Origin of the sequence: Bartonella sp. TT121SHDZB, from assembly GCF_042193415.1 — a bacterium.
In the GTDB taxonomy this organism is placed as follows: Bacteria; Pseudomonadota; Alphaproteobacteria; order Rhizobiales; family Rhizobiaceae; genus Bartonella.
Window position 1 is genome coordinate 1 of record NZ_JBHILR010000004.1, and the last position, 57,671, is coordinate 57,671.

A 57,671-nucleotide genomic window follows, 5' to 3' on the forward strand; every position below is an offset into this window, starting at 1 on the left:
GCTGCTGTCAACGAGGTCTTCCCATGATCAACGTGACCAATCGTACCAATATTAACATGCGGTTTCGTTCGTTCAAACTTGCTCTTCGCCATTTGAGCTCTCCATTTTCCGTCCAAGCCAAGGACTAAGTTAAAAATTAATTACCAACCTGAAATTACGCGTATTTCTTTTGAATCTCCAAAGCAACAGCCGAAGGTACAGGCTCGTAATGATCAAACTGCATTGTATACTGCGCACGCCCCTGACTCATAGAGCGAAGAGTATTCACATAACCAAACATATTTGCCAAAGGAACCATTGCATTCACAACCGTTGCAATACCACGCGCTTCAGTTCCTGAAATCTGTCCCCGACGAGAATTGAGATCACCAATAACATCACCAACATAATCATCTGGCGTAACAACTTCCACCTTCATGATCGGCTCAAGAAGCTGTGCACCAGCCTTCTTTGCTCCATCACGAAAAGCTGCACGAGCAGCAATCTCAAAAGCCAAAACCGAAGAATCAACATCGTGATAGCCACCATCAATGAGAGTCGCCTTTACACCAAGCATAGGAAAGCCCGCAAGAGGACCTGACCCCATAACACTCTCAATCCCCTTCTGAACGCCGGGAATATATTCTTTAGGAACAGCACCACCAACAATCTTTGACTCAAAAATAAAGTCATCACCATCATGAGGCTCAAAAACAATTTTCACGCGAGCAAATTGACCAGCACCACCCGATTGTTTCTTATGCGTATAATCAATTTCCGCCATTTTAGTAATTGACTCACGATAAGCAACCTGAGGCTGCCCAACATTTGCCTCAACTTTAAACTCACGCCGCATACGGTCAACAATAATATCAAGATGAAGCTCACCCATTCCAGCTATAATAGTCTGACCAGATTCCTCATCCGATTTAACACGAAATGAAGGATCTTCGGCTGCTAGACGGTTAAGAGCAATACCCATTTTTTCTTGATCTGCTTTTGTTTTCGGTTCAATTGCAATCTCAATAACAGGCTCTGGAAATTCCATCCTCTCCAAAACAACAGGCTTCAAAGGATCACAAAGAGTATCCCCCGTTGTCGTCTCTTTAAGTCCTGCAAGAGCAACAATATCACCAGCAAATGCTTCTTCAATATCTTCACGAGAATTAGAATGCATTTGAAGCATACGCCCCAAACGCTCCTTTTTCTTCTTCACAGTATTCTCAAGAGAAATACCCTTTTGAACTTTACCAGAATAAATACGACAGAAAGTCAGAGACCCCACAAAAGGATCATTCATAATTTTAAAAGCAAGCATAGACAGCGGAGCATCATCAGAAGATTCGCGTATCGTCTCAGACTCAGTCTTTACATCAATACCCTTAATCGCCGGAATATCAATTGGAGAAGGAAGATAGGAAACAACAGCATCCAAAAGTGGCTGCACCCCCTTGTTTTTAAAAGCCGTACCACAAAGAACCGGATGAAACTGAACTTCCACTGTCCCCCTACGAATGAGAGAAACAAGCTGCTCGTTGGTTGGCATAACACCCTCCAAATAAGCCTCTGTCGCAGCTTCATCAACCTCCACAGCCATCTCAATCAATTTCTCGCGATATTCTTCAGCTTTCTCTTTTAAATCTGAGGGAATTTCACTTATCACCGCCGAGGCACCAATAGAACCATCCCACTTTAAAGCTTTCATTTCTACAAGATCAACAACACCTTCAAAGTCATTTTCAGCACCAATCGGCAACTGCAAAACAAGCGCTTTAGCACCCAACCGAGAACCAACCATTTCCACACTGCGATAGAAGTCAGCTCCTATTTTGTCCATCTTATTAACAAAAACCATACGAGGCACACGATATTTCTCGGCTTGCCGCCAAACAGTTTCCGTCTGAGGCTCCACACCAGCATTTGCATCCAACAAGGCTATTGCACCATCAAGAACACGCAAAGAGCGCTCAACTTCAATCGTAAAATCAACGTGCCCTGGCGTATCAATAATATTAAAGCGACGCTTCCGACCGTCCTGCCCTTTCCAAAACGTCGTTGTCGCAGCAGACGTAATCGTAATACCACGCTCCTGCTCTTGCTCCATCCAATCCATTGTAGAAGCACCATCATGGGTCTCGCCAATTTTATGATTCTTACCGGTATAGAACAGAATACGCTCAGTCATCGTAGTCTTACCAGCATCAATATGCGCCATAATACCAAAATTACGATAATCTTCAATTTTATATTCGCGAGCCATTATATTTGCCTTAGTTTAAAACTTCTACCAGCGATAGTGAGAAAAAGCACGATTAGCTTCAGCCATACGATGAACATCTTCACGCTTTTTCACGGCAGAACCACGATTATTAGCCGCATCCATCAATTCACCAGATAAACGCTCAACCATCGTCGTTTCATTTCGACCACGCGCCGCCGCAATTAACCAACGAATAGCAAGAGCTTGACGACGATCAGGACGAACATCTATCGGAACTTGATAAGTAGCACCACCAACACGGCGTGAGCGGACCTCAATATGAGGAGCAACATTCTCTAAAGCCCGATGAAATAGAGCCACAGGATCTGTTTTTACTCTTTTTTCTACAGAATCAAGCGCACCATAAACAATACGCTCTGCAACTGATTTTTTACCATCAAACATAATGGCATTCATAAATTTCATAATAACCAAATCACCAAATTTGGGATCTGGATTAATCTCACGTTTTTCTGCTCTATGACGACGGGACATTGGCTTTGTCTCTCAATATTATTTTGGACGCTTTGCGCCATACTTTGAACGACGCTGTTTACGATTCTTGACACCCTGCGTATCAAGTAAACCACGAATAATGTGATAACGAACTCCTGGCAAATCCTTCACACGACCACCACGAATCATCACAACAGAGTGCTCTTGAAGATTATGTCCCTCTCCAGGAATATAACCAATCACCTCAAATCCATTCGTCAAGCGAATTTTAGCAACTTTACGAAGAGCAGAATTAGGTTTCTTCGGCGTTGTTGTATAAACACGCGTACAAACACCACGCTTCTGCGGATTCGACTGCAGAGCAGGAACCTTATTACGTTTAACTGGCACCACACGCGGCTTACGAATCAACTGATTTACGGTAGGCATGCAACCTTCCTCTTTTCGATCTATATTCTTCTCACCCAATCGGGCTTTTCTATTTTTATTTCCATCCACCCCAACAGAATCGGAACAGATATCTAAGTCTACACACAAAATCGGGCACACCTGTACAAAACAGTTTACCCGACCATAAGCAGAGAAGGCAATAGCCTTTTGCACTAGCATTTGCTTTTAATCTTCTTAACACCTGTGAATAATTTTCCGGCTCATATCCAAAACACCTGATTACATCCACATCGGTTATGTTCATTTCTAATAGCGAGAACACGTACATTCGTCAAGAACTAAACAGCAGAAAGTTTTTAAAAATGAAAATAAATTAAATTTTAAAGCTTTAAATTTGCTTTTACCGCTACTCTTGATAAATTAATTTACCATAGTAATATCCCCTATAAACAAAAAAACAGCGATGTGACTGTAGTAAAACATAGCAGTAAATTGAATTGCATATTTGATATCTAATGATGAGCACCATGAAAATAGCAACGTGGAATATTGCTGGAATAAAAGCGCGACATGAAACATTATGTCAATGGCTGCAGCAAAGCCAACCGGACATAGTCTGTTTACAGGAAATTAAAAGTATTGATGAAAATTTTCCACGCGATACAATTGAAAATTTAGGTTACCATATAGAAACGCACGGACAAAAAAGTTTTAATGGCGTTGCGATTCTCTCTAAAAAAACACCAGATGAAGTGATCCGTCGATTACCAGGCAATGATAATGATAAACAAACACGTTACATTGAAGCTGTTTATTCAACAAACAAAGGTGTTGTTCGTGTTGCATCTCTCTATTTGCCAAATGGGAATCCTGTTGAGAGTGAAAAATATTCCTATAAGATAGAATGGATGGAAAGATTATATACACATGCAAAATCATTGCTTGCGTATGAAGAACCTCTTATTCTAGCAGGTGATTATAATGTCATCCCCACTCCATTAGATGCAAAAAAACCTCAAGAATGGTATCAAGATGCCTTATTTCTTCGAGAAACAAGAAAAGCATTCCAACGTATTCTTCATTTAGGTTTTTATGATGCTATCCGGAATGTCACCGATACTCCCTCCTTCAGTTTTTGGGATTTTCAGGCAGGTGCCTGGCCTAAGAATAATGGGATTCGCATTGATCATTTATTATTATCACCAGAAGCTGTTGATCAATTAATTTGCGCTCATAGCCAAACAGAAGTAAGGGGATATCAAAAACCATCCGACCACATTCCTGTTTGGATTCACCTTAATATCAATTAAGAAAGTAAAATCCTCATTTCATGAGACAACAAAAAAATTCCACTCAAAAATAATAACTATGCTACAGCATATAAACAGTATATCTTAAGCAAATAAAATAAAAATAAATGAATGGAGGACATAAATGAAGAAATCATTATTAATGCTTATTGCAGCAACGGCCATTGGATTCTCAAGTTTCGCGCATGCTGAACATGATACTCTTGAAAAAATAAAACGAACAGGGGAAATTACTTTAGGTGTCCGTGAATCATCTGGTTTAGCCTACGCCCTTGGTAATAATAAATATGTAGGTTTTCATACAGAAATGGCAGAACGGATCATTGGGGATATCTCAAAAAAAATTGGTAAACCAATTAAAATTCATTATCTTCCCATCACTTCTCAAAATAGAATTCCTCTCTTAAAAAATAAAACCTATGATTTTGAGTGCGGCTCAACAACACATGATATTGCCCGCAGTAAAGAAGCAGCATTTGCTTATACGACATACATTGAAGAGGTTCGGATTGCTGTAAAGAAAAACTCTAACATTAAATCTCTTGAGGATTTAAATGGAAAAACAGTTGCAACGACCACCGGTACAACATCTGTTCAACTTATTCGTAAAAATAAACGTGCAAAAAACATTCAGTTTAAAGTTTTAAAGGGGAAAGATCACGGAGATAGTTTTTTATTATTAGAATCTGGTAAGGTAGATGCTTTTGTCATGGACGCTTCAATTCTTGCTGGACATATTGCTAAATCAAAGAATCCATCTGATTATGTCATTCTTGACACCGTACTTTCAGTTGAACCCATCGCCTGCATGCTCAGATTGCATGACAAAAAACTTGAACAAGCAATCAACGATAGTATCGTCCGTCAGATTAAAGACGAATCACTTGAAAAGCTTTACAATAAGTGGTTTATGAAGCCGATTCCACCTGCTAATACTGTTATGAACCTTCCCTTATCAAAACAAACGAGATATGCTTGGGATCACCCAAACAATAAGCCTCGGGAAAGCTACACAGAAAAAGATTTATAGAATAAAGAAAGAAGAACCACACTCTTTAAAAATTGAGTGTGGTTTATATTTTAGTTCACTTTTTGATAAATTCCGCCTATGTAGATACGGTTGATTTATTGTCTTATTTGTGAATGACTAATTTGAGGGAATATCAATTAATGGACTTTTCTTTCCTTTGTAGAGATGACCTTACTCAAACACTGGTAGCAGGATGCTTGGGAACTCCTGGCGTGAATCATACCTATTTAGATACACTTCTCGATGGCTTAAAAAATACAATTATATTGTCCATCACTTCACTTATATTAGCTGTATTATGTGGTATTATTATAGGAACAATGCGCACTTTACCTAATACCTCCATAATCAATTGTGTATTTCGCACTATCGGTGCTATCTGGGTAGAGATTATGCGTAACATTCCCCTCCTTGTACAGGTATTTTTATGGTATTTTGTTGTTCCTAAGGTCTATCCACCAGCGATGAAATTTTCCCCCATTCTCTTAATAACATGCGCATTGGGATTCTTTACATCTGCACGCATTGCTGAACAGGTTCGTTCAGGCATTGAAGCGATTCCTTCTGGACAACGCTATGCTGCTATGGCAATGGGATTTACAACTTATCAAAGTTATCGCTATATTATACTACCACGTGCTATACGTGCAATTATGCCACCTCTTACTTCAGAAGCAATGGGGATTGTGAAAAATTCATCTATAGCATTCGCCGTTTCAATAAATGAGCTCATGCAATTTCAATACCAAACAATTGAAGAAGTAAGCCATGTTTACGAAAATTATTTGCTTGTTACGATCCTTTATATTCTAATAGCCTTATTCGTATTCATTGTGATGACAATCATTGAACAAATACTCAAAATTCCTAATTTTCAAACAAAGGGAAATTGAATATGATGAATTTCATAAGCTCTCAGTTTGGACTTTATTTTCCTTTCAATTTTTCCGACTTTGATTTTTCCTTTTTTACCTTTGATGTATTTCGTTCTTACATTTTATCAGGTTTACTCTTTAGCGTTTTTCTAACTTTTTTTGCAACGGTATTGGGGTTTGTTTTCGGCACACTTTTAGCAATGATGCGCCTTTCTTCCATAAAACTTCTTTCTTGGTTTGCAATCAGTTACATAACAGCTATGCGTTCAATACCACTTGTGATGGTTATCTTATGGTTTTTCGTGCTTCTGCCTTTTTTAACCGGCATATCCATTGGTGCAAATAAATCAGCACTCATTACCTTTACCGCATTTGAAACGGCTTATTTTGCTGAGATTATGCGTGCTGGAATCAATTCAGTTCCGCAAGGACAAAAATATGCAGGACAAGCTCTTGGAATGACATATTGGCAAAGCATGTACATTGTCATTCTTCCTCAAGCCTTTAGAGATATGCTTCCAGTCTTTTTAACACAAGTCATCATCCTTTTTCAGGATACAACCCTTGTTTATGCCATCAGTGGTCATAGCCTTTTGAATGGTTTTGATATTGCTGCTAATAATTTTGGTGTAAAACAAGAAGCTTATATCTTAGCAGCTATTTTCTATTTTGTTATCTGTTTTACACTGTCACAAATAGTTTTGTATTTACAAAAAAAAGTATCCATTATTCGCTAACAGGAAAAAAAATGTCTACTCATATGATCGAAATAAAAAATGTTTCTAATTGGTATGGCGAAATTAAAGTCCTTAAAAACTGTACAACCAATATTAATAAAGGAGAAGTCGTTGTCGTTTGTGGTCCATCAGGCTCAGGAAAGTCAACACTCATTAAAACTATTAACGCTCTCGTCCCTTTTCAAAAAGGTGAAATTTGGATTAATGGAATACCAGTTCATTCAAAAAAAACGAATCTGCCTAAATTGCGAAGTCAGGTAGGAATGGTGTTTCAACACTTCGAGCTTTTCCCCCATTTATCTGTCACAGAAAATTTGACAATTGCACAAATCAAAGTCCTAAAACGAAGCAAAAAAGAAGCACTTGAACGCGGTTTGTTGTATCTTGAACGCGTTGGACTCATTGAACATAAAGATAAATATCCTGGTCAACTTTCTGGAGGACAACAACAACGTGTTGCTATTGCACGTGCCTTAACCATGGATCCACTTGTTATGCTTTTTGATGAACCAACATCTGCTCTAGATCCTGAAATGGTAGGTGAAGTACTCGATGTCATGATTAGCTTAGCAGAAGAAGGGATGACGATGATTTGTGTAACCCATGAAATGGGATTTGCACAAAAAGTCTCGGAGCGTGTTATTTTCATAGATCAAGGAACAATTCTTGAAGACTGTTCGTCTAAAGAATTCTTTTCTGATCCGCAAGCGCGAACACCAAGAACACAAGAATTTTTGTCTAAAATCCTAAGTCATTAACCATTATATTATCACCAAAAGCTATCTCTATTATGAAATTGGATATAAGAAGGAAGAGTTTAATATCAGATGAGAGAATGTAAAAATATTACAATCAGATGTTTAAAAACTGTTATTCTTTAAAATCTCAGCAACCAGTGAAATTGCTATACGTCTCTCAGATTCATTACAAAGAGCAAAAGCCTCTTCTTGCAAAGGATGAATCCAATTTTTGTCTTTATACGTTAGCTTTTTTATAGGCAGCAGTTAACATTGATGCCCCACGGACAATTTTTCCTTCTTTAAGCAGTATATTTCCAAGCATTGCTTGGGCAGAAGGATTTCCTTTTTTTGCTGAAAGTTGAATCCATCGTGCTGCTTGTATAAGATTTTTCTCCCTTCCCTCTCCCTTTAAAAATATTTTTCCTAAATGATACTGAGCTTTAGGATTTCCATAGTTTACCGCAGCCTGCATATAAAGATGAGCAGCGTAAGAAGGATCAAGTTTCACAGGTGATTGAGGAATACCTTTTTTTATATATCCGGCAAGTTTAATCAATGCATCAGAAACATAACTTTCATCATCTGAACCAAGATCTGTACCTTTTTCAAAGATATATGCAAAAAAATGATATGCCTTGTAATCATCTTTAGGAACACCATCACCCTTTGCATAGATGTAGCCAAGTTTCCAATTCGCACCGATATGGCCCCTCCTTAGCAGCACAATGGAGTGCTGGAATAGCTTGATTGATATATCCATTTTATAAGCAGACATGCCACGTTTCAAAAAATAAAACGAACTATCATTGGCTTCTTGCAAGCTATTAACATCTACTGCATTAACAGTAGAAAAAAATCCCCCTCACGTCACAACAATCGTGGCTTTTTTCCATATCTGAAGCCTTTGATCATTTCCCCCTATCTCAATTTTAATTGTTATATCTGTTACAAATTTCTTTGTAGATATTTAAACTCTTCTTTTTAGTAAGAAAAATGAAAGATTTTAAAGTAAAAATTTAAAAAGAAAAAACAAATAGATAAAAACCATCCCAAATGTTCGATAAATTTAAGTATCCATTTTTATATATAACAAATTGATTTTTAAATATAAATCATCATTCTATATTTTGTAACACATCCTTTAACATTCTAGGATTTATCGACCTTAAAATTTTATACGTATGAGCAAAAATCGTTCAATAAAATAACGTGCATTAAACAGCAACTTGAGAATGAAGAGAATACATGATGAATAATAAGCGTTTAAGTATAAAAAACAATACGAAAGATGGATAAATATAATGATGATAGTTACTTATAACTTCAGGACTACCTTACCACCTTAAAGATGAAGTTTTTTGTCTCCGCCAATCCATAAACAATACAGCTTTTTGTTTAACAGATTGCACCTGACATCATTTCACATGGGATTAGTTCATACTTTACATACAAGTTCTACCTTAGAATACTCACCACTACATACAAAAAAATACCACATGTGTAATTTACATACCTTCTATTGCTACTCTAAATGATGATATTTTATAGTAATAAAGCAAGAAATTGATTTATATTTATAATTTTCCTTTTTGCACTTTGAATGAGCCCTCGAATATCGTAAGATTCTCTCATTCCAAATCTGTTCCATGTTAAATCACTCAAAACCATCCGCTTGCACATTACAAGTAGAGAGAGCTATGTGGATAAAAACTCTGTGTAAGAAAGAACTAAAAATGCCTCTTATGAACGGTCTGAGCTAAGGGTTGTCCGGATTGGACAGAATGGTGCCGGCGCTTGTTACTTCACAAGCATAAAGAAGGGAAGCTCAATGGATTTACCGTTATACCATTCATGATCTACGTTGTGGAATAGGCTTGGATGCCTTAAAAGATGTCTCTTTAATAATAAACATAAAACAATGGATTTCAGTAGAGATTTTATGATCGTTCATGAAAAACTAACAAAAGAAAAGTTTCCTTTAAAGAAGATCTATACCAGCCCTACTGGTATGCAATTATCTATCAAAAAAATAAAAAGTTGAAATCAATCTAACCGCTCTAAAGCAACAAATATTTTTTTCTGCGCTGCACGCAGTTCTACAACCCTGTTCCGCTCACGCTCAACAATTTCTGCTTTTGCATTTGCTATAAATTTGGGGTTGTTTAACTTAAGCGATATTTTTTCAATATCTTGTTCAATTTTACTGACATCCTTCCTCAAACGAACACGCTCAGCCTCCAAATCAATCAACTGTCCTAATGGTAAACAAAAAACAGCCTCTCCCAAAATCATTTGTGCTGATACTTCCGGAACTTTATCAGAAAAATCAATAACTTCAATACGCGCTAATTTTTTAAGAAGTGCATCATAACGCTTTACACGCTCTCGCGTTACTTCCCCTCCTTCAACAACAACAAGAGGTGCCTGTGTAGCCACTGGAATATTCATTTCAAAACGTACAGCCCTAATCCCTGTGACGACATCAATAAGCCAATTAATATCATCAGCAGCTTCTTCATCTATCAATGTTTCCTCTGGCCATTTTGTCAATGCGAGCATATCCTCACGCTTGACGGCTTGCGTTTCTGTAAGAGACCACAACTCTTCCGTCATATAAGGCATAAAAGGATGAAGAAGTTTATAAACTTCATCTAAAACCCAAGCAGTACAAGCTTGAGCCTCATTTTTAGCCTCTTCATTTTTCCCCTGAAAAATAGGTTTGAGAAGCTCCAAATACCAATCACAGAGTGTATTCCAAATGAAACGGTAAAGAGTGGCAGCTGACTCATTAAATTTATAGTGTTCAATACCAGTCGTCACTGCTGAAATTGTTTTAGAGAGCTCCGTTAAAATCCAACGATTAAGCGCCAGTTTTGCTTGTTCTGGTTTAAAAGCTGGATCATGCTTCACACCATTCATCTGTGCAAATCGGGTAGCATTCCACAATTTCGTAGCAAAATTACGATAACCAGCAATACGGGAAACATCAAGTTTTACATCACGACCTTGTGCTGCCATAATAGCTAAAGTAAAACGAAGTGCATCAGCACTATACTGATCAATAAGCTCTAAGGGATCAATAATATTTCCCTTTGATTTTGACATCTTTGCACCCTTTTGATCCCGCACAAGAGCATGCACATAAACCGTTGGGAAAGGAACGTCCCCCATAAAGTGAAGTCCCATCATCATCATACGAGCAACCCAGAAAAAAATAATATCAAATCCTGTCACAGATAAAGATGTTGGGTAAAAAGTAGATAATTCAGTCGTTTTATTTGGCCATCCTAATGTTGAAAAAGGCCAAAGAGCAGATGAAAACCAAGTATCTAAAACATCCGGATCACGGATTAATTCAACAACCTTACCATAATGAGCAAAAGCTGAATCTAAAGCCTCTTTTTCACTTTTTTCAACAAAAACCGTTCCATCAGGACCATACCAAGCAGGAATCTGATGTCCCCACCATAATTGGCGAGAAATGCACCAAGGTTGAATATTTTGCATCCAATTGAAATAAGTCTTTTTCCAGTTATCAGGAACGAACTGCGTTTTTCCTTGTTGAACAGCCTCTATCGCTGGCTTTGCTAATTCAGCAGCATGAACATACCATTGATCTGTCAAAAAAGGCTCAATAGGGACACCACTGCGATCTCCATGAGGAACCATATGGGTATGATCATCAACAGAAGCTAAATATCCCTGTTCTTCCATCAAAGAAACAATCTTCTGGCGAGCAACAAAACGATCAGATTTATCGAGATTTTCTACTAACATTTTTAATTCATCTGATAAAATCAAACCATCGAAAAATGCTTCATTTTCACGAAGAAAAATCTCGGCTTGCTGGGTAAAAATATTGATCAAGCGTAAATGATTACGCTGTCCTACTTCAAAGTCATTAAAGTCATGAGCTGGTGTGATTTTTACAGCACCACTTCCAGCTTCAGGATCAGCATGCATATCACCAACAATTAATAACCTACGACCAACAAGCGGCAAAAGAGCATTTTTACCGATAAGATTTTTATAACGCTCATCTTCAGGATTAACAGCAATTCCTGTATCACCAAGCATTGTTTCTGGTCGTGTTGTCGCCACTGTTATAAAAGTTGTCGCATCATTTGGATCAAAAGTTTTACCCTCAAGTGGATATCTAAAGTGCCACAAATGTCCTTGAACTTCTTTTTGCTCAACTTCAAGATCTGAAATAGCTGTCAACAATTTAGGATCCCAATTGACGAGGCGCTTATCCCTATATATCAACCCTTGCCTATAAAGCGTGACAAAGACTTCACGAACAGCCTGCGACAACCCCTCATCCATTGTAAACCGCTCACGCGACCAATCACATGAAACCCCAAGGCGGCGCAACTGGTTTGCAATAACGCCTCCAGTTTCATAACGCCATTCCCAAATACGCTCAATAAACTTTTCTCTCCCCATTTCTTGACGCGTTGGCTCTTGGCGTTCTGCAAGTTGACGCTCCACTACCATTTGCGTAGCAATCCCAGCATGATCCATACCAGGCTGCCACAACACATTTCTTCCACGCATCCGCTGAAATCTAACTATTATATCTTGAATTGTCGTATTAAGCGCATGCCCCATATGAAGTGAGCCTGTAACATTAGGAGGTGGAAGCATAACACAAAAAGGTTCTGCACCGCTTTTAGAACCCGCTCCCGCTTTAAAAGCCCCACGAGTCTCCCATCTCTTTGCAACCCGTTGCTCTATAGAGGAAGCATCATAGTTTTTTTCTAACATTCTATCCATCCATAACGGCCGCTAAAAAACACAATAAACACCATATATGATCAAAAACCGATCAGAATCTCGTGAATCTCAGCCTTTCACTTGAGAGCTCGCAAAATCGCAAACAAAATTCCCATAAAATGAAAAACATAAAAATAATGTAAAAAAATAATTAAGATGCTTTTTTAATCGCCTTCACAATTTCTTCACGCAAAATATCTTCCAGCAAAATAGGCAATTTAGACTGCAACCATTCTGCTATAGCCGGGCGCAACACATCCTTAGCAATCTTTTCTGCAGAAGAAATACAATATGCAGACAATTCCACATGACCATCCCTTCCAGCTTCTGATTGTGATTTCCTTATCTCATCTTCATATTCTTTTGCTTTATAAACAGAATTCCGTTCTTCAGAAGAAAGCTTCATCTTTTGCATATCCATACCAACTGTATTATTTTCTGCCTCTATATCCTCTTTCTCTTGCGTTATCTTCCCTCCTTGATTTTCAGAAGAAAGACCAATACGATCAGCTAAAGCTTTCATAGCATCATCAACCGATAAGGTTGTATCATAAATACCCTCGGATGCCACTTCTGAAGCATTCACTGCAACATCTTCATTTAAAAAGTGATCAGATTGAACCGCATTTTCTTCGATTATTTCACGAATAGATGTTAAAATTTCATCCATACTTGGCTCACGTAACACGCTTGAACTCTGTACCATACTTTACAACCTCTCAAAGACGCAACAACAAATAGAATCACATTTTCAGTGTATGCAAAAGAATTATAAGATCAACATGCCTCCCACGATATTTTCAAATATGCTTGTCATAAAGAGGGCGCTACACACAGTTTTCTACACTTTATAAAAATAACATCTCGCCGCAATATTTTTCAACATATTCAACTGTTGATTTACTAATCTTTTAAAAACTAAAATAATTTAAGATCAAAAAGCTACTTTTATGCATTATCGGATATATTGAGCTTTTTTTAACCCTAAATAACTTGCAGTCAATTTACCAATAGAAGATTGAACACTATAGCTTGCCACAACAGCATTACGCTCTGCCATTGCAAGCGCAATTTGAGCATTAATCAATTGAGTACGAGAATTTAAAACATCCAATGTCGTTGCCTGCCCTACACGATTCTCTTGCACACGACCTTTAAGAGCAATTTCAGCAGCACGAACACTTTCACGGTAAGCAATAACAGATGCGCGTGCGCCCTCCAACTGAAACCAAGCAGAAGTAAGCGCTTGTCTCGTATTGCTATGCGCCAAATCGAGTTGAAGTTGTGCCTGTCCAAGCTGTTCCCTCGATTGGCGAATCTGCGCAGACGTACGTCCCCCTTCGAAGATTGGGACACTTACTGACAACCCTATTGATTTAGAAACGCCATCCTCTCCAGGACCACTGTAAATTCGATTATAAGACGCTGTCGCAGAAAAATCGACCTTAGGGAGCAATGCACCTTCTTTTGCCTTTACATTGTAACCACTCGCATCGACTAAATATTTAGCATAAAGGATTGCTGGATGCATAGAAACGCTCATTTGGTAAGCCATATCAAGGTTGGCAGGAAAATCTCTGGCTACGGGAGGGCTTTTTAACTTTTCAGGATCAGAACCAATAACTTGTCGATACACTGCCTCGGCTGCTTTTACATCAGCACGAGCAAGACTCAGTTCTGAAACTGCCACAGAACGTGCTGCTTGAGCTTGAGCAAGATCAACACGCCCTCCCTCACCCACATCAAATTTTGCTTTATCGGAACGAACTTGCTCTTCAAGAGCTGCCAAATTTTCTCTCCGAAGATCGGCAATACGACGTGCCTGATAGACATTAGCATAAGCCGTCACTGTTTCCAGAAAAGTATTTTGTTCAGCATTACGAAGATACTCACGTTGAGCCTGCAACTTAACTTGCGCTGAAGAAAAGATATTTTGCGTGATAAATCCGTCAAATAATCTTTGATTTAATCTCACGCCTATAGATCCAGAAGTGACATAAGGACCTGTAAAAGACTTATTACGCCCATAGCTGCCAACTCCTTCAACTTGCGGCAATAACCCTGATCGCGCAATGATAACATCTTCTCTGGATATACGCACAGCTGCACGTTCACTATTCAACTTAGCATTATATTTATAAGCCTTAGAAAAGGCATCCATCAATGTTTCAGCACAAACAGCCTCTGATAGTAAAACACTCAACACCAGCAATAAACACGCCTGAAACTTCTTGTTTATTCTAAACATAATACACACAATAACAAACCCCAAATAAATTACAAAATTATCTTTTATTCACAAAACAAACAAGCACTAAAACACAAAACCAGGTGTTTTGAAAAAACAAGGAAGAGGCTTTACAGCGAGGTTAAAAGCACGACGAGCTGAGATGATCCCATCTTCTTTTATATAGATTTGTGCAACAGCAGCATTTCCATGCCCTTCAACCACAACAAGACGTCCACAGTTTTTCATTTGATCAAAGATACCTTGAGGAATAAAATCAACAGATCCCTCAATAAAAATCACATCATAAGGTCCCTCAACGGCATATCCTTGCTCTAAAGGACCATGAACGACAACCACATTATCACATTGATTACGTTCTAAAGCGTCAAGAGCACGTTCAAAGAGAGATTTATCACTTTCCAGCGCAATCACAGACCCTGCAAGTTTTGCAAGCAACGCTGCACAATAACCACTATTTGCACCAATATCTAAAACAACATCTGATGATTTTACAGCGGCAAGCTGTAGTAATTTTGCTAGAGACGCAGGTTTCATCAAATAGCGTGCTGGAATCCCATCTTGCACTGGACATAGAACAATATCGGTATCAAGATAGCTTAACATTTTCATATCTTCCGATACAAAATCTTCACGAGATACCATTAAAAAGGCTTCAAGAACTGATAAATCCGTTACATCGACTGTACGAATTTGATTGTCAACCATTTTGCGACGAAGCTCAGCAAAATCTGCAACCATAACGAATATTTTCTCCTAACCTACAAAAAACAAACAAAACAGCGACAATAAGGGACGAAGATTTCTTAAACTATGGGTGTTACAAAAAAGGACGCTATAGTCAACAATTAGATTTTAACTATATAATCTCTCATACAAAAGTGTCTTCACAAGAATAAAGGGAAATAATCTATTTTCCTATACCTTATCTCCCCTAAAAGCCGTTTCGTTTAAAATCGGCTGGAGGCCTCGCCCGGAATCGAACCGGGATACAAGGATTTGCAGTCCTCTGCGTAACCATTCCGCCACGAGGCCTCGTCAACAAACATAAAGGTTTCAATAAGGGAAGGCAACGCATCCGTCAAGGTGTAGAAATCTTCTCTCGCCTTTTTTCCTCTTATTACACAATTTATCATATTTTTTTAAAAAAAGTAATTTTATCCTTTGCAAATCAGTATTGCTTTGCTATAGCCTTTTCAATTAAATGATTGGGCACCGTTCCCCGGTAGCTCAGCGGTAGAGCAACCGGCTGTTAACCGGTTGGTCGCTGGTTCGAATCCGGCCCGGGGAGCCATTTTTCTTTTCTATTACAAACAATCTATTGATTTTCCATATATTTTTTACAGTGAGGGACGCGTAAATAAAAGTTGGGGAATAGGATTTTTGCAATAAAGTAGAAAAATAATATCCTAGGGATGTATTTTTTTGCAATGAACGCAAAAAACAATTGATTCATTTTTAAATAGCACAAATAAGATTATTTTTTTCAAACTACCGCGTCTTTATAAGAGAGCACTGCAATTATTTGCACATTATAAATTGCAATTTCTTTTATCAGAGATAAATTATTAAGCTCCATCAGCAATGAAAAGGTCTCATATAATTTTTTCCAAAGAAAGAATGATTTATACTCAATAAAGGAGTTAAACTTAAAAACCTGCTCATGAAGCAATCATTTTGAAAAATGGAAGAAACAACAATCAAGGTCATATATTATCTCCATACACCCCACATAACCTCCTCATCATCCTAAAAGCAAAAAACATAAAACAAATCTGTAAACACTCCGGCGTCTTATCTAACAGGTTATTTCTCCTGCTAACCACCTCAACACTTTACAAACAACCTTGCCTTGGATATTCATCACACTGTCATAAAACATTTAATACATAAAATCTTATAGGCTTTATATTTCCCCCAAATAATAGTGTTTTACAGTAAAAACCAAGATAACGAGCTAAATTATTAAGAATCCTGAGAAAGCCTTCAGAAGACATGACATTCTCGCTATTGTATTATGCAGTCACACGTTTTTTTAAAGAGATATCTCTTAAATCCCCCCAGCCTCTTTCACAATGGCTCCAATAAATGGTACAAAATACAATCCACTGATCAGCCCCATCTTTACGTACAATAAAGCCGTATACCATCATACTATTTTCCAGCTCTCAATGTTAGCAATACCCCTTGCCTTTAAAAGAATTTACAAGAATCATTTTATTTATTTCTTAAATGTTTATCCACACGAGAATCTCACTTGTAACGTGCAAGTGAATATTTTTGATTGATCAATATGAAAAGATTCGAAATGAAAAAATTTTACGATATAGTGAATTATTACTAGACATCAATTTTTAAAATTAAAAGTTATCATTAAAGATAAAGAACATCCTATATAAAAATAATTTTATATAAATAAAATCTACTTTTATTCCCATTTAAAAAAATGGGAATAAAGCAAATAAATAATTGCCTCTACAATAATGATTTTTTAAAGATTTTTAAATAAATCCAAACAGTTATAAGTTTTCATTTCTAAAAAATGAAAACCTCTGAAGGATCTTCTTACTTTGACAAGAGCATTTTATAGCTCTTTTCAATTGAGAATAAATCAACAAAAATAAAAAATCTCCATACATGATCTTTTTTCAAGACTTTATCTAAGCAGCCTTCTTAACTGATTTTCGAAAACGAAAAGGCTTTACACGCTTTGCTGACGCTTTTGCTTTTTTATGCCTCTCATTTTGAGGTGAAGAATTCTTCCGCTGCAACTGTACGGTATCATCTTTTCGACCTAAAAACTGTTTTTGACGTTTAGATTTTTTAAAACGGCATTCCTTATCATTTTCTTTTTCTCTACTTTCTCGCACAATTGGCTTTTCTGGAAACGCTGCAAATTGTTCTGGAACAGCCTCAGCCACCAATTTCATACGAATCAAGCGCTCAATAGCACGCAAGCGGGACCTTTCTATCTTCTCATCAAAAAGCGTAAGTGCTACACCAGATGCGCCATTACGTCCTGTACGACCAATACGATGTACATAACTTTCAGCTTCGTCTGGTAAGTCGTAATTAATAACGTGACTTATCCCTGGTATATCAATACCGCGTGCAGCAATATCTGTTGCCACTAGGATCTGCACAGATCTTTCACGAAAAGCTTTTAAAGCAGATTGGCGAGCACCTTGTGATTTATTTCCATGAATTGTTGCGACTAAATATCCTACCTTTTCTAAACTACGTGTGACAGCATCTGCCCCATGTTTCGTTCGAGTAAAAACAATAACCGAATCAAAAGCTGGATTTGTCAAAAGTTTACTTAAAACATTCTTTTTTTCATTCGTAGGAACACAATATAATTTTTGGCAAATCTCTACAGCCGTAGTACCTTGAGGAACAACTTCAATTTTAACCGGATCATTGAGTAAACATTTTGCAAGCACAGCAATTTCCCTCGGCATTGTTGCAGAAAAGAGTGCTGTCTGACGCTCTTGATGCAAAAGCTTTGCAATTTGCTTAACATCATGAATAAACCCCATATCCAACATACGATCTGCTTCATCCAAAATCAAAAAACGCGTTTGAGAAAGATCAACACACTTTTCACGAACAAGATCTCTTAAACGCCCTGGAGTCGCTATCAAAATATCCACACCTGCTTCCATACGTTTAATTTGTTTTAAACGTGATACGCCCCCAAAAATAAGACACGTCGAAAGATGCGCTCCTTTCGCCGCAGTGCGAATCGTTTCATCAATCTGAACAGCAAGTTCACGCGTTGGAGCTAAAATCAAAGCGCGTGCAGTTTTAGGGCAGCGTTTATCACCCAAAGCCAAAATCTGACTTAAAATAGGCAAACTAAATGCCAAGGTTTTTCCAGAACCTGTCTGAGCAACACCTAAAATATCGTGTCCTTTCAACATTACTGGAATAGCTTGTTCTTGTATAGGTTTAGGTTTACTCATCCCAGCAATGAGTAAATTTTTAATCAAAAGAGTAGGCAAACCTAACTTTGTAAAAACATTTTCTTCTTTTATAGGCAAAATAAAATCTTTCCTTAGCTGAAGAACCCAAAAGAAGTAACCATCTGAACTCTCCACTCAAGAATCCGCGCAAGAGAAATCCCTGACATTTTAAATGAAGCAACGCCTAAAAAGCGGCTTGCGCAACTCATGAACACCTTGAAATCAAGATAAAGGCGTATAAACTTCACTTTACAAAAAGCCAACAAACCAGCCTAAATGCCTTCACCTCTATTATCTTTGGATTATGATAAAAAAGCAAGAACTTTACGAAATACATTTATCATGAATAAAAACAATATTTAGATCGTTTATTTTTTAATGATTGTGTTCATCGGTAAATGTACCTTGATAAAATCAGGATAAATCTCAAGAAAAACTGGATTTTGTAAAGTTTTTTGACCGCCATAAATTAAATACCATTGTGTTTTATCAAAAATCGCCAAAGTTTTATATTGAATGATGCGATCTTTCATCTCAAGAACTGTTGGAATTAAAGCATACACAGTACCGTTATCAGTTTGTAAATACTCTATATTTTCTTTATCTAAATAATAAGCACCAGAAGGCAAACCCTCAAATTTCCTATGCAACTGTTGAAGAAAATCACTACGTAAAGCACTCTCTGTTGTATTCAATCGACGTGCCATCTCTTTATAAAGCCGCTCAGGCATATAACGAGAAATAGACGCAAAATCCCCATTTTTTATAGCATTATTGACATCAACAACGACACTTGAAAGTTCATCTTTTTGTACTATTGTTGGCTGAGATGCTAAACTCTGTTGATTAACAATCAAAAAGAAAAATAGACTCAGCACCGAATAAAAAATAGGTTTCATCATTATACTTCTTTTTTAGTAAAATTTCAGTTTTTCAAATAACAAAATCAAATAACGTTTGATCATCAGTAATATCACGGTAACGCCAACCTAACATTTGAAATTTTTCCTCTAAAAGACAAAAATTACCGTATTTTTTTGTTTCAATCGCAACCAATACAGAACCAAAGTTTCTCGCTGATTTTTTAAGATATTCAAAACGCACAATATCATCATCTGGTGATAATGTAGAAAGAAAATGACGCAATGCACCAGGATGTTGCGGAAAACTAAAAATAAAATATTTTCTCAACCCTTGGAAACGTAAAGAACGCTCTTTAATTTCTGGCAAACGCTCAAAATCAAAATTACCTCCTGAAATAACGAGAAGAATTTTTTTCCCCTTTAACTCTTGAGGAGGAATACTGTTAAGCGCATCAATCGATAAAGCACCAGCCGGTTCAAGAACCACACCTTCAACATTAAGCATTTCAACCATCGTAGAACAAACGCGGTTTTCAGGAACCGTAATGACAGAATCAGGGGGAAATTGCTTTAAAATTGTATAGTTTAGTGCACCAATTTCAGCCACAGCAGCACCATCTACAAAAGTGTCAATGTTTTCAAGCTTGACGCGTTTTCCACTCTCCAAACAAGCAAGCAAACTTGCAGCTCTTTGCGGCTCAACAAAACGAAGCTTTGTTTTCCAACCATATTCATGTAAAAACTTGCTCACTCCACTTGCCAACCCCCCCCCCCCTACCGGCACAATCATCAAATCTGGCTCACTTTCTCCATTAAGTTTTTTCCATTGTAAAGCAGCTTCACAAAGCACTGTTGCCTGCCCTGTAATAATGCGAATATCATCGAAAGGTGGAGCCATTACACCACCGCTCTCTACGACAAAGGATTGCGCAGCTTCATAACATTGATCAAATGTTTCACCAACCAAACGAATATCAATGAATTCTTTACCAAAAATACGTGTTTTTTCAATTTTTTGTTGTGGCGTTGTCATAGGCATAAAAATCACGCCTTTACGTTTAAAATAACGACAAACAAAAGAAACCCCTTGCGCGTGATTCCCTGCTGAAGCGCAAACAAATGCAGAATCTGGTGATATACTACTAAGCATTTCTGAAACAAAATTGAAAGCACCACGAATCTTATAAGACCGCACCGGTGTTAAATCTTCACGCTTTAAATAAATTTCTGCATCATACTTTTGACTAAGAAAATCATTTCTTTGAAGTGGTGTTTCAGCAAACACGTGATGCAATCCCACCATAGCTTTTGTGACGTCTTGAATAAATTGACTCATAACACTAATCATTTCATACTTTATTTACATTATAAAAGCTTTTTCTATCGATAAAGAAAACTATTGTCAGTCAAAATTTCACTAAAAAAATGAAAAATGTTTCTTTTGTCATTAATTCTTGATTCAATAAAAGATATAGCTTATGAGAGAACTCACATTGCGGACGTGATGAAAACGGTAAACATAGCAGACTTAAAATCTGCCGGTCGAAGACCTTGCGGGTTCAAGTCCCGCCGTCCGCACCACTTTATGGGAGATGTCTTTATTTCCTAATTGTTTAAAGTGAAAAATTATTTTTAAGTTTACTTAAAAGTAGCTCTATAATGATAATATCAGATGATAACTGTATAATAAAGGCGAATCATTCTTTCTTTGTAAACAAATATTTCAACCATACTTTGTGAATTAAAGAATTTTCATTCTTAACAATGAAGAATCTGGGTAACTCCTCCTTATCCTTTCATCGTCGCTCAAAGTAAAATCCCCCTTTTTCACCATAAAATAGTATTGACAATACATAAAATAAAAAAATAAAGGCCCTACCAAGGATAGGACCTTTTAAACAACGAAGCTACTTTATTCCTAAAAAGCTAGAATTTGTAAGCTATTCCTGCGCGAAAATCATTCGTTTTATACTTAACTTCAATCTCATCTTTAAATTTCTTTTTACCAAAATCTGAGTAACGATATTCCGCACGTAAAACAAAATTATCTGTCATTGCAAAGTCAACACCACCACCGACAGTATACCCCATCATCATTTTTGTAACATCCGATGTCCTATTAAAGGGCTCATCTCCCGTAATGACTGTCAATAAAACATCTTGAAATTGCCCATAAGCGATACCACCAGCAATATAAGGCATCACACGACGAGCAGAAAATCCAACACGTACCCGTGTAGCACCAGTCCATTTTTGTTTAAAAGTATGATTAAAAGTTAAACTATTCTTTTTTTCTGTATTCTCTGCACCAGAATGAGATAAGCTACGCCCCTGCACTTTGACAAACTTTACCTTTTTGCCACTTTCTTCAGTATCCGAACCATCAGTATGCGAACCATTAACACTCGATTCAGCAGCATGAGACCTCGTTTTTGTATCCTTTTTTTCTGTTAAAAGGATATCCGTATCAATCCCCACGATAAAGTTATTACCGAGATCAAAATTAACACCCGCATAAAAACCACCTATAAACCCAGAAAGCTCAGGCATATACTGTTTCTCGATGGGTACCCATGGTTTACTTTTACTCTCCTCATCAGGATAGAGAGGAATATCAACATAAGGCGTTTTTGCAGAAATTTTACTTGAAAAGCCTCCAACTTGCCCCCCAAAATAAAAACCTGCCCAAGAAAAAGATGAAGAAGCAACAACTTCTGCAGCAACATGTACCGGCTCTTCATAAGCCACCACATCTGCAGCCTGTACTATAGAAGGTGAAATCAAAGAAAAAACAGATGCTGTTATAAATTTTGTATTCATAAAATTATACCCCATTGCTAAATTTAAATATAATTAAAAATCACATTTAGAAAAACAAAGTTTTATAAAATCTTATGCCCCAAAACCGCATATACTCCTTTATAGTTACATTTAAATATATCACTATACAAATATATCATTACATCAAAATTGAACTTTATCAAATAAATTTTAATAACTTTCAAAATATTAGAATAATGAATACTTCATATAACATTTCTTTAATAAAAATATCTATTATATATTTTAAAAGGAGAAAATATAACACCATTTTCATCGACCGCATAAAAAATCATCAAATAGGATATTTAATGTCTTTTTGCATAAGACAAATTCTAAAAATGGTGTAATAATTTTAAAAAAATAGATATGCATTAAAAATATTATAAAAATACCTCAATATTCTTACATCCCAAATGCATACTGTAGATTCTACATTTATAAAAAGTTACGCCTATCTTACACTTTTCTCTACCACTTTTAAAGTATAAGGTTATTAACACGCGCAAATATCATTATCCTTCTAAGTCTTATCTCCCCAAAAGACCTAAATGATTTTATTTAAAAATTGCTCTCCCCCTACTGATTTCTATATTATCATCTGCCTTTATTACAAAGCGGTCTTTATTAGGAAAAGTTACAAAACATCTCTTCATACAAATTGTAATTGTTTGATGAGTATTTAAAGAAATTTTTAAAGGTATACTTCCTTCAACAACAATGAGAGGTTGTACTTTTAAATCAGTATTCTTCACGGTTGCGGCAAAAGCTGTTATGGTAAAAACACTCAACAAAATAATTGTAATCAAAGCATAAATATATTTCAGCATTCTAAGATTCCTTCCTCAGAAAAACGCTTATATAAAACAAATCGGAGAGCATTGGTTACATGAGAAGATGAAGTAATATTAGGCACATAAATAGCCAAATTAAAGGAAAAACGTTTACAATCAAATGCAGTAAAACTCACCTGTGGGATAGGCTTTTTTAAAACGCCTTCTGTCGCAGAAGCAATCTCTAACAAAATTTCAACAACATGCTCTGGAGCAACCTTAGAGGATACAGTAACTGGAATATCAATTCGTCCTACTTTATTATGTCTAGTCCAATTACTGACGTTATTATTAATAAGGCTTGAATTGGGAATAATAATCGTCTTACGCTGAATTGTCTCAAGTTCCGTTGCACGCACACTAATACGCTTAACAACACCCCCTACTGATCCAGATTCTATATAGTCTCCTATTTTAAATGGTCTTCCAACTAAAATAATAAGTCCAGAAACAAAGTTTTGAACAATATTCTGTAAACCAAAACCTATACCAAGTGAAAGTCCTCCAGCAATAAGAGCAAAATTTCTAAGATCCAAACCTGCCATTGACAATCCTGTCAAAGCAGACACAACAACGCCCCCATAACTTATAACTGTTTTGATAGAATTCCGTATACCAGAATCGAATTCTCCATGGACCAACAGCACACTATCTAACCAACCAATAAATCGGCGAATAAGGAACCAGCAAACACAAAAAGAAATAATTCCTGTTACAAGAGAAATCAAAGAAAGAGTCATATTTCCAATCTGAAAACCAGTAACCAATTGCCACAACACCGCTTTCAAATCAGAATAGGAAAATCCAAACTGTACAGCTATTGGCATTGCACAAAATACAACAACAAACAAATTGAGAAAAACGCTCACAACAATTCCCAATTGATTCATCGTTTTTTCTTCTAAATGAAACCTCTGCATCAAAAAATGACCAACCATTGTTTTCATAAATTGGTCTTTAGTTCCAAGTGCTTGAGCGCTTTGTATTCCTAAATACATGAGAACTAAAAATGCTCCACCAATCATAATCTGCTGCATAATAAAACGTGCAAGACCAACATAGCCTAAAAAATTCAACACAAATAGTAATACTCCCAATCCAATAAGAGGAATGCGTATATAAAATGACCAAAAGTATGGTTCTCTTTTTTCTCCTTGAAATCTCCTACGCCTAAACCGCAATGGTACAAATGATATTATAAACAGCAATATCGCTACAAGAAAAACAGCAATAAAACTTTTAGCAATTGTCAAAGATAGAGAAGCTGAAATGATTTGATAAATACTATCCAGAACAGCATCAAATGCCAAAACACCTCCCAAAGAAGTGAACAAAATCACTAATTGAGAAGCAGATGATGGTGCAATATTAAAAAGACGCACATGAGGCATATTCGATGATAAAAGAACAACCGCTAAGCGATTGATTAAAAATACTAAAATAATTTGACAACCGATCATATCAAAAACTGTTGTAAGCTTACCTGGATCTAAGTTAAAATTACGAAACAAAAATAATACAAGATAAACGCAAAGAATACAGATAAGCGAAGGTAAAAGAACTGAAATGAAGGCGATCAATAAGCGTTGTAAATAAGATATTTCCTCATTAGATTTCGCAAAGTGGCAATATACATATACAAGAACTTTGTGAGAAAAATACGAAAGCCCCAAAGTAATAAAAAGTGGAATTAAAAAGGAAAGAAACAGTTGTAACAACTTGAAATAAAATATAAAACTCCACCAAGAATCTAACAACAAAAGAAAATCTGATGAAGCCTCTTTTGTTTTTTGGACAAGATGTTTAACCATCGGTATCGAAAACTCAAGCCTATACGTAAGCGTGCGTTTAAAAAGCTCCCGAGATTGAGAAATAGAAAGTTCAGCTATTCTATTTGCCGCTAAGAAAATTGCTTCAAAACGAAGCATGATATTGTTAATTTTAGCTTTTTGCTCTATCAAGTAAGAATATTCCTTCACTGAGCTTTTCAGTTTTTCCACGTCACGATAGAGCTCCGTTAATTGATCAAGAAGTGTATTAATCTCATTAAGAGGAGGACGCAAAACAAATGCTGACTCAATAGCACGTTCACTGATATCTTGTGCACGTAACCGCAATTCTTCTAAAGCACGCTCATCTTCTGGCTTTCTGTCAAAATCTCTTTTTAAAGTTTCAGTATTTTCTTCAAGAGTCTTAATAATCAACAATTGTTGTTGAATAATTTCATCAACTGAATAAGAAGCTATCGTTTGTTCGACAATTGTATTTTGTGTCCCCCTATTCCCCCATGCACCAGAATTAAAAACAAAGAGAATTCCCAAAAGAAAGAAAAGTTTGTGGATGTTTTTTCTACACAATGAATACATATCTACCTTATAATAAACAAAAAGGATTTTATGCTCCTTCTTTATAGATTTTATAGATATAGTACAAGACAGATATTTTCAACTTTTGTAGAATAAACTTATAAAAGCTTTCCCTTATCCTATAATACTGATAATAAGAAAGAAGGAAATAGTAAGTTAAACTCAATAAGATTAAAGAAGGCACTCTGAGCATGCTTTTTTTGTACCTCTATTGCAAAAAAGAAAATTTTCTTCCTTTGACAACGTGGATTTTTCTATCCAGTTTGGGTGTATTTTTGACGAGCAACCTAGGAACGCGTGCTTATTTAATCAAACAATCACACACCAGCAATATCCTTAAAACAAATAGATTTGATTTACAAAACAGGTGTGATCAATTGAATGTTACAACAACTGAAAACAAAAAACTTGTAACACTCCATACAGAATCTATTTTTATGAGAACCTTTCAAAGAATCCTAACATTGGATCTTTTTTTAATAAAGATTCCAGCTATTGACACACAAATGCGTGACTTTCAAACACAATATTTTTCAAATAAACGTGCTCCCCCTAAATAAACGCGTTTCTTTTCTAACTTGAATTGTAAAACTATCACCTTATCTCATTTGTGCTTTTAACTTTAATAACTGTTAGATTGCCTATTAGCGGAATATATCATGCGTACACCTGGTTGGTTGACTACCCTTTATTGTTTTATCCTATTAAGCAGCATTTACATTGCCTTGCCCAATTTATTTTCACAAGAACAGGTTAAAAATTTAAAATTCTTACCCAATACCCGTGTGGCACTTGGCCTTGACCTTCAAGGAGGCTCTTCTCTCTTGCTTGAGGTTGATAGTAAAACGTTAAAGCGCGATCAATTACACATCGTTTTAAGTAATGTGCGCAATGTATTGCGTGAAAAACAAATCCGTACATCAAGTGTTCGTATCATTGAAGATAGCGTTGTCGCGCTTATTTCTGATCCCTCACAAACTGAAAAAGCACTCTCTGCTTTAAATACATTAATCATCCCCATACATAGTAGCTTTGGCACAACAGAACATAACATCACGATCAATGCTCAAAATGAAACGCTTCGCATTACATTGACGGCAGCTGGTATTAAAGACCGTGTGAACAATGCTATTGAACAAAGTTTAGAAATCATCCGTCGCCGTATAGATCAAGTTGGCGTTTCAGAGCCAGCCATCCAAAAGGTCGGAAATGACCGTATTATGGTCCAATTGCCAGGCTTACAAGACCCAAAGCAACTGCGTGATCTCTTAGGGACAACCGCTAAAATGAGTTTTCATCTTGTTCCTTCTAATGTGGACCCCAATAATCCACCGATAGGTGTTTCGATTCTTCCTGGATATACTGATGAAACACAACGCTATGCAATTTATGATCAAGTTGCTTTAGATGGAAATGTCCTAAAAGATGCTCGTGCTGGTTTTGATCCACAATTACCAGGGCGTTCTATGATTTCATTTACTCTAGATTCGGTTGGTGCAAAAATATTTGCCGATATAACACGACAAAATATTAACCGTCCTTTTGCCATTGTTCTTGATAACAAGGTTTTAACTGCTCCTACCATCAATAGTGTTATTCCCAATGGACAAGGTCAAATTACAGGAAACTTTGATCCCAAAGAAGCCTCAACTCTGGCTGCTCTGCTCCGTGCAGGTTCCCTCCCCGCACCACTCACCGTCATTGAAGAGAGAACCGTAGGTCCAAATCTTGGCGCTGATGCCATCCAAATGGGACTTTACACCGGCATAATCGGCTTTATTCTCGTTGCAATTTTTATTTTTCTTCTCTACCGCATTTGGGGGTTCATTGCGAATATAGCACTAGCCCTCCACACGATTTTAACATTTGCAGCCCTGAGTCTCCTCGGAGCTACGCTTACACTACCTGGTATTGCTGGTATTATCTTAGGCATCGGTATTGCCGTTGATGCCAATATTCTCATCAATGAACGTATTCGTGAAGAAAGTCGAAAAGGTGTGAGTGCTTTTGCAGCTTTAGATCGTGGATTTAAACAAGCTTTTGCAACCATTGTTGATGCAAATGTTACAGCCATTATAGCCACTGTTTTACTATTTTGGTTTGGCACCGGTCCGGTTCGTGGTTTTGCTGTAACAATGTTGCTTGGTATTATTATCTCCATGTTTACAAATATCACCATTGTACGCATCATCATGATTTGGATTGTTCGTAAATGGAAAATTAAGAAACTGCATATTCACTCTGCTTTCAACATTCTCCCACAAAACACAACTTTCCATTTTATGAAAGCGCGCTTCATTGGTATTGGTGTCTCAATTGTTCTATCAATTGCTTCAGTTTTTCTCTTTTTTAAGCCTGGCTTAAATTTCGGAATTGATTTCATTGGCGGCAGCCAAATGAGTATTACCACAAAAGTACCAGCAGACTTAGCAACTCTACGTTCTAAGCTTTCTACTCTTAATATTGGTGAAATTGTCTTGCAAAATATTGATAATGAAAACACCGTATTAATTCGCATGCAGAAACAAAGTGGTAGCGAAGCACAACAAACCATCGCCATTGATAAGGTCAAAACAGTTGTACAAAATATCTATCCAGATACCACATTTGATCAAATAGAAGTTGTTGGCCCCAAGATTTCGGGCGAGCTTGCCACCGCTGCTTTTACTGCCGTTATTCTTGCGGCTATTGCCATGTCTCTCTATATATGGTTCCGCTTCGAATGGTTCTTTGCTATTGGAGCCATTGTCACACTCATTCTAGACACCACAAAAATGATTGGCTTTTTTGCTTTATTTCAATTTGATTTTAATTTAACAGCCATCGCTGCGCTCTTAACAATTGTTGGATATTCCATAAATGATAAGGTTGTCGTCTATGATAGGATGCGCGAAAATATGCGTCTTTATAAAAAAATGCCGTTGCGTGAGCTGATTGATCTGTCCATTAATCAGGTTCTTGTACGGTGTCTTTTTACATCAACTACAACGATTCTTGCGATGCTTCCCATGGCAATATGGGGTGGAAGTGCTGTTCATAATTTTGCATTACCCATGGTCTTTGGAATTATTATTGCAACATCATCCTCTATCTTTATTGCTGCTCCTATTTTACTCCTACTAGGAAATTGGTGGCGTGAACGAAATAATCGTGTAGATACTAAAGTAAAGTAAAAATGCCCTTTAATATGTATGATACATCTCGCCTCTCTTCTCATAGAAATATAGTCATTTTCATTCACTCGCTTTTTGATCAAGAATAGTAAATAATCCATGCTCCACGACACACCACTGATCACAACTATTGTAGCAGGTTTATGTTTAGCATTTCTCTTGGGAATGATTGCTAGCCGTTTGCGTATTTCACCACTTGTAGGCTATTTGTTAGCTGGTGTTATTGTTGGCCCCAATACAGGCGGATTTAAAATAGATTCCGTTATTATTAATCAACTTGCTGAAATTGGTATTATTTTGCTAATGTTTGGTGTTGGGTTACACTTTTCGTTAAAAGACCTTTTATCTGTCAAAGCGATTGCTGTTCCCGCTGCTATTGCACAAATGGCATTTTCTACTTTTCTAGGTTTGTGCCTTGGTTTGATTATGGGATGGGGCTTCAGCGATAGTTTGATTTTCGGTCTTGCTTTATCCATAGCAAGTACCGTTATCCTGCTACGTGCTTTGCAAGAACGTCATCTTATTGAAACAGAAAAAGGACGCATTGCCGTTGGATGGTTGATTATTGAGGATTTAGCAATGGTCCTTATACTTGTCCTCATACCTTCCTTGGCGAGTGCCCTCAGCAATACAAAAAAAGAAGCGTTAGATCCTCTTGTTCAATGGTTAGATTTAAGTATTTGGGGTATTTTTGGTCTCACCATCCTGAAAGTAATTATATTTATCGCACTTATGCTCGTCATTGGGCGACGCATTATCCCGTGGCTTCTAAAAATGAGTGCCCAATCAGGGTCGCGTGAATTATTTCGTCTTAGCGTTTTTGCTATTGCATTAGGAGTAGCTTTCGGAGCCGCTCATTTATTTGGTGTTTCTCTTTCTCTTGGTGCTTTTTTTGCCGGCATGGTCATGAGCGAATCAGAATTAAGTCACCGTGCCGCTGAAGAATCTTTACCACTGCGCGATGCCTTTTCTGTTCTCTTTTTTGTTTCTGTAGGCATGTTATTTGACCCAGAGAAACTCTTAACTCATTTTTTCCCTCTCTTAGCAACCTTATTCATTATCGTAATCGGAAAATCTGCTGTTGCCTTTTTCATTATTAAGGCTTTTCGCTATTCTAATGCAACAGCTTTGACTATTTCTGCAAGCCTTGCGCAAATCGGAGAATTTTCCTTTATCCTTGCTGGTTTAAGTTTAAGCTTAGGACTTTTAAACAATGACGCCCATGATTTAATCCTTGGAGGAGCGATTTTTTCTATTTTGCTCAATCCTCTTGTTTTCATTGCCTGTAATAAAATTAAAAAACGTCTAGAAAAATTTTCTGCATCTTCACAAAATACTCAAACAATTATTGATATTGACCCACAAGATCCTGACCAAGATTTTTTACCGATGACCTTAAAAAACAACCATATCGTAATTATTGGCTATGGTCGTATCGGTAAGTGTGTTGCATTATCTTTAATAAACAGAGGTGATTCTATAGTGATAGTAGAAGAATCAAAACGCCTGTCTGATAAAGCAATTGCAGATGGCTTTGAAGCTATTTGCGGCAATATCATTCAACAAGAAATAATGAGTGCAGCAAATATAAATAATGCACACAAAGTTGTTATTACAATGCGAAGTACCATTGAAGTAGGAGAATGTATAGTGAATATACGTGATATAAATAAGGATATCCAGATAATCACGCACGCATTATCTGATACAGAAACAGCTTATCTCATTGATTTAGGTGCGGATGTTGTAGTAACGGATGATGAAGAAATTGCCAATGGCGTTATAGAGTATATAATAGAACGAAGATCTGAAAAGAATATGCTCAATCATGAACATGTATAGAAAACATAAAATGGATAAAGAAGCGTGAAAATAAAGCAATTTATATGGCCATTAATTGGTATCGTAGTAATGCTGATATCTATTCGGATTCTTTATATAAAGCTCTCTGCTATTTCGTTCGGGGATGTACTGGAACGCTTGAGCAATTTAAATGCACAGCACTGGTTATTAGCCTGTTTATGTTCTCTTCTAGCTTATGCTGCTCTTGCTGGATATGATCGAATTGCCTTGCAACATCTAGGCCATAAAATTTCTTGGATTTTTATCGCTATATGTTCATTTACAACCTACGCTCTTTCACACAATATCGGTGCTTCAGTTTTTTCTGGTGCTGTCGTGCGCTATCGCGCCTATAAAATGAAAGGATTAAATGGAACAGAAATCGCAATATTAGTAGGTTTTTGCTCTTTTACTTTTGTAATCGGCACAATCTTACTTTTGGGAATCGTTTTAATTTTGCGACCCGAAATTATCACCCTCATTCATGAAGAGCTTCCTGAATGGCTGGGAATGGCGGTTGGGGCAATTTTACTCAGTTGTATAGCACTTTATACGTTTGGCAGCTGGCTTCAATTAAAACCCTTACGCTTGAGCAAAAAAATCCAACTTTCCTATCCACGGCTAAAAATTGTTATTCAACAGCTTCTCATTAGTCCTCTAGAGCTTTTAGGAGCAGCAGGAATTATATATGCCGTCCTCCCACACAATGCAGATATTCATTTTATCTCTGTTCTTGGTGTTTTCCTAGCATCTTTTACGATAACTCTTCTCTCCAATGCTCCAGCAGGAGGAGTAGGAGTTCTTGAAGCTCTCTTCATAACAGGCATGCCCGATATAAATCCAACCGATGTTATCGCGGCACTGATTGTTTTTAGAATGCTTTATTTGATCATACCGCTCATCATTTCATTATTTGTAGTCGCCATTTTTGAAGCGCAACAATATTGGAAAAGATCCCCCAAAACACCACCAGAATAAATATAAAGGCTACCAGTGGCTTTTGTCCGGCGTGCATATAAATGATATACTCATGCTAAATTCAATTGCGTATGTGAATTAATATAGTCATTATTTGTGTTTATCTTTTTTACATTAGAAGCTTTAAGTTTCTCCTTTATAAGAATCTTAAAAGGATCTTTAAGGATTCCTTAAAAAAAGAATTGGTCCAAAAGCTAATGTTAAAATATACAAAACCTGATGACAAGCTATATCAACAATCTGCACTTACACAAACACCTATGGGGAAAACCCTATTCCGCAATTTTATTTAGCATCTCGTATTTTAAAATAATTTACGCAATCCGTAAATTACTTATAGTATAAAATCAAATGGTGGGTGATGAGGGGATCGAACCCACGACCCGCTGATTAAGAGTCAGCTGCTCTACCGACTGAGCTAATCACCCATAAGCTTCTCAAAAGATGAGTAATGAGCGCTTCTATAGCGCTCCTAAGGAGGGATGTCTAGATATTTTGTTGTTTTTTATATAGCCTCATTGTCTATAAGGTTAAAAATATGATATTCACTACTTGATCTTATATAAAAATGAACCCATTATAAGAAGCTCTATAAATAAACGTTCTGATTGTTATACAAAACCTATAGTTGGAGGATTATCGAGCATAATGCCCGGGCAAAATTTAGAGGAACCTTCTTGTGGGTATAGACGAGATGGAGCATCGTTTTGTTTTATCAATAATCATATGCATTTAAGCAATATTCTGCTGCTTTTTTCTTCGAATATAAGTTTTTCACATTCAATGTTCATGATTCAATACACGAATAAAAGCCCATGGATTTTTTTTGTCAATCGCGCGCTCTTAAGTTTTTAAAAGGTAAGAAATGATGGAATGGATCACTGATCCCCACGCGTGGTTTGGTTTGGTCACGTTGGTTTTTCTCGAAATTGTTTTAGGAATAGATAACCTTATCTTTATCGCAATTTTAGCTGAAAAATTGCCTCTGCATTTGCGTGACCGTGCACGCTTTATAGGTCTGACTTTAGCATTAATGATGCGGCTTTTCCTTCTTACCGTTATTGGATGGGTTATGAGACTGGACACGGTAATTCTTTCACTTTCATCTTTTGTATTTAGTTGGCATAGCTTTATTTTAATCGGTGGTGGAGCCTTTTTGCTGGCAAAGGGAACGTTAGAATTACATGAAAGGTTAGAAGGAGTATCGCATGAAAGAAAAACAGGCGTTTCTTATGCTGTTTTTTGGCAAGTAATTGTTCAAATAGTAGTGCTGGATGCTGTTTTTTCACTAGATAGTATTATTACCGCAACAGGTATGATTGCAAAAGAGCAGGCAGCAGTTATGTATATCGCAGTGATTGCTGCTATGGCAGTAATGATGTGCGGATCTGGCCCTCTTATGCGTTTTATTAATCGTCATCCCACTATTGTCATCCTTTGTCTTGGTTTTTTGATGATGATTGGTTTTACTCTCATTGTTGAAGGGTTTGGTTTTCATATTCCAAAAGGATATTTATATACTGCTATTGGTTTTTCTGTTCTCATCGAAGCTTTTAATCAAATTGGACGTCGTAACCGTGAAAAGATGATTACAACGAATGATCTACGCAGTAGAACAGCTGATGCCGTTTTGAGGCTCTTAGGAGGAGGAGGAAGCAAAGATAGTAATCTTGCTGAGACTGTAGATGTCATTGCTGAACAAGCCGCAGCTTCTGAGTTATTTAGACCAGAAGAAAAAGAGATGATTCGTGGCGTTCTCGATTTAGCCGATCGTCCTGTTCGCTCTATTATGTCGCCACGTAATGAGATTGAGTGGTTAGATTTAAATGCTGATGAAAATGAAATGCGTGAAGAATTACAAAAAGTTAAACATAGCCGTTTAATTCTCGCGCGTGAAAAAGTGGATGAATTTGTTGGCGTTGCATTGACAAAAGATCTTCTTTTAAATTTGGCTGAGGGAAAAAAGATTAATTGGAAAAAAGCGATGCGAGAACCCCTTGTTGTTCATGAAAATACAAGTGTTTTACGATTGATGGAGCAATTACGTCATTCTTCGATTCAGCTTGCAATTATTGTTGATGAGCACGGATCTTTTGAAGGGATTGCAACACCAACCGATATTCTTGAAGCTATTGCAGGTGACTTTCCTGATGATGATGAAGAACTCATGATTGCAGAACAACTTGAAAATGGAAGTCTTCTTGTAGAGGGGTATGCTGATATCCGGCGTTTAAGTGGTTATCTTGGGCGTAATCTTGTTGATGAAGCAGATCGTTATACGACTCTGGCAGGCTTTATGCTTTGGCAATTTGGTCATTTACCGAATGAGGGGGAAAATTTTGAAACGGATGGTTTACGCTTTAAAGTTATCGAAATGGAACGCCGGAACATATCTAAAGTCCTTATTTCTCCACTTGCGTTACCAGAAAAAAACGAATTCTAATTCTTTTAATAAATAAGGTAAATAAAAGGATTTTTCTTATAATTAGAAAGTAAAAAAATAGGCAGTTGATGACTTAATTGTATTGTCATATTTTTTTAAGCGTGAAATAATGAATGTACAAGAGTTAAGTTATCAACGAATTTTCCGTGCAAAAAAGTTTTCATTAATAATTTGGAATGAGAGCTTCTTAAACTATTCAAGATTTTTATTCAGTATGAATAATGCCAAATTATTATTGAAATCAATCTTTTGTATATACAAAGAAAAATGAAAAACTGGGGGATCTTCTATGATAAATGACATTTACTGTGTTGGACTCAATTATGTTGAACATGCTCATGAAATGGGCAATCTTGTTGAAGATAAACCTGTTATCTTTAGCAAACCAAATAGTTCTCTCATTTTAGGTAATGAAATTTATCTTCCTAATTTTTCTAAAGAAATCCATTTTGAAACTGAAATTGTGCTCAGAATCTCAAAGGACACTTTCATGGTCACAGAGAAAGAAGCAGAAGAATGCTATGATGCCGTAGCAATAGGTCTTGATATCACCGCAAGAGACTTGCAAACAAAACTGAAAGAAAAAAAGCTTCCTTGGCTTTTATCTAAAGGATTTAAAGGAGCGGCATACGTCTCTGACTTCATAAACAAAGAAAAAATAAACAACCCAATAACTTTTACAATGAAGTTAAATGGCGAAACGAAGCAAATTGGCAATACGAAAAATATGATCTTTAGCTTTGAGAAAATAATATCATTTTTAAGTCACTACATTCAGCTAAAGCGTGGTGATATCATATACACAGGCACTCCACAGGGCGTAGGAAAACTCTCTAAATTTGACAGAATAGAATTATATCTTGAAGCTCAATTAATCTCAGAGCTAAAAGTAGAATGAGTCATCAAATACTAACCTTTTTCATTGTTTCATTTTTTTTAGTCATCTCACCGGGACCAAACATGGCTCTTATCATCGATAATGCAACGAGATTGGGGAAAAAGAACGCATTTATGAACGTTTTAGGGTTGTGTACAGCAACATATGCGCATGGAGTATTTTCCATATTAGGTGTATCAGCACTCATTCTCAACAACAAAACGCTCTTTCTTTTAGTAAAACTCATGGGAAGCTGCTATTTATTATATATGGGTTTTAAATCGATTAAATCTGGAATACACAGCTTAAATTCAAAAGAAAAAATATCAACGAATGAAAAAAGCATTGTCGGTACAACAAAGCTTTTTACCAGCTATATGGATGGTTTTTTGACACAAATACCAAATCCCAAAGTATCAATATTTTATATAGCAGCCTTTCCAAAATTCTTAGCTTCTGGCGGTAGTGTTAAAAAAGGCTTTGAACTTGTAACGATACATTCCTTCAACATCCTTGCATGGTTTACTTTAATGACCATTTTTATATCATTCGCAAACGCCACTTTAAAAAAGAAAAAAATAAAAGGATGCATTAATATTGCGACAGGAATAGTTTTATCTCTATTTTCTTTTTTCATTTTCTTTGGATAATTTTATTTAAACAAATTGCAAAGCTAACAGAGCAATCTTGTCATGATTCTATCTATTGCTATTAATATTCCAATCTCTAACAGAACTTATAGAACCACCAGTTCTTTCCCATTTTCTCCGAATAATTGAATTACGCTGCATTTCAGTATTATAGCATAAAGACGTTTTGTATAAAGAATTCGAATTTCTCTCAACATTTTATCACGTGTTATCAATATCTAAAGGGACATCTTATTCACCACTTTAAAAGAAAGAACTATGGTAGCTCTCTTTTCCTCTGTAAAACAAAAGTAATCCCTTCTCACTTATGATAGCATCATAAAAATAGAAAAATGATTTTAGAAATCATTTAAATTTTCTATCATTAAAGACTCTTTCCTAAACTCAAATGACAACTCTCTAGTGCTATTTAAGTAAAAATTAAAACTCCCCCTATTCCAATACAAACAAATAACATACTGATTATAAATAATAAATTTTAGAAAACCATAAAAACTTCTGATAACTTTCTAAAATAATTTTAAAAGTCACCTATAATTTGTTATCAAAATAACAAAAAACTCCATATTCAAATATCTGTTACTTTATTTAAGATGAAAACATTCTCTTTTTTCAAAACTATATTCTTTTCTTTATCCACACAAAATCATAAAAACGTTTTTTTTCTTTACTCCTCATTTATATCATGCTTCGATACAAAATAATGTTTCTTCAGTGTAATTTAATCTCAAAATAATTAAAGGGAACCCCCAAAAAATGGATTACAAACAAAATTTAAAAGATAATTCTCACGATGGATTGCAGCGTGGGTTACACAACCGACATGTACAACTTATAGCCATTGGAGGTGCTATTGGAACAGGTCTCTTCATGGGATCAGGAAAAACAATTAGTGTAGCAGGTCCTTCCATCATACTCGTTTATGCTATTATCGGTTTTGCTCTATACTTTGTCATGCGTGCTATGGGAGAATTGCTGCTTTCTAATTCTCAATACCGATCTCTTATTGATTTTTCAACCGATATGCTAGGGCCAGGAATCGCTTTCTTTGTTGGCTGGAGCTATTGGTTAAGCTGGGTTGTAACGGGAGCGGCTGATATTATTGCCATCATTACTTATATGAACTTTTGGTGGCCAACACTCAATCCATGGTTCACTGTTTTTGCTTGTATTAGTGTCTTTTTAATCTTTAATCTCTTTGCCGTAAAACTATTCGGTGAACTTGAATTCTGGTTTGGTCTTATCAAAGTCGTCGCAATTTTAGCATTAATTGTTGTTGGTTTTTATATGATTGTTACAGGCTTTACCACTCCAAATGGTACGGTTGCTTCTCTCAATCACGTATGGAACGATGGAAATATCTTCCCGCGAGGAATAACAGGATTTTTTGCTGGATTTCAAATTGCCATTTTTTCTTTTGTTGGCATAGAAATTGCTGGAACAACCGCTGCTGAAGTCAAAGAACCTAGAAAAGTTCTTCCCAAAGCAATTAATGCAATACCAGTCCGTATTGTACTCTTTTACATTTTTTCTCTCGCTGTAATTATGTCTGTCACACCTTGGGATCAAATTGTTCCAGATAAAAGCCCCTTTGTCTCGATGTTTTGGCTTGCAGGCATTCCAATAGCTGCTGGCTTGGTAAATTTTGTCGTTCTCACCTCAGCTGCCTCTTCAGCAAATAGTGGTATTTTTTCTACCAGCCGTATGATATATGGACTTGCAACACAAAAAGGTGCCCCTCCAATTTTAGGTAAACTTTCTAGATATCATGTTCCAGCCAACGCTCTATTCTTTTCCTGCTTATGTATTTTAATAGGATACACAATTGCCTCACTCTCTCCAAGCCTCATAAGTGCTTTTACAATTGTGACGAGCATTTCAGCTATTGCATTTTTATTCGTATGGTCTGTAATTTTGATTAGCTATATTGTGTATCGTCGCAATCGCCCTCATCTACACGCTGAATCCATCTATAAAATGCCAGGAGGTGTTATCATGTGTGGGATAATTTTAGTTTTCTTTGCTTTCATGCTCTATTTGTTGACATTAGAACCTGACACTCTACTAGCCTTAAAATATAGTATATTCTGGTTTATTTTCTTAGGTATAATGTATTTCATGTTCGTAAGAAAATACACATTTCAAAATAATAAATAAAACCTGTACATAAAAGACATCTCAAAAAAGGGTAACTAAATTTACCCTTTTTTCGCATAAAACATAAGCTATTTGTAAAGAATTCTCTATAAACTTCACTTACATTGTTTATTTATTAAACATGTAGATTTTATCTAAAACATCAGAAAAACAAAGTTTATATTCAACTTTTTCTCAAAATTAAAAATACAGATCTAAACAGAATACATCCTAATAGCTATCTATACTAAAAAAATATTTGTTCTTCTTATAATAAATTTTTCTTATTATATTTTCAAATTTAAGTTAAATATATTATTATTATAAATATATAGTAAAAATAATAATTTTTAAATTACTATAATAAATATATATAAATAATTATAATATATTACATTGTAATTATGTATAAATCATATAATATAAAATTTTATACTAAATTTTATATTATATTACTTTTAAAAAAAATAATTATATCATTAATTTGTAATATTTTTTCTTTATTCACATGGAATTGCAAAAAAAATTCCTTTACTCCTTAGTCATATCATGTTTCGATAAAAGGAATTACCTTTTTTAGAGTAATTTTTAACTTAAAATAACTAAAGGGAACTTCCCAAAAATGAACAAACAAAATTTAGAACAAAAAACTAAGAAGAAATTGCAACGTGGACTACATAACCGCCACATACAACTTATAGCCATCGGTGGAGCAATTGGAACAGGCCTCTTCATGGGATCAGGAAAAACAATCAGTGTAGCAGGCCCCTCAATCCTACTCGTTTATGCAATTATTGGTTGTGCCCTATACTTTGTCATGCGTGCTATGGGAGAATTATTGCTTTCTAATATACAATACAGATCTTTTATTGACTTCTCGACCGATCTTTTAGGTCCCTGTGCCGGTTTCTTTATCGGCTGGACATATTGGTTGTGTTGGATTGTCACCGGAACAGCTGAAATTATTGCTATTATCACCTATACACACTTTTGGTGGCCTGAACTCAATCCGTGGGTTCCTGTTATAATTAGTCTTATATCCTTTTTACTCCTTAACCTCGTCGCCGTAAAACTCTTTGGCGAACTTGAGTTTTGGTTTGGTTTTATAAAAATCATAGCAATTTTAGTCTTAATTGTTGTAGGATTTTATATGATCTTCACCGGTTTTGTCTCTCCAAATGGTAGAATTGCTTCCCTTAGCCATATCTGGAATGGTGGAAATATTTTTCCGCGAGGAATTACAGGATTTTTTGCTGGATTTCAAATTGCTATTTTTGCTTTTGTTGGCATTGAGCTTGCAGGAACAGCTGCAGCTGAAGTAAAAGAGCCTCAAAAAACTTTACCAAAAGCTGTCAATTCAATACCAATCCGCATTGTATTCTTTTATATTTTCTCTCTTATTGTGATTATGTCTGTGACGCCTTGGGATCAAATTAGTCCAGAAAAAAGCCCATTTGTAACAATGTATGCACTTATTGGTATTCCAACTGCCGCTGGTTTGATGAACTTTGTTGTCCTCACAGCTGCAGCATCTGCAGCAAATAGTGGAATTTTTTCTACCAGCCGCATGGTATATGGGTTAGCAACGCAAAAAGGAGCTCCTAAATTTTTAGGAAAACTTTCTCGTAACCACGTTCCAGCCAACGCATTATTCTTTTCATGTTTATGCATCTTATTAAGTTATGCAGTTGTATCATTATCTCAAACCCTCATAGCTGCTTTTACAATTGTAACGACAATTGCCGCAACTTTGTTTATATTTGTATGGTCTATCATTTTGATCAGCTATATCGTCTATCGCCGCAATCGTCCTCTTCAGCATACTGTCTCTCCTTATAAAATGCCAGGAGGTGTTGTTATGTGTTGGGCGCTTCTTACTTTCTTTGTATTCATTATTTATTTATTGTCATTAGAAGCTGATACTGCCATAGCTTTAAAATATACTCCAGCGTGGTTCATATTTTTAGGAATTGTATACTTTCTTTTTAGAAAAAAAATCATGAAAAAACTTAAAAGCCTTAAAAAACAAAGCCTATGGACAAGATAACACATTGATTTATAATGATAAATAGCGTTATTCATATTAAATTAAAGACCCGAATAATGTAAGATTCTCTCATTTCAAATCTGTTTATCTTGAATCAATCAAAATCACTTACTTGCACATCACAAGTGGGGCTGGCGTGTGGGTAAAAACTGTATAAGAAAGAACTAAAAATAGCTCTTATGAATCGTCTCAAGTGCCAAGGACTGTCGCAACATTGGGGGCTGACAAATATAATGATGGTGCCGGATTGCTTCTTCATAAGCGTAAAGATGGAGGTGCTCAATAGATTTACCATTATACCCTTCATGGTCGGCACCGTGAAATGGGCTTGGGTGCCTTAAGAGATGTTTCTTTAAAACAAACCCGTGAATTGGCAACTGGGGGGCGTTCTGTTTTACGTGAGGGACGTGACCCTATTAAAGAACGCAATAAACAAAAGCGTGAAGCAATGCGTAATCTTCCTCTAGACACTTTTGAAAGTCGTAAAGCAGAATTAAAAGGGGATGGGAAAGATGGGAGTTGGTTTTTACCATTACACCTTCATATTCTGCCCAAATTAGGTTGTCCGCCCGTTTCAGAGATTACAACAAACAGAGATACGCGATACCCTTGCCCCTATTTGGCAGAAAAAACATATAAAAAAGGGTAACTAAAGTTACCCTTTTTTGATATTTATCTATAAAATTATAAAAGCTGTCTACACTCTATCTCTATAGAGACTTCAATTACGCTCTTTATCAACCAAAGCATTCGATTTTATCCAAGGCATCATAGAACGAAGTTTTTTACCCACTTCTTCAATAGGATGATTATCATTTAAACGCCGCATACTTTTAAAATGAGCAGCACCAGCTTTATATTCTTGAATCCAATTCGATGTAAATTTACCCGTTTGAATATCTTTCAATATACGTTTCATTTCTGCTCTAGTTTTATCCGTAATCACACGTGGACCAGAGATATATTCGCCCCATTCAGCTGTATTAGAAATCGAATAATTCATATTTGCAATGCCCCCTTCATACATGAGATCAACAATCAGTTTCACTTCATGTAAACACTCAAAATAAGCCATTTCTGGTGCATAACCTGCTTCCGTTAGCGTTTCATAACCGGCTCGAATCAATTCAACAAGACCACCACAAAGAACCGCTTGTTCACCAAAAAGATCAGTTTCACACTCTTCTTTAAAAGTTGTTTCAATCACCCCAGCACGTCCACCACCAAGACCACATGCATAAGATAATGCTACATTATGAGCATGCCCTGAAGCATCTTGCGCCACCGCTATTAAACAAGGAACACCACAACCACGTTGGTATTCATTACGAACTGTATGACCTGGACCTTTAGGAGCAATCATCACAATATCAACGTTTTTTTTAGGTTCAATCAAGCCAAAATGAATGCTCAAACCATGAGCAAAAGCAATTGCTGCCCCATCACGTAAATGGTCATGAATATGCTCTTTATAAATATCAGCTTGCAATTCATCTGGTGTTGCCATCATAATGAGATCTGCCCATTTTGCTGCTTCAGCAACACTCACCACTTCAAAACCATCGGCTGTAGCCTTTTTAACTGTTTCCGATCCTGAACGCAAAGCTATTTGTACATTTTTAACACCGGAATCTTTCAAATTTAAAGCATGCGCACGCCCTTGAGAACCATAACCAACAATGGCTACTTTTTTCTCTTTAATGAGATTAACATCCGCATCACGATCATAATAAACACGCATAAAAACACTTCCTTCTTTCTCTATTTAAACTGGATTTCAAATTACTTTTTATTCAATAAGAAATATTATCTTCAGTGCATCACACACTATAAAGACAAAAAACACCGCTTATAAGAACAGAGCAATTGAATAAGCTTTTGAAGTTTACATATTGTATAGAAAAAACTGTGGTCCCCAAACATTCCCAAAACATATACGGATCCCCAAATACACTTCAACTGCTGCTCTAAAAGAACGATATATTACATAAAACAAGATTTCTAAAGAAAATATACCTGCTAATACTCTACTCTTCTATTGCGTATATTGCGCAACAAAACATTATATCCTAAAAATTAAAATACAACATACAATTTTTAACATGAACCAAATCAATATAGATAGCAAGAAAAATTACAAAATAACAAGTATTGTTTTAGTACAACCTTCAAAAGCATACACAGCAATATCTTTAGAATAATAGAGAAGACGCTTTTACTTTCTTTAATAACAACACCTCTCACGCAAAACAGAATGCCATTGTGTTATTCATTCATGCGCTTATTAAAATAATTTTTAATGCGCTCGAACTCTTTTCAAGAGTCCCCTATAATAATCTAAGATTTACCGTACACACCCCTCTTTACTTTATAAAGCTACAAGTTAATATCATCATTCTATTTTCTCGCTCCCAATGTTGCAATAGCCCTTTGAGCCTATTCATAAAAAGCATTTTGTGACTTTAAATCTGTTCATGATGAAATCATCCCCCCCCCTTGCGCATCACAAGCAGAATTGCATGTGAATATGTCTTATGAACCATCGCATGGCAAAAACTGCTGCAACATTAAACGAGCAAAAAAATGAAGGCGATAACTTATATCTTTATGACGTAACATGCTGATGCATAAGAGATTTTACGTTATACTCTTCACAAATAACGCTGTGAAATAAGCTCAAACATATTAAAAGATATCTCTAAAACACCTTATGAAGCTTAATAAAATTGAGTGCACTAATCCATTTAAAATTCTACGCCAATCCCTTATAATAAAAATACTCTAAAAAACCTATATTCCTTCGAGAAAATTATAGTAAAAAAATTGGGTAAAATTTCCTCATAATGGATAGTATATAAAAAAGCATTTCATACCCTAAAAAACACAAAAAATAGAAAGCTACCAATAAACAGAGGAAAATAGAATATTTTATAATGTATGCTAATAGTGCTATTTATCTCAACATATATAAAATTGTTTTTTAAGATAAATTGATAAAGCTTTATAAAAATTTTTCCCAATTTCATAGAGAAACAAAGATTACGATAATAACCGAATAAAACGCTGAACAGTATCATGCATTCCATACTCTAATGCATCAGCAATAAGCCCATGACCAATAGAAACCTCATCAAGCCAAGGAATATTTTTGACAAGAGCAGGAAGATTCATAAGTGTCAGATCATGCCCCGCGTTTATACCTAACTGCAATTCTTTTGCTCTTCTTGCTGCTAAAACAAGTTTATTGAGCTCTTGATCTTGTTTTGTTTTATCCTGAAATGCACCACCGTAAGGTCCCGTGTAAAATTCTACACGATCAGCGCCCATTGTTTTAGCAATATCCAGACCATCGACAGTAGGATTAGCAAAAAGGGATACACGAATCTTTCTGTTTTTTAAATTCTGAATAATAGGTGCTAAAAATTCTGCATCATGAGCAAAATTCCAACCATGATCAGACGTTGACTGATCTGGATCATCAGGAACAAGGGTAATCTGATCCGCATAGTTTTTAGCGATATCCAAAAATTGATCACTGGGATAACCTTCAATATTAAACTCAGCAGTAGGAAAAGTGTTCTTTATTAAACAGTATATATCTGGCAAATCCGCAAAACGAATATGCCTTTCATCAGGGCGTGGATGAACCGTCAAACCTGCTGCTCCAGCAGCAAGCGCTATATGCCCAATATTCGTTATACTTGGCCACGGAAGATTACGTCGATTACGCAAAACAGCAACAGCATTAAGATTAACCGAAAGTTTTACCGCCATACCCATTTCCATTTTTTATAGTGTGTAACAAGATAGAAAAAAGGCATTTTCCATCTGAAACTGAGATGATACACATATTTTCTCTATCGAACAATCGTTAAACGCTCTGCTGCGCGGGTAATTCCCGTATAAAGCCAGCGCGCATACATATCACGAAATGCAAAACTTTCATCAAACAAAACGACATTATTCCATTGCGAACCTTGCGCCTTATGAACCGTTAATGCATACCCATAATCAAAATCATCATATCGCTTTTTTAATTGCCATGAAATTTCTTGATCAGGGTTTTCAAACGCTGCTTTTAAAAGTTTAATCTTTGCTACCCCACGCTCACTTTCTTCTGGTTTCACAAGAAGATTAATACTTGGTTTAACGGTCTCCTTCTGTGAAGTCATCACCTTCCATAAAGAGCCATTCAACAAACCTTTAATAGGATCATTTCGCAAACACACCAGTTTATCTCCCGCTTGCGGATAATCTGCTGTAAATCCCTTTAACACACGCAAACGCTGATTATAAAGGTGGCGTGTACGATTAATCCCTACCAAGACCTGATCAGCATCCAAAACCAATTGTTGATTGACCTCTTTACGTGTCACAACGCGCGCTTCTCCATAGTCACCATAAGCAATATCGCGTCCTTCACGTACATCCATAGCAAGACGTATAATCGGATTATCGCGCGCTTGCCGATGAATTTCTGAAAGAAGAAAATCTGGTTCCCCATTAGAAAAAAAGCCCCCACCTGATATAGGAGGCAATTGACCTGGATCACCAAGAACAAGAATTGGCGTTCGAAAACTCATTAAATCACGGGCCAATTGTTCATCAACCATTGAGCACTCATCAACAATAATGAGTTTAGCTTGTGTAGCAGCACTTCTTCGATTTAACGTAAATGTTGGAGCAATAGACTTTTTTCCTGTTATTTCATCGGAAACTTCCTCTTCTCCACGTGGACAATAAATTAACGAATGAATAGTGCAAGCATTGCTTGCACCTTTAGAACGCAAAACCTGCGCCGCCTTCCCTGTAAAAGCAGCAAATTGAACAGAACCATCAACTGTCTCTGCAAAATAGCGCGCAAGCGTCGTCTTACCCGTCCCCGCATAGCCAAAAAGGCGAAAAAGAGGAGAACGCCCTTCCCTCAACCACGCTGCAACAGCCTTCAATGCATTATCCTGTTCCCGTGAAAACTGCATAGCTTACCAACATAAGATTTGCATAAAAAAAGCAGTATTTTGAAAAAAACCGACTATCAAGAAAAACTTTTTTATTAAGAATTGCTGACACACGCCCATCTAACAACTTTCGTAGCACAATTATCAATTATTTACCCATTGTTTTTCCAAGATATTGTAACAATCTAAATTTTATCTATACATCGATCTTCTGGGTAACACCTTATACTTATCAAATAAAATATCATTTTTTACAACAGTAACACCAACAATGGAATATGCATATCTTAAATTTAAAATAACACCTATATACGCTTTTTCTAACCAAAATTTAGAATGAGAAAAAGAGTATTGCAATTGCAAAAACCGCGCTAGAAAAAATGTCCTTAACAGGATAAGAATAATGTCATTTTATGAATACTATTCTACACAATCAATCAGCTTTCTTGCTCATAAAAATTAAAGTACATCCACTATTACGAAATAATCATTAAATATATCAAAAACCTTTTGGTAAAAATAGAAATAGCTCTCAACAAAACGACTTAATCCTACAATGATACACCTATAAGGTTCTTATTTCCCTCTTATCATGATTTTAATAAATTTACTCTTCATGCTATAAATAAGTGATATCTCAACGAATAAAGAGAAACATCACGCTTATATGCAGCACGCTTTATCTCGCACAAATATGGAACTTTTTCTGTTTCAACAATAAAATATGGTTCGTAAGTATGGCCTTCTTGGTAGTCTATTATAAGAAAACTGGGACATGGTTTCAGTCCAGCGTAACACTTCAGGTTCATCCTCTAAAATATGAGAAAAGCACAATTCTCCATCTACTGAGTCAAACTTTTTCTTTTTATCACAATGTTTTAAAGTTTATAAAAACTAACTAATTAATGCTATTCTTATTTGCTAGAAATAACAATGAAATCAAGGGGGATAATTTGTTAATAGGCTTGGCGTTATGTCAAAATATCAGTGGTGATATTGCTTTTTGGTTGTTTTAGAAATGAAATAATGAACTCAAATATTGATGAATGAAACAGGAAGTTTAAATTGAAAATATTAATTCCAGATGACTATCAAAAAGCCACCCTAACATTACAGTCTATTACAAAATTAATGAAATCGCATGAAGTGCTGGTTATAAATAATTTAGCTAAAGAATGTGATTTAGAAGATAGGCTCAAAGAGATAGATATTCTGATCTTAATCAGAGAGCGGACTATAGTTGATAGAAATCTTCTCCTGAAACTGCCAAATTTAAAATTAATCTGCCAAACAGGCCCTATAGGTTCACATATTGATATAGAAGCTTGTAGAGACTTAGGAATTGAAATATTAGACGGTGGTGGAGATCCAACTTCTGCTGCTGAATTTGCATGGATCTTAATTATGTCTGCGCGTAGAAAACTCTGTAAATCTGTATCTGATATGAAAAAAGGACGATGGCAAACAACATTTGGCAACCAAATGAAAGGGGCTACTCTTGGAATATTCGGGTTTGGGCGTATTGGTAAAATGGTTGCTCAATATGCTCAAGCTTTTGGCATGTCCATTTTGGTTTATGGGAGCGAGCGTTCAACGCAAGAAGCAAGAAATTTAGGTTATCATTTTACGCATTCAAAAGATGAATTTTTTACACGTCCTGACATTATATCCATCCATTTACGTTTAAGTGATAAAACCAGAGAAATCATAAAATTAGATGATCTATTGAGCATGAAACCTCATGCTATTTTTGTCAACACTGCACGTTCAGCTTTGGTTGAAAAAGGAGCGATAGAAAAAATACTCAGTTTGGAAAATTCAACTTACTTTGCACTGGATGTTTATGACAGCGAGCCAGTATATGAGAGCAAATTATTGCAATCAGATAGAGTTCTTTGCACACCGCATCTGGGCTATGTGACTGAAGAAAGCTTTGAGAATTATTTTGAAAAAGCTTGCCAAAATATAGCTTATTTTATAAAGAGCACTTAATGCCAGCTGAGCCAATGTTTGTAAAATTTATCTTATATCGCTAGCCTATCAAATTTGCATTACACATAACAGCTTATTTCCTTAAATTAAGCATATTTCTTAGCTTTCATATTCATACCAATCGTATTGACAGATTTTTATGTAATCAGCATAAAATACCTCATTTATTGTTGCAATCATTATTAAAAAAAGGCTACTTCATTGGAATACACTTTAATTGGAGGGGGGATGAGTGAGCAATAATAAATTTATAGAAAAAAATTATTATAGATGGATTGTATTGCTTGTTGCCACGATCGCTCAAGCTTCAGCCTGCTTCTTTGTTCAAGGGATTGGTCCTTTAGCTGAATTTTTTAAGAAGGATTTCTCGCTTAGTGACTCTCAGATAGGTTTACTATCTTCAGCAGCGCAATTCCTACCTATTATTGGGTTACTCATAGCTGGTGAATTATTAGACAAGTTTAACGAGCGCTATATTGTTGGAGTTGGCGCGGTTGGCGTTTCTGTCGTTCTTTTGTTGGGAGCAATCGCAGATAACTCTATTTCCCTTTTGGTTTGTTTGCTCATTGTAGGGGGATTTTATAGTTCTGCCCAACTCGATGGCGCTAAATCTGTTTCTTCATGGTTTGCACAATCGCAGCGCGGATTTGCAATGAGAATAAGGCAGACGAGGCTACCATTAGGTGGAGCATTAGCTGGGATAGTTCTTCCTGCTAGTGCGCTTGTCTATGGCATACAAGGTGCGTTTTTGGTCGGTGCCATAGTTTCTTTTTTAGGTGGATGTGTATTTATTATTTTTATCACTCACCAACAAAAGTTGTCACTATCGTTCCAGAAAGCAAGGCAAGAATTTCGTTCTATGCAAATGTAGGGTCTCGTCTTGCGATGTTGGCTGCGCCGCATATGAAGAATATTATTTTTCAGGCGTTTCACTTGTGATCGCTCAATATGGTTTAACCATTTTTATAACGATTTATTTTTATAGAATCGATCACCTGTCTTTAGATAAAAGTGCTTATTTGTTTTTTATTTCACAGGCTTTTGATGCCTTAGGAAGAATTATTTTAGTAACGTGAAGTGATCATTGTAGAAAAGGACGATTTTTTCCTGACTTGTTTTGCATGATTGCAGTCGTTTTTGGATTTTTAATATTAATTTGGGGCATGAGTGGATCCATAATTTATTTAACTATTTTATCTGCAATGTATTATCTAAAAATGCAACGAAATAGCCATTAATGTGAACATATGAATTAAAAAACAAACATCGCGTACAAACAAATTCAAACATAATTGGACACACAACTTATAAAATTTTTTAGATGAACAAATAATAATACACCCTATGTCTTTAAACAAAGAAGAGACAGAGATGAAGACTCCAAAGACTTCATCATCACCATCCTTCACTATTTTGTTAACATATTAATTTTATACAAGAATCTTTCCATCGGAAGAAACAGCATTTGCAATAGCTTCTTCGTTTGCCTCATCGGGTAATAACATCTCATTATGGGCACATCCTGATGGGATCATAGGAAAACAATTTTCTAAATGATAAACACGACAATCGAAAAGAACAGGCTTATCACAGTCAATCATTTGCTGAATTTTATCATCAAGTTCATCGGGTTTTGAACAATGAATTCCTACGGCTCCATAAGCTTGAGCCAATTTCACAAAGTCAGGCATAGATTCCGTATAAGAATGAGAAAGACGATTACCATGCAGCAATTGCTGCCACTGGCGAACCATCCCCATATACTGATTATTTAAAATAAAAATTTTCACCGGTGTGTCATGCTGGATTGCTGTTGCAAACTCTTGAATATTCATCTGAATGGAAGCATCACCAGAAATACACAAAACAAGCGCATCAGGATGTGCTATTTGAACACCGATAGCAGCAGGAAGACCATACCCCATCGTTCCAAGACCACCAGAAGTCATCCAATGTTTTGGCTCATCAAAGTGATAATACTGCGCTGCCCACATCTGATGCTGTCCAACATCCGTTGTAATATAAGGACAGGCATCTTTGGTAAGAGCATATAGCCGTTCAAGAGCATATTGTGGCATGATAACATCTTTTTTTTCCATATATGCCAATGAATTACGAGCTTTCCAGCGATTAATTTGCATCCACCATGTTTTACGACTTTCTTTATCGAACTTTGATTGATGTATATGCAAATGTTGCATTATATCTGCCAAAACATGCGCCACATCGCCAATAAGTGGAACTTCTGCTTTTACAATTTTATTGATGGAAGAAGGATCAATATCAATATGAATAATACGCGCATGAGGTGCAAATGCATCAAGGCGCCCCGTGATACGATCATCAAATCGTGCTCCAACAGCTAACATGACATCACAATCATGCATGGCCATATTAGCCTCATAGGTTCCATGCATTCCAAGCATTCCAAGCCAATTTTTACCGGAAGCAGGATAAGCACCAAGTCCCATGAGTGTTGATGTAATCGGAAAATCCCCCAATTGAACCAAATTACGTAAAAGCTGTATAGCTTCCATCCCCGATGAAATAACACCACCACCAGAATAAATAACAGGACGTTTTGCTTCAACTAAAAGAGAAACAGCAGATTCAATAGCCTTAGTATTCTCTTTCAACGATAGAGAAGAATGCAAAGGATCCTGAACTTGAGGGGCTCTATAAAATCCTGAAGCAAATTGAACATCCTTAGGAATATCAATCAAAACCGGACCTGGACGCCCTGATTGAGCAAGAAAAAAAGCCTCATGAATAATTTCTGCAAGATCATTGACGTTTTTAACCAGCCAGTTACGCTTCGTACAGGGCTTTGTAATACTAACCGTATCAGCTTCTTGAAAGCCATTTGTTCCAATGATCGTTGTCGCTACCTGACCAGAAAAACAAACAAGAGGTATAGAATCCATAAGAGCATCTTGCAAAGGTGTAACAGCATTTGTTGCGCCTGGACCAGAAGTCACAAGCATAACACCTACCTTTCCAGTACTGCGTGCATAACCTTCAGCAGCATGCCCTGCAGCTTGTTCATGGCGCACCAAAATATGCTGGAGTGTATCTTGGTGATAAAGAACATCAAAAATAGGCAAAACAGCCCCACCAGGATAACCAAAAATATGTTCAACGCCTTGATCTATAAGAGCCTGAACCACTATTTCAGCGCCCGACATTATTTTTCCATCTGCACTCTCTTGCTTTCTTGGATCATTTCTCATTTTTCCCACTCACCTACTTTATAGGACAATAAAAAAGCCCCTAACGGAGCCCATAAAAAAAGCTCCCAAAGGAGCCCATTACACAACACATACTGTATGATTACCCCCCATTATTCCAACGTATAAAATATATAAAAAATTCCTTGTAGACAGATTTTTAATTCCATTGATACCATTCGTCAATAAAAAATTATATTTTCTAAAAAATTTCTTTTTTACGAATTATCTTTTATCTTTCGAAAGTTTCTTTGCAAGGCTCCAGCTCTTTTATCAAAAAGTAAGCATCCATTCTTCATCAAATTGATTACGAAACCATGTCATTTGTCTTTTTGCATATCTCCTCGTTTGTGTTTTCACCGCTTCAAGAGCATTCTCAAAGCTTCTATATCCATCCAAATAAGCTATAAATTCAGGTATACCAATAGCCTTCATTGCTGGTAATGAAGGAGAAAGCTTAAGATTCTTCATGATCATCACTTCTTCTAAAGCTCCTCTTTCAATCATAGAATCCAAGCGTTTATGAATACGTTCATAAAGCAGAGAACGTGGTGGCATGAGAAGAATTTTTTCGGTAAAATTCGGTGCAATGAGAGGTGTTGTTTTTTGTTTCTGCCACCAACTGAGCGTCTTACCAGTTGCATCGTAAACTTCCAAAGCACGGACAATACGCTGTCTATCGTGCGAAGAAATTTTTTCAGCAACAACAGCATCAATCTGCAACAACTGGCGATAAAGACTTTCAGCTCCCTCTTTATCAAGCAGCAAACGCCACTTCTGCCGCACAACATCTGGAACATGAGGGATTTCCGAAATCCCCTCTAAAAGAGCACGAAAATAAAGTCCTGTTCCACCAACAAAAATAACTGATCTTAAAGAAAAAGTAGCCAATAGCTTCTCGACATCACATAACCATTGCCCTACTGAATAATTCAAAGTAGGGCTCACATGACCATAAAGATAATGTGGAACAATCTCGGTATCAGCCTCCCTCGGCCGTGCCGTTAAAATATTTAAAACATCATAAACCTGCATTGAATCAGTATTAATAATGAGAGCATTCTTTTCTTTTGCCATTTGCAAGGCAAGTTCTGACTTCCCACTTGCCGTTGGCCCTGCTATCAATGTAATTGTTCTTTGTGCCATGAATAGCAATTTCTCCCAATCAATAACTTATTGCAACATACAGACACCCCCAAAGCCACTGTATTTTCTCTCCATTATCATAGAGTAAATACTTCAAACAAAAATACGAACACAAGTTCTCTTTAATACAAAGAAAATCCTATGAAACTTATAAAAAAGAACAAATGGACTTAATAACTACACCAAAAGAATTTCCAAGCATTTTTGCTATCATAGTTCAATAATAAACTACAGCCATAATCATTCTGTCCATTAGGCCATAAAAAACAAACTCTTTGTCATCCTTCATAAATATAATACTGAGCTTAACCTATATAATCGCTTTATTTTGTCCTATAAAAACAGCCTGCTACGATGGTTTATAATAAGCGCCTCAAAAACTGTCTTCTTGACGCTCTCTTTTTTATAATTATTTTTTTATCTATCATTAAGAAAGGTATAAATATATATAATTTGATTGAATATAATATAATTTTTCTCCAAGATAACTTTTTCAAATTGAAGTGAAAAAACGTTAATTATAGCACACAAAATATAATCACAAAGCGCTGAAAGTCCCATTGAATAAAACACTATTTATAACAGCATTTTGCAATTTGAAAGAGCATCCCCAATATCATATGATTTCCTCATTTTTTCTTTTCCCATAAAACATCATAGCAATACCATTTACTTGCGCATCACAAGCAAAGATAAAAATAGACTTAAGAAAGGCGTAGCAATATCTCTTATGCAGCATTTTCAAAGTCTAGGCTGTTACAATATTGAAAACTGGAAAATACTATGAAGGCACCAATTTGTACTTTATATTCAGTATAAAGATATAATGGTTTCCAATGGATTTTATATTACACACCCCATGCTCTCTGCCGTAAAATGAACGTAATCAATATGAGAGATTACATGCCTAACTTGCAAAAAAACCATATACTAAAGCTGATAAAAACAAAAAATGAATTTTTCAAATATCAATCCATTAGGATCGTTACGAACCGTAACTCTCCATCTGGATGCGCTACAATGAATAGAGCATTTTTGCGTCCAGCTTCACGTAATTTATGAATACGTTTTTTAGCCTCATCAATTGTTGTGACAGAACTCTGATTGATATCAACAATCACTTCACCAACGCGAATACGCTTTTTATCCGCTGCACTATTTTGTGTAACAGATGTCACTACTAGTCCTCGCAGTTTATCTGAAATTGAATAACGATGACGCAAATCCTCTGTCAGTTCAGATAATGTCATGCCCATAAATTGCATTGTCACGCTTTTCGACAGATCATTGTTTTTTTTATCATCAACGTCTTCTTCTGTATCTTCATTTGCATCTGTTTCAATCAAACGTCCAAGCTTAACTTTTACTGTTTTTTCTTGCCCATTCCGTAAAACAGTAACATCCACCACTTTTCCTTCTGAACTCTCTGCAACTAAACGTGGCAAATCGCGTGCATGCTTAATTTTGGAATTTCCAAAAGAAAGAATGACATCTCCAGTTTGCAACTGGCTATTATCTACATTACTTTCTTCCGTCTGTTCTATTTTACCAGCCACCAATGCCCCTACAGCATTGTCCAATTTTAAACTTTTTGCAATATCCTCTGTTACGGGCTGAATACGAATAGCCAACCAACCGCGTCTTATTTCTCCAAAATCACGCAATTGATTAATAACAGAAAGAGCCATATCCGATGGAATAGCAAACCCAATACCGATAGATCCTCCAGAAGGTGAAACAATTGCTGTATTAATGCCAATGACTTCACCATTTCTATCAAACAACGGCCCACCAGAATTACCTCGATTAATTGCTGCATCTGTTTGAATAAAATTATCATAGGGACCAGCATTAAGATCACGGTTACGGGCAGAAATAATACCAACAGTCACACTTCCACCAAAACCATAAGGGTTACCAATAGCCATAACCCAATCACCAATACGTGCTTTTTCTGAGTCACCAAAACGCACAGCTTTTAATTTTTTACTTCCTGCATCGACTTGAAGCAAAGCCAAATCAGTTTTGCTATCCTTTCCAAGAAGCTTTGCCTTTAGTTTTGTACCATCCGTAAAATTAACTTCAATATCATCAGCATCTACAATAACATGATAATTTGTAACAATAATCCCTTTTTGCGCATCAATCACAAAACCAGACCCTAAAGAACGCACCTTTTGAAATTGACTATCTTTTTGACCATCTTTGGGTGTAAAAAAATCACTAAAATATTCCTCCAGCAATGAATCTTTTGGAATAACGGGTACTGAAGTATTTTCATCCTGTTCTGTTCCCTCAACAGTCTGTGCCGTAGAAATATTCACAACCGTCTCCAAAAGCTCAGAAGCTAAATCAGGAATAGAAAGCAATGCCTTGCTTGTTTCTTCGCCCCAAGATAAACGCACTGATCCTGATAGAAACAAAATCACACAAAAAATAACTCTTGTGATACAAGACTTCAAAAACGTACTTTTACTCACGACACTTCTATCCATGACATGCCTTTAATCAAAGATGCAAAGAGCCCCACTAAATTTATCTACATAAAACCAGCACGGCTCGATACTCTCTACCACTTTTACCATAAAAGAAAATGGTCACAGATCATTCTTTTCATGCAAAATCTCGTATCTGCAATCCATTATTTTATCTATTCTCTCCCGATTTTGGATCAGTTTTACTAATGCCAGTATTCATTGTCGGTAAGAATGCTTTATTTGCCTGCGGCGGATTACGAAAATAGAAAAAGAAATCCTCATTTGGAGAAATCACCATCGGTGTTTTCTCTAAATTCTTGTATTGTTCCATCGCCAACCAAAAATCATAAAAGGACGGATTAGCTTCCCTTGCATTCAATAAAAGACGAATACTTTCAGCTTGACCTTCACCACGGGTAATTTCAGCATCACGCTTTGCCGCTGCTACAATTTCTTCATATTCACGATTAGCTTCTGCTACAATACGATCTCGTTCTTGTTGACCACGAGCCCGGATATTTTCCGCAGCAGCTTCACGTTCAGCTGCCATTTGCCGATAAACATCTTCTGAAACAGCATCAGTCAAATCGGTTTTACGAATACGCACATCAACAATAGTAATACCCAACGAACCTGCATCTACAGAAAACTGTTTCTGTACTTCAGCCATCATCGCGCCTCGTTCATCCGATAAAGCTGCTTTAAATTCTCGCTTACCATAAACAGCACGCAAAGCGTCAATAAACCGCGGTGCAAGATTTTCACGGGCAGCAATCTGCGGACGCCCAGAAGCAATGCGCTGTAAAAACAACTTAGGATCTGTAATACGGTAAATAAAGAACGCATCCACCTCATAATACGCACCACCACGAACCTGTACAGATTGTGTAGGAACATCGTAACGCAATAACCGATTATCAACAATGATCATCTTATCGATAAAGGGCGCCTTGAAATAGATTCCAGGATTAGATTCCACCTGAACAATTTGTCCAAAACGCTTAATTGCTACTTGCTGACGAGGATAGACGATAAAAACAGACATCCACAAAATCATCAAAACGAACACTATAACACTAAAAACAAACAAAAAGCGAGATTGCTGCATAATTAATCTCCTCCAGAAATACGAGAATCTAAGAGTAACGCAGGACGCGCTGATGTTGCCTTTACTTTTTCCGACGACTTGCTACGCAACAATTCGTTCAAAGGTAAATAAGGCACGGCTGGAGAATTTGCCTGATCCAGAACCAGCTTATTGGGTGAAGAAAGAATCCGCCCCATCGTCTCCATATAGAGACGGTAGCGCGCAGCTTCCGGTGAAATCGCAGCCTCACGAGCTATCGCCTGAAACCGTTCAGCACGCCCTGTTGCCTCTTCAACCATTTGTGCCTTTTCACCTTTTGCGATTTCCCGTGTGCGTGAAGCTTCACCATTTGCTAAACCAATTTTCGTAAAACGTACACGATTCCCCTCTTCAATCATTCTTCCACGTTCCTGCTCCGCCTGCTGAACAGAATTAAACGCAGCAGCAACCTTTGTCGGAGGAGCAGCTTCACTGATAGACACACGGCTTATTTCAACACCAAGTTGATATTTATCTACAGTCAACTGGATAATCTTTCTAACGTCATTAGCAACTTCTTCTTTCTTGTCACGTAAAACATCATCAACCGGCCGCGAACCAATGACCTCACGCATTGCACTCTCAGCAACTTGGCGAACTGTTCCTTCTTGATCATTCACATTGAATAAAAATTGACTAGGATATGAAATCCGATAGTAAACGGAAAAATTAACATTCACGATATTCTGATCACTCGAAAGCATTAAGCCATCACTTTGTTGCACCTGACCAGGCTTTCCACCAATCGCGATTGTTTTTTCCGTTAAAGGCACTTTCATATAGGTCTCAATTGGCCAAAAATGAAAATGCAATCCATCACCAATGATGCCTTCTTTAGGGATGCCAAAACGCAATTCCACTGCTTGCTCATTTTGTTGGACAATATAAAGTGACTGATAGAGCAAAAAACACACAGCAAACAGAAGGAACAAAACAAAAGTTCCTCCTCTACTAAATTGTTTAAACTGATCCTGTCCTTTGCGCAAAATATCATTAAGATTGGGACCATTTCCGCCCCCAGAACCAAAAAGATTCTTAGCGGGTGTTTTTTTGTCACCACTGTTTTTGGTTTTATCGCCACTCCATGGGCCACCACCATTTTGATTTGTCCAGGGCATTATCACCTCTTTAACTGATTACCACTACTCGAATACCAACCATTTGCTTGATCTTATAGGGTGCCTCTTACCTCATTACAATACAACTGATAACCCCTTCCGCTTTATATTACAAAAAATTATTTCCGCTCATAAACAACAAAACGTGTCGGATGACTATCTTTATCCCCTTTGGGAATATCTTGTGTTTGCACAATAGTCCACTTTTCTTTATCAAAAACAGGAAAAAAACTATCACCTTCTATAGAAGCTAAAATTTCTGTAAGGAATATTTTATCAGCCATATGCAACCCTTGTTGAAAAATTTCACCACCACCAATAATAAAAATTTCCTCTATATTATTTTGAGAAGCAACATTTGTTGCAAGAGAACAAGCTTGCGATAAAGAGTGAGCAACAACAGCCCCTTCAGCACAAAAGGTACAATCACGCGTAATGACGATATTTGTACGTCCTGGTAAAGGCCTTCCGATAGAATCCCAAGTTCTTCGCCCCATAATAATGGGTTTACCCACCGTCAAAGCTTTAAAGCGTTGTAAATCCGTCGATAAATGCCAAGGCATAGCACCTTCACGACCGATAACACCATTTTCTGCAACAGCAGCAATGAAACAAATGGAAATCGTCATATTGCTACCGGCGCTTTAATATGGGGGTGTGCTTTATAATTAAGCAATTCAAAATCCTCAAATTGAAAAGAAAAAAGATCTGTTACCGCTGGATTTATGCGCATACATGGCAAAGCATTTGGTATACGAGACAATTGATATTTTGCCTGTTCAAAATGATTAGAATAAAGATGAGCATCTCCCAGAGTATGAATAAAATCGCCTACTTTAAGACCGCTTACTTGCGCAATCATCATTGTTAGCAATGCGTAGGATGCAATATTGAATGGAACACCTAAGAAAATATCCGCCGAACGCTGATAAAGTTGACAAGATAATTTCCCCTCCGCAATGTAAAATTGAAAAAAACAATGACACGGAGGCAAAGCCATTTCCTCTATTAATGCAGGATTCCAAGCTGATACAATCAAGCGACGAGAATCTGGCGTTTCCTTAATCATCGTTAAAAGATTGTTAATTTGATCAATATGGTGTCCATCAGGAGCAGGCCAAGAACGCCACTGATAACCATAAACAGGACCAAGATTTCCCTTTTCATCAGCCCATTCGTCCCAAATCGACACACCATGCTCTTTCAACCAAGCGATATTTGTATCGCCTTTAAGAAACCACAAAAGCTCATAAACAATTGAACGTAAGTGTAGTTTCTTTGTTGTCAACAATGGAAATCCTGCTTGTAAATCAAAGCGCATCTGATACCCAAAGATAGATCGCGTTCCAACACCCGTTCGATCTGTCCGATCAATACCCTGATTTAAAACATGAGATAAAAGAGCGAGATATGATTTCATAGAGCTATTATGTCCGATTCTTCTCATTATAGAAAATAAAAACTGTAAAATCCGTACAAAGATAATTCAAATCTTTTTCCAAAAACATCTTACACAAGAAATTATCATGATCTGACTAAATTTTTGATGCAAAAGATAAAATACTATAGACAGCTTCTAAAAAAATGACATAAATGAACAAAGATGGATAAACATGAAATAAAGGGATCGACTATGGAAAAACAAGAAGCTTTAAAACCACATGATACAAGAAAACGTATCTGGGCTATCGTGTCCAGTGCATCAGGTAATCTAGTAGAATGGTATGACTTTTATGTTTATTCCTTTACATCTATTTATTTTGCATCACAATTCTTTCCCTCAGATGGCAATGTCGTTACGCAACTTTTAAAAGCGGCGGGTGTTTTTGCTAT

General features: G+C 36.5%; 42 protein-coding genes, 4 tRNA genes and 2 pseudogenes (1 of these 48 running past the window's edge). 20 read left to right on the forward strand and 28 right to left on the reverse strand.

Annotated features, from left to right (window positions below; translation table 11 throughout):
• From ACFIKI_RS03400 to rpsL, 4 genes are all read right to left on the reverse strand, one after another.
• Positions 1 to 92 (reverse strand): GTP-binding protein (locus ACFIKI_RS03400; protein ID WP_002972655.1); only part of this gene is annotated, 92 nt, incomplete at its 3' end.
• 62 nt (positions 93 to 154) lie between these two features.
• On the reverse strand, positions 155 to 2,239 hold the full coding sequence (gene fusA, locus ACFIKI_RS03405; protein WP_375665682.1) for an elongation factor G: 2,085 nt from the start codon (positions 2,237 to 2,239) through the stop codon (positions 155 to 157).
• Between the two features lie 24 nt (positions 2,240 to 2,263).
• The gene (gene rpsG, locus ACFIKI_RS03410) at positions 2,264 to 2,734 is read right to left on the reverse strand and encodes a 30S ribosomal protein S7 (RefSeq protein ID WP_273791452.1); all 471 of its coding nucleotides are present in this window, start codon (positions 2,732 to 2,734) and stop codon (positions 2,264 to 2,266) included.
• An 18-nt stretch (positions 2,735 to 2,752) separates the two neighbouring features.
• On the reverse strand, positions 2,753 to 3,124 hold the full coding sequence (rpsL, locus tag ACFIKI_RS03415) for a 30S ribosomal protein S12 (protein ID WP_006589495.1): 372 nt from the start codon (positions 3,122 to 3,124) through the stop codon (positions 2,753 to 2,755).
• Positions 3,125 to 3,612: 488 nt separating this feature from the next.
• On the opposite strand from rpsL, the gene xth reads away from it, so the two are divergent.
• From xth to ACFIKI_RS03440, 5 genes are all read left to right on the forward strand, one after another.
• Positions 3,613 to 4,395 carry an exodeoxyribonuclease III gene (gene xth / locus ACFIKI_RS03420; RefSeq protein WP_375665683.1) on the forward strand — a complete coding sequence of 261 codons (783 nt, stop codon included), beginning with the start codon at positions 3,613 to 3,615 and terminating at the stop codon, positions 4,393 to 4,395.
• A gap of 124 nt (positions 4,396 to 4,519) precedes the next feature.
• The gene (locus ACFIKI_RS03425; protein WP_375665684.1) at positions 4,520 to 5,425 is read left to right on the forward strand and encodes a transporter substrate-binding domain-containing protein; all 906 of its coding nucleotides are present in this window, start codon (positions 4,520 to 4,522) and stop codon (positions 5,423 to 5,425) included.
• Positions 5,426 to 5,565: 140 nt separating this feature from the next.
• On the forward strand, positions 5,566 to 6,318 hold the full coding sequence (locus ACFIKI_RS03430; protein ID WP_375665685.1) for an amino acid ABC transporter permease: 753 nt from the start codon (positions 5,566 to 5,568) through the stop codon (positions 6,316 to 6,318).
• Between the two features lie 2 nt (positions 6,319 to 6,320).
• Positions 6,321 to 7,037, forward strand: coding sequence for an amino acid ABC transporter permease (locus ACFIKI_RS03435; RefSeq protein ID WP_375665687.1), 717 nt, complete (start codon positions 6,321 to 6,323; stop codon positions 7,035 to 7,037).
• Between the two features lie 11 nt (positions 7,038 to 7,048).
• Positions 7,049 to 7,795, forward strand: coding sequence for an amino acid ABC transporter ATP-binding protein (locus ACFIKI_RS03440; RefSeq protein ID WP_375665688.1), 747 nt, complete (start codon positions 7,049 to 7,051; stop codon positions 7,793 to 7,795).
• A gap of 102 nt (positions 7,796 to 7,897) precedes the next feature.
• On the opposite strand, the pseudogene ACFIKI_RS03445 reads toward ACFIKI_RS03440, so the two are convergent.
• The 6 genes and pseudogenes from ACFIKI_RS03445 to ACFIKI_RS03470 all read right to left on the reverse strand — a co-directional run bounded on the left by ACFIKI_RS03445 (position 7,898) and on the right by ACFIKI_RS03470 (position 15,836).
• Positions 7,898 to 8,699, reverse strand: a pseudogene (locus tag ACFIKI_RS03445) (tetratricopeptide repeat protein).
• Between the two features lie 1,121 nt (positions 8,700 to 9,820).
• Positions 9,821 to 12,544 carry a valine--tRNA ligase gene (locus ACFIKI_RS03450; RefSeq protein WP_375665689.1) on the reverse strand — a complete coding sequence of 908 codons (2,724 nt, stop codon included), beginning with the start codon at positions 12,542 to 12,544 and terminating at the stop codon, positions 9,821 to 9,823.
• Positions 12,545 to 12,704: 160 nt separating this feature from the next.
• Positions 12,705 to 13,259 carry a DUF2497 domain-containing protein gene (locus tag ACFIKI_RS03455; RefSeq protein WP_375623964.1) on the reverse strand — a complete coding sequence of 185 codons (555 nt, stop codon included), beginning with the start codon at positions 13,257 to 13,259 and terminating at the stop codon, positions 12,705 to 12,707.
• Positions 13,260 to 13,508: 249 nt separating this feature from the next.
• A complete protein-coding gene (locus tag ACFIKI_RS03460) occupies positions 13,509 to 14,801 on the reverse strand; it encodes a TolC family outer membrane protein (protein ID WP_375646562.1) in 1,293 nt (430 codons plus the stop codon).
• 66 nt (positions 14,802 to 14,867) lie between these two features.
• Positions 14,868 to 15,542: a protein-L-isoaspartate O-methyltransferase gene (locus tag ACFIKI_RS03465; protein WP_375665690.1), complete on the reverse strand. Its 675-nt coding sequence runs from the start codon at positions 15,540 to 15,542 to the stop codon at positions 14,868 to 14,870.
• 220 nt (positions 15,543 to 15,762) lie between these two features.
• Positions 15,763 to 15,836: transfer RNA gene (locus ACFIKI_RS03470), tRNA-Cys, on the reverse strand.
• A gap of 184 nt (positions 15,837 to 16,020) precedes the next feature.
• Here ACFIKI_RS03470 and ACFIKI_RS03475 point away from each other — a divergent pair.
• Positions 16,021 to 16,095, forward strand: a tRNA-Asn gene (locus ACFIKI_RS03475).
• A 721-nt stretch (positions 16,096 to 16,816) separates the two neighbouring features.
• On the opposite strand, the gene ACFIKI_RS03480 is transcribed toward ACFIKI_RS03475, so the two are convergent.
• The 4 genes from ACFIKI_RS03480 to ilvA form a co-directional block, all read right to left on the reverse strand.
• Complete coding sequence (locus ACFIKI_RS03480) at positions 16,817 to 16,954, reverse strand: hypothetical protein (protein ID WP_375665691.1); 138 nt, start codon at positions 16,952 to 16,954, stop codon at positions 16,817 to 16,819.
• 507 nt (positions 16,955 to 17,461) lie between these two features.
• Positions 17,462 to 18,844 (reverse strand): DEAD/DEAH box helicase, encoded by a 1,383-nt coding sequence (locus ACFIKI_RS03485; protein WP_375665693.1) that lies wholly within the window; start codon positions 18,842 to 18,844, stop codon positions 17,462 to 17,464.
• A 290-nt stretch (positions 18,845 to 19,134) separates the two neighbouring features.
• Positions 19,135 to 19,665 (reverse strand): hypothetical protein, encoded by a 531-nt coding sequence (locus ACFIKI_RS03490; protein ID WP_375623981.1) that lies wholly within the window; start codon positions 19,663 to 19,665, stop codon positions 19,135 to 19,137.
• A gap of 34 nt (positions 19,666 to 19,699) precedes the next feature.
• A complete protein-coding gene (gene ilvA, locus ACFIKI_RS03495) occupies positions 19,700 to 20,977 on the reverse strand; it encodes a threonine ammonia-lyase IlvA (RefSeq protein WP_375665694.1) in 1,278 nt (425 codons plus the stop codon).
• Positions 20,978 to 21,124: 147 nt separating this feature from the next.
• Between ilvA and ACFIKI_RS03500 the strand changes: the two genes are divergently transcribed.
• Positions 21,125 to 21,210: transfer RNA gene (locus ACFIKI_RS03500), tRNA-Leu, on the forward strand.
• 345 nt (positions 21,211 to 21,555) lie between these two features.
• Here the strand turns inward: ACFIKI_RS03500 and ACFIKI_RS03505 are convergent.
• The 3 genes from ACFIKI_RS03505 to ACFIKI_RS03515 form a co-directional block, all read right to left on the reverse strand.
• Entirely contained in the window at positions 21,556 to 22,449 is an 894-nt protein-coding gene (locus ACFIKI_RS03505; protein ID WP_375665695.1) for an outer membrane protein, read from the reverse strand.
• A gap of 557 nt (positions 22,450 to 23,006) precedes the next feature.
• Complete coding sequence (locus ACFIKI_RS03510) at positions 23,007 to 23,279, reverse strand: hypothetical protein (protein ID WP_375665696.1); 273 nt, start codon at positions 23,277 to 23,279, stop codon at positions 23,007 to 23,009.
• Positions 23,273 to 25,648 (reverse strand): mechanosensitive ion channel domain-containing protein, encoded by a 2,376-nt coding sequence (locus ACFIKI_RS03515; RefSeq protein WP_375665697.1) that lies wholly within the window; start codon positions 25,646 to 25,648, stop codon positions 23,273 to 23,275. Before ACFIKI_RS03515 ends, ACFIKI_RS03510 begins: the two co-directional genes overlap by 7 nt.
• Before the next feature lie 191 nt (positions 25,649 to 25,839).
• On the opposite strand from ACFIKI_RS03515, the gene ACFIKI_RS03520 reads away from it, so the two are divergent.
• The 4 genes from ACFIKI_RS03520 to ACFIKI_RS03535 all read left to right on the forward strand — a co-directional run bounded on the left by ACFIKI_RS03520 (position 25,840) and on the right by ACFIKI_RS03535 (position 31,641).
• Positions 25,840 to 26,208 carry a hypothetical protein gene (locus tag ACFIKI_RS03520; protein WP_375665698.1) on the forward strand — a complete coding sequence of 123 codons (369 nt, stop codon included), beginning with the start codon at positions 25,840 to 25,842 and terminating at the stop codon, positions 26,206 to 26,208.
• 99 nt (positions 26,209 to 26,307) lie between these two features.
• On the forward strand, positions 26,308 to 28,821 hold the full coding sequence (gene secD, locus ACFIKI_RS03525) for a protein translocase subunit SecD (RefSeq protein ID WP_375665699.1): 2,514 nt from the start codon (positions 26,308 to 26,310) through the stop codon (positions 28,819 to 28,821).
• A gap of 99 nt (positions 28,822 to 28,920) precedes the next feature.
• The gene (gene ybaL, locus ACFIKI_RS03530; RefSeq protein WP_375665700.1) at positions 28,921 to 30,663 is read left to right on the forward strand and encodes a YbaL family putative K(+) efflux transporter; all 1,743 of its coding nucleotides are present in this window, start codon (positions 28,921 to 28,923) and stop codon (positions 30,661 to 30,663) included.
• Between the two features lie 24 nt (positions 30,664 to 30,687).
• Positions 30,688 to 31,641, forward strand: coding sequence for a YbhN family protein (locus tag ACFIKI_RS03535; protein ID WP_375665701.1), 954 nt, complete (start codon positions 30,688 to 30,690; stop codon positions 31,639 to 31,641).
• A gap of 352 nt (positions 31,642 to 31,993) precedes the next feature.
• Here the strand turns inward: ACFIKI_RS03535 and ACFIKI_RS03540 are convergent.
• Positions 31,994 to 32,069, reverse strand: a tRNA-Lys gene (locus tag ACFIKI_RS03540).
• Positions 32,070 to 32,506: 437 nt separating this feature from the next.
• Between ACFIKI_RS03540 and ACFIKI_RS03545 the strand changes: the two genes are divergently transcribed.
• From ACFIKI_RS03545 to ACFIKI_RS03570, 6 genes and pseudogenes are all read left to right on the forward strand, one after another.
• Positions 32,507 to 34,084: a TerC family protein gene (locus tag ACFIKI_RS03545; protein ID WP_375665702.1), complete on the forward strand. Its 1,578-nt coding sequence runs from the start codon at positions 32,507 to 32,509 to the stop codon at positions 34,082 to 34,084.
• A gap of 289 nt (positions 34,085 to 34,373) precedes the next feature.
• Positions 34,374 to 34,982: a fumarylacetoacetate hydrolase family protein gene (locus tag ACFIKI_RS03550; protein WP_375665703.1), complete on the forward strand. Its 609-nt coding sequence runs from the start codon at positions 34,374 to 34,376 to the stop codon at positions 34,980 to 34,982.
• Between the two features lie 62 nt (positions 34,983 to 35,044).
• A complete protein-coding gene (locus ACFIKI_RS03555; protein WP_375665704.1) occupies positions 35,045 to 35,611 on the forward strand; it encodes a LysE family translocator in 567 nt (188 codons plus the stop codon).
• A gap of 756 nt (positions 35,612 to 36,367) precedes the next feature.
• Positions 36,368 to 37,768, forward strand: a complete 1,401-nt coding sequence (locus ACFIKI_RS03560) for an amino acid permease (RefSeq protein ID WP_375665705.1) — start codon at positions 36,368 to 36,370, stop codon at positions 37,766 to 37,768.
• A gap of 601 nt (positions 37,769 to 38,369) precedes the next feature.
• A complete protein-coding gene (locus ACFIKI_RS03565; RefSeq protein ID WP_375665706.1) occupies positions 38,370 to 39,794 on the forward strand; it encodes an amino acid permease in 1,425 nt (474 codons plus the stop codon).
• Positions 39,795 to 39,964: 170 nt separating this feature from the next.
• Positions 39,965 to 40,426, forward strand: a pseudogene (locus ACFIKI_RS03570) (integrase arm-type DNA-binding domain-containing protein); the annotation flags it as partial.
• Positions 40,427 to 40,515: 89 nt separating this feature from the next.
• On the opposite strand, the gene ilvC reads toward ACFIKI_RS03570, so the two are convergent.
• From ilvC to ACFIKI_RS03585, 3 genes are all read right to left on the reverse strand, one after another.
• Positions 40,516 to 41,535, reverse strand: coding sequence for a ketol-acid reductoisomerase (gene ilvC, locus ACFIKI_RS03575; RefSeq protein WP_375665707.1), 1,020 nt, complete (start codon positions 41,533 to 41,535; stop codon positions 40,516 to 40,518).
• Positions 41,536 to 42,833: 1,298 nt separating this feature from the next.
• Positions 42,834 to 43,568, reverse strand: a complete 735-nt coding sequence (locus tag ACFIKI_RS03580) for a pyridoxine 5'-phosphate synthase (RefSeq protein WP_375665708.1) — start codon at positions 43,566 to 43,568, stop codon at positions 42,834 to 42,836.
• Positions 43,569 to 43,651: 83 nt separating this feature from the next.
• Entirely contained in the window at positions 43,652 to 44,773 is a 1,122-nt protein-coding gene (locus ACFIKI_RS03585; RefSeq protein ID WP_375623318.1) for an ATP-dependent RecD-like DNA helicase, read from the reverse strand.
• Between the two features lie 1,044 nt (positions 44,774 to 45,817).
• Here ACFIKI_RS03585 and ACFIKI_RS03590 point away from each other — a divergent pair.
• Positions 45,818 to 46,744, forward strand: a complete 927-nt coding sequence (locus tag ACFIKI_RS03590) for a D-2-hydroxyacid dehydrogenase family protein (protein WP_375665709.1) — start codon at positions 45,818 to 45,820, stop codon at positions 46,742 to 46,744.
• A gap of 280 nt (positions 46,745 to 47,024) precedes the next feature.
• A complete protein-coding gene (locus ACFIKI_RS03595) occupies positions 47,025 to 47,615 on the forward strand; it encodes an MFS transporter (protein WP_375665710.1) in 591 nt (196 codons plus the stop codon).
• A 559-nt stretch (positions 47,616 to 48,174) separates the two neighbouring features.
• On the opposite strand, the gene ACFIKI_RS03600 is transcribed toward ACFIKI_RS03595, so the two are convergent.
• The 7 genes from ACFIKI_RS03600 to ACFIKI_RS03630 all read right to left on the reverse strand — a co-directional run bounded on the left by ACFIKI_RS03600 (position 48,175) and on the right by ACFIKI_RS03630 (position 57,258).
• Positions 48,175 to 49,974, reverse strand: coding sequence for an acetolactate synthase 3 large subunit (locus tag ACFIKI_RS03600; protein ID WP_375665711.1), 1,800 nt, complete (start codon positions 49,972 to 49,974; stop codon positions 48,175 to 48,177).
• Between the two features lie 270 nt (positions 49,975 to 50,244).
• On the reverse strand, positions 50,245 to 51,117 hold the full coding sequence (gene miaA / locus ACFIKI_RS03605) for a tRNA (adenosine(37)-N6)-dimethylallyltransferase MiaA (RefSeq protein WP_375665712.1): 873 nt from the start codon (positions 51,115 to 51,117) through the stop codon (positions 50,245 to 50,247).
• 968 nt (positions 51,118 to 52,085) lie between these two features.
• Positions 52,086 to 53,612: a Do family serine endopeptidase gene (locus ACFIKI_RS03610; protein ID WP_375665713.1), complete on the reverse strand. Its 1,527-nt coding sequence runs from the start codon at positions 53,610 to 53,612 to the stop codon at positions 52,086 to 52,088.
• 151 nt (positions 53,613 to 53,763) lie between these two features.
• On the reverse strand, positions 53,764 to 54,702 hold the full coding sequence (gene hflC, locus ACFIKI_RS03615; RefSeq protein ID WP_375665715.1) for a protease modulator HflC: 939 nt from the start codon (positions 54,700 to 54,702) through the stop codon (positions 53,764 to 53,766).
• A 2-nt stretch (positions 54,703 to 54,704) separates the two neighbouring features.
• A complete protein-coding gene (hflK, locus tag ACFIKI_RS03620; RefSeq protein WP_375665716.1) occupies positions 54,705 to 55,838 on the reverse strand; it encodes an FtsH protease activity modulator HflK in 1,134 nt (377 codons plus the stop codon).
• Between the two features lie 119 nt (positions 55,839 to 55,957).
• The gene (locus ACFIKI_RS03625) at positions 55,958 to 56,467 is read right to left on the reverse strand and encodes a dihydrofolate reductase (protein WP_375665718.1); all 510 of its coding nucleotides are present in this window, start codon (positions 56,465 to 56,467) and stop codon (positions 55,958 to 55,960) included.
• Positions 56,464 to 57,258: a thymidylate synthase gene (locus tag ACFIKI_RS03630; protein ID WP_375665719.1), complete on the reverse strand. Its 795-nt coding sequence runs from the start codon at positions 57,256 to 57,258 to the stop codon at positions 56,464 to 56,466. Before ACFIKI_RS03630 ends, ACFIKI_RS03625 begins: the two co-directional genes overlap by 4 nt.
• Positions 57,259 to 57,471: 213 nt before the next feature.
• Between ACFIKI_RS03630 and ACFIKI_RS03635 the strand changes: the two genes are divergently transcribed.
• Positions 57,472 to 57,671, forward strand: the start of a protein-coding gene (locus ACFIKI_RS03635) for an MFS family transporter (protein ID WP_375665720.1). It continues 1,108 nt past the right edge of the window; the window shows 200 of its 1,308 coding nt (coding positions 1-200); it begins with the start codon at positions 57,472 to 57,474; the stop codon falls past the right edge of the window.

What these genes read in the sequence shown, in the direction of transcription:
- fusA (WP_375665682.1), bottom strand. Translation starts at nt 2,239, where the DNA reads ATGGCTCGCGAATATAAAATTGAAGATTATCGTAATTTTGGTATTATG.
- rpsG (WP_273791452.1), bottom strand. Translation starts at nt 2,734, where the DNA reads ATGTCCCGTCGTCATAGAGCAGAAAAACGTGAGATTAATCCAGATCCC.
- rpsL (WP_006589495.1), bottom strand. Translation starts at nt 3,124, where the DNA reads ATGCCTACCGTAAATCAGTTGATTCGTAAGCCGCGTGTGGTGCCAGTT.
- xth (WP_375665683.1), top strand. Translation starts at nt 3,613, where the DNA reads ATGAAAATAGCAACGTGGAATATTGCTGGAATAAAAGCGCGACATGAA.
- ACFIKI_RS03425 (WP_375665684.1), top strand. Translation starts at nt 4,520, where the DNA reads ATGAAGAAATCATTATTAATGCTTATTGCAGCAACGGCCATTGGATTC.
- ACFIKI_RS03430 (WP_375665685.1), top strand. Translation starts at nt 5,566, where the DNA reads ATGGACTTTTCTTTCCTTTGTAGAGATGACCTTACTCAAACACTGGTA.
- ACFIKI_RS03435 (WP_375665687.1), top strand. Translation starts at nt 6,321, where the DNA reads ATGATGAATTTCATAAGCTCTCAGTTTGGACTTTATTTTCCTTTCAAT.
- ACFIKI_RS03440 (WP_375665688.1), top strand. Translation starts at nt 7,049, where the DNA reads ATGTCTACTCATATGATCGAAATAAAAAATGTTTCTAATTGGTATGGC.
- ACFIKI_RS03450 (WP_375665689.1), bottom strand. Translation starts at nt 12,544, where the DNA reads ATGTTAGAAAAAAACTATGATGCTTCCTCTATAGAGCAACGGGTTGCA.
- ACFIKI_RS03455 (WP_375623964.1), bottom strand. Translation starts at nt 13,259, where the DNA reads ATGGTACAGAGTTCAAGCGTGTTACGTGAGCCAAGTATGGATGAAATT.
- ACFIKI_RS03460 (WP_375646562.1), bottom strand. Translation starts at nt 14,801, where the DNA reads ATGTTTAGAATAAACAAGAAGTTTCAGGCGTGTTTATTGCTGGTGTTG.
- ACFIKI_RS03465 (WP_375665690.1), bottom strand. Translation starts at nt 15,542, where the DNA reads ATGGTTGCAGATTTTGCTGAGCTTCGTCGCAAAATGGTTGACAATCAA.
- ACFIKI_RS03480 (WP_375665691.1), bottom strand. Translation starts at nt 16,954, where the DNA reads ATGATGGTATACGGCTTTATTGTACGTAAAGATGGGGCTGATCAGTGG.
- ACFIKI_RS03490 (WP_375623981.1), bottom strand. Translation starts at nt 19,665, where the DNA reads ATGAAACCTATTTTTTATTCGGTGCTGAGTCTATTTTTCTTTTTGATT.
- ilvA (WP_375665694.1), bottom strand. Translation starts at nt 20,977, where the DNA reads ATGATTAGTGTTATGAGTCAATTTATTCAAGACGTCACAAAAGCTATG.
- ACFIKI_RS03505 (WP_375665695.1), bottom strand. Translation starts at nt 22,449, where the DNA reads ATGAATACAAAATTTATAACAGCATCTGTTTTTTCTTTGATTTCACCT.
- ACFIKI_RS03510 (WP_375665696.1), bottom strand. Translation starts at nt 23,279, where the DNA reads ATGCTGAAATATATTTATGCTTTGATTACAATTATTTTGTTGAGTGTT.
- ACFIKI_RS03515 (WP_375665697.1), bottom strand. Translation starts at nt 25,648, where the DNA reads ATGTATTCATTGTGTAGAAAAAACATCCACAAACTTTTCTTTCTTTTG.
- ACFIKI_RS03520 (WP_375665698.1), top strand. Translation starts at nt 25,840, where the DNA reads ATGCTTTTTTTGTACCTCTATTGCAAAAAAGAAAATTTTCTTCCTTTG.
- secD (WP_375665699.1), top strand. Translation starts at nt 26,308, where the DNA reads ATGCGTACACCTGGTTGGTTGACTACCCTTTATTGTTTTATCCTATTA.
- ybaL (WP_375665700.1), top strand. Translation starts at nt 28,921, where the DNA reads ATGCTCCACGACACACCACTGATCACAACTATTGTAGCAGGTTTATGT.
- ACFIKI_RS03545 (WP_375665702.1), top strand. Translation starts at nt 32,507, where the DNA reads ATGATGGAATGGATCACTGATCCCCACGCGTGGTTTGGTTTGGTCACG.
- ACFIKI_RS03550 (WP_375665703.1), top strand. Translation starts at nt 34,374, where the DNA reads ATGATAAATGACATTTACTGTGTTGGACTCAATTATGTTGAACATGCT.
- ACFIKI_RS03555 (WP_375665704.1), top strand. Translation starts at nt 35,045, where the DNA reads ATGGCTCTTATCATCGATAATGCAACGAGATTGGGGAAAAAGAACGCA.
- ACFIKI_RS03560 (WP_375665705.1), top strand. Translation starts at nt 36,368, where the DNA reads ATGGATTACAAACAAAATTTAAAAGATAATTCTCACGATGGATTGCAG.
- ACFIKI_RS03565 (WP_375665706.1), top strand. Translation starts at nt 38,370, where the DNA reads ATGAACAAACAAAATTTAGAACAAAAAACTAAGAAGAAATTGCAACGT.
- ilvC (WP_375665707.1), bottom strand. Translation starts at nt 41,535, where the DNA reads ATGCGTGTTTATTATGATCGTGATGCGGATGTTAATCTCATTAAAGAG.
- ACFIKI_RS03580 (WP_375665708.1), bottom strand. Translation starts at nt 43,568, where the DNA reads ATGGCGGTAAAACTTTCGGTTAATCTTAATGCTGTTGCTGTTTTGCGT.
- ACFIKI_RS03585 (WP_375623318.1), bottom strand. Translation starts at nt 44,773, where the DNA reads ATGCAGTTTTCACGGGAACAGGATAATGCATTGAAGGCTGTTGCAGCG.
- ACFIKI_RS03600 (WP_375665711.1), bottom strand. Translation starts at nt 49,974, where the DNA reads ATGAGAAATGATCCAAGAAAGCAAGAGAGTGCAGATGGAAAAATAATG.
- miaA (WP_375665712.1), bottom strand. Translation starts at nt 51,117, where the DNA reads ATGGCACAAAGAACAATTACATTGATAGCAGGGCCAACGGCAAGTGGG.
- ACFIKI_RS03610 (WP_375665713.1), bottom strand. Translation starts at nt 53,612, where the DNA reads ATGGATAGAAGTGTCGTGAGTAAAAGTACGTTTTTGAAGTCTTGTATC.
- hflC (WP_375665715.1), bottom strand. Translation starts at nt 54,702, where the DNA reads ATGCAGCAATCTCGCTTTTTGTTTGTTTTTAGTGTTATAGTGTTCGTT.
- hflK (WP_375665716.1), bottom strand. Translation starts at nt 55,838, where the DNA reads ATGCCCTGGACAAATCAAAATGGTGGTGGCCCATGGAGTGGCGATAAA.
- ACFIKI_RS03625 (WP_375665718.1), bottom strand. Translation starts at nt 56,467, where the DNA reads ATGACGATTTCCATTTGTTTCATTGCTGCTGTTGCAGAAAATGGTGTT.
- ACFIKI_RS03630 (WP_375665719.1), bottom strand. Translation starts at nt 57,258, where the DNA reads ATGAAATCATATCTCGCTCTTTTATCTCATGTTTTAAATCAGGGTATT.